General features: G+C 63.2%; 52 protein-coding genes (2 of these 52 cut by a window edge). 38 read left to right on the top strand and 14 right to left on the bottom strand.

The features are described from left to right. Positions 1–213: the beginning of a chloride channel protein gene (locus tag AC26AR_RS16765; protein ID WP_077379782.1), read on the bottom strand. Its footprint begins 1,548 nt before the window's first position; only the first 213 of its 1,761 coding nucleotides appear in the window; the start codon lies at positions 211–213; its stop codon lies beyond the left edge, outside the window. 245 nt (positions 214–458) lie between these two features. Between AC26AR_RS16765 and argC the strand changes: the two genes are divergently transcribed. The 5 genes from argC to AC26AR_RS16740 all read left to right on the top strand — a co-directional run bounded on the left by argC (position 459) and on the right by AC26AR_RS16740 (position 4,640). Then, on the top strand, positions 459–1,502 hold the full coding sequence (argC, locus tag AC26AR_RS16760; protein ID WP_488107345.1) for an N-acetyl-gamma-glutamyl-phosphate reductase: 1,044 nt from the start codon (positions 459–461) through the stop codon (positions 1,500–1,502). 146 nt (positions 1,503–1,648) lie between these two features. Continuing rightward, complete coding sequence (gene erpA, locus AC26AR_RS16755) at positions 1,649–2,002, top strand: iron-sulfur cluster insertion protein ErpA (protein WP_077379786.1); 354 nt, start codon at positions 1,649–1,651, stop codon at positions 2,000–2,002. Between the two features lie 206 nt (positions 2,003–2,208). Next, a complete protein-coding gene (locus AC26AR_RS16750) occupies positions 2,209–2,970 on the top strand; it encodes a transporter substrate-binding domain-containing protein (RefSeq protein WP_077379789.1) in 762 nt (253 codons plus the stop codon). 157 nt (positions 2,971–3,127) lie between these two features. Beyond that, a complete protein-coding gene (locus tag AC26AR_RS16745; protein WP_488107344.1) occupies positions 3,128–3,799 on the top strand; it encodes an amino acid ABC transporter permease in 672 nt (223 codons plus the stop codon). Between the two features lie 94 nt (positions 3,800–3,893). Beyond that, the gene (locus AC26AR_RS16740) at positions 3,894–4,640 is read left to right on the top strand and encodes an amino acid ABC transporter ATP-binding protein (protein WP_077379793.1); all 747 of its coding nucleotides are present in this window, start codon (positions 3,894–3,896) and stop codon (positions 4,638–4,640) included. 41 nt (positions 4,641–4,681) lie between these two features. On the opposite strand, the gene AC26AR_RS16735 is transcribed toward AC26AR_RS16740, so the two are convergent. After that, positions 4,682–4,963 carry a hypothetical protein gene (locus AC26AR_RS16735; RefSeq protein WP_404626175.1) on the bottom strand — a complete coding sequence of 94 codons (282 nt, stop codon included), beginning with the start codon at positions 4,961–4,963 and terminating at the stop codon, positions 4,682–4,684. Between the two features lie 1,065 nt (positions 4,964–6,028). On the opposite strand from AC26AR_RS16735, the gene mnmG reads away from it, so the two are divergent. The 17 genes from mnmG to rluF all read left to right on the top strand — a co-directional run bounded on the left by mnmG (position 6,029) and on the right by rluF (position 23,994). Next, complete coding sequence (gene mnmG / locus AC26AR_RS16730) at positions 6,029–7,951, top strand: tRNA uridine-5-carboxymethylaminomethyl(34) synthesis enzyme MnmG (RefSeq protein WP_077379795.1); 1,923 nt, start codon at positions 6,029–6,031, stop codon at positions 7,949–7,951. Then, positions 7,948–8,598, top strand: coding sequence for a 16S rRNA (guanine(527)-N(7))-methyltransferase RsmG (gene rsmG / locus AC26AR_RS16725; protein ID WP_191236415.1), 651 nt, complete (start codon positions 7,948–7,950; stop codon positions 8,596–8,598). Before mnmG ends, rsmG begins: the two co-directional genes overlap by 4 nt. A 148-nt stretch (positions 8,599–8,746) precedes the next feature. Beyond that, positions 8,747–9,514 carry a ParA family protein gene (locus AC26AR_RS16720; RefSeq protein ID WP_077379799.1) on the top strand — a complete coding sequence of 256 codons (768 nt, stop codon included), beginning with the start codon at positions 8,747–8,749 and terminating at the stop codon, positions 9,512–9,514. A gap of 18 nt (positions 9,515–9,532) precedes the next feature. Next, entirely contained in the window at positions 9,533–10,498 is a 966-nt protein-coding gene (locus AC26AR_RS16715; RefSeq protein ID WP_084209564.1) for a ParB/RepB/Spo0J family partition protein, read from the top strand. Positions 10,499–10,890: 392 nt separating this feature from the next. Continuing rightward, positions 10,891–11,295 carry an ATP synthase subunit I gene (locus AC26AR_RS16710; RefSeq protein WP_077380014.1) on the top strand — a complete coding sequence of 135 codons (405 nt, stop codon included), beginning with the start codon at positions 10,891–10,893 and terminating at the stop codon, positions 11,293–11,295. A gap of 9 nt (positions 11,296–11,304) precedes the next feature. Next, positions 11,305–12,168 (top strand): F0F1 ATP synthase subunit A, encoded by an 864-nt coding sequence (gene atpB, locus AC26AR_RS16705; RefSeq protein WP_077379803.1) that lies wholly within the window; start codon positions 11,305–11,307, stop codon positions 12,166–12,168. A gap of 100 nt (positions 12,169–12,268) precedes the next feature. Beyond that, the gene (gene atpE, locus AC26AR_RS16700; protein ID WP_011508579.1) at positions 12,269–12,517 is read left to right on the top strand and encodes a F0F1 ATP synthase subunit C; all 249 of its coding nucleotides are present in this window, start codon (positions 12,269–12,271) and stop codon (positions 12,515–12,517) included. Positions 12,518–12,581: 64 nt separating this feature from the next. Further along, positions 12,582–13,052: a F0F1 ATP synthase subunit B gene (locus AC26AR_RS16695; RefSeq protein ID WP_065392628.1), complete on the top strand. Its 471-nt coding sequence runs from the start codon at positions 12,582–12,584 to the stop codon at positions 13,050–13,052. Positions 13,053–13,065: 13 nt separating this feature from the next. Beyond that, positions 13,066–13,608, top strand: a complete 543-nt coding sequence (locus tag AC26AR_RS16690) for a F0F1 ATP synthase subunit delta (protein WP_077379805.1) — start codon at positions 13,066–13,068, stop codon at positions 13,606–13,608. Between the two features lie 16 nt (positions 13,609–13,624). Beyond that, entirely contained in the window at positions 13,625–15,169 is a 1,545-nt protein-coding gene (atpA, locus tag AC26AR_RS16685; protein WP_065392630.1) for a F0F1 ATP synthase subunit alpha, read from the top strand. A gap of 67 nt (positions 15,170–15,236) precedes the next feature. Beyond that, a complete protein-coding gene (atpG, locus tag AC26AR_RS16680) occupies positions 15,237–16,103 on the top strand; it encodes a F0F1 ATP synthase subunit gamma (protein WP_065392631.1) in 867 nt (288 codons plus the stop codon). Positions 16,104–16,159: 56 nt separating this feature from the next. Further along, complete coding sequence (gene atpD / locus AC26AR_RS16675; protein WP_077379807.1) at positions 16,160–17,533, top strand: F0F1 ATP synthase subunit beta; 1,374 nt, start codon at positions 16,160–16,162, stop codon at positions 17,531–17,533. A 29-nt stretch (positions 17,534–17,562) separates the two neighbouring features. Further along, positions 17,563–17,985, top strand: a complete 423-nt coding sequence (locus AC26AR_RS16670; protein ID WP_054556360.1) for a F0F1 ATP synthase subunit epsilon — start codon at positions 17,563–17,565, stop codon at positions 17,983–17,985. 326 nt (positions 17,986–18,311) lie between these two features. Continuing rightward, positions 18,312–19,682, top strand: a complete 1,371-nt coding sequence (gene glmU, locus AC26AR_RS16665) for a bifunctional UDP-N-acetylglucosamine diphosphorylase/glucosamine-1-phosphate N-acetyltransferase GlmU (protein ID WP_077379809.1) — start codon at positions 18,312–18,314, stop codon at positions 19,680–19,682. A 208-nt stretch (positions 19,683–19,890) separates the two neighbouring features. Beyond that, positions 19,891–20,670 (top strand): DeoR/GlpR family DNA-binding transcription regulator, encoded by a 780-nt coding sequence (locus AC26AR_RS16660; RefSeq protein ID WP_077379812.1) that lies wholly within the window; start codon positions 19,891–19,893, stop codon positions 20,668–20,670. Between the two features lie 11 nt (positions 20,671–20,681). Next, a complete protein-coding gene (glmS, locus tag AC26AR_RS16655) occupies positions 20,682–22,529 on the top strand; it encodes a glutamine--fructose-6-phosphate transaminase (isomerizing) (protein WP_077379814.1) in 1,848 nt (615 codons plus the stop codon). A gap of 169 nt (positions 22,530–22,698) precedes the next feature. Then, positions 22,699–23,994 (top strand): 23S rRNA pseudouridine(2604) synthase RluF, encoded by a 1,296-nt coding sequence (rluF, locus tag AC26AR_RS16650; RefSeq protein WP_488107343.1) that lies wholly within the window; start codon positions 22,699–22,701, stop codon positions 23,992–23,994. Here rluF and AC26AR_RS16645 read toward each other — a convergent pair. Next, a complete protein-coding gene (locus AC26AR_RS16645) occupies positions 23,991–24,683 on the bottom strand; it encodes a YitT family protein (RefSeq protein ID WP_077379821.1) in 693 nt (230 codons plus the stop codon). The genes rluF and AC26AR_RS16645 overlap by 4 nt on opposite strands. Before the next feature lie 228 nt (positions 24,684–24,911). Between AC26AR_RS16645 and AC26AR_RS16640 the strand changes: the two genes are divergently transcribed. Both AC26AR_RS16640 and AC26AR_RS16635 read left to right on the top strand, forming a co-directional pair. Beyond that, positions 24,912–25,844 (top strand): DUF72 domain-containing protein, encoded by a 933-nt coding sequence (locus AC26AR_RS16640; protein ID WP_488107342.1) that lies wholly within the window; start codon positions 24,912–24,914, stop codon positions 25,842–25,844. A gap of 401 nt (positions 25,845–26,245) precedes the next feature. Then, positions 26,246–27,613 (top strand): sodium-dependent transporter, encoded by a 1,368-nt coding sequence (locus tag AC26AR_RS16635; RefSeq protein ID WP_077379825.1) that lies wholly within the window; start codon positions 26,246–26,248, stop codon positions 27,611–27,613. A gap of 483 nt (positions 27,614–28,096) precedes the next feature. On the opposite strand, the gene AC26AR_RS16630 is transcribed toward AC26AR_RS16635, so the two are convergent. Next, positions 28,097–28,315, bottom strand: coding sequence for a PA3496 family putative envelope integrity protein (locus tag AC26AR_RS16630; protein WP_077379827.1), 219 nt, complete (start codon positions 28,313–28,315; stop codon positions 28,097–28,099). Positions 28,316–28,481: 166 nt separating this feature from the next. On the opposite strand from AC26AR_RS16630, the gene hexR reads away from it, so the two are divergent. The 3 genes from hexR to AC26AR_RS16615 all read left to right on the top strand — a co-directional run bounded on the left by hexR (position 28,482) and on the right by AC26AR_RS16615 (position 33,024). Beyond that, complete coding sequence (gene hexR, locus AC26AR_RS16625) at positions 28,482–29,348, top strand: transcriptional regulator HexR (protein ID WP_043331730.1); 867 nt, start codon at positions 28,482–28,484, stop codon at positions 29,346–29,348. A gap of 144 nt (positions 29,349–29,492) precedes the next feature. Beyond that, entirely contained in the window at positions 29,493–31,715 is a 2,223-nt protein-coding gene (uvrD, locus tag AC26AR_RS16620) for a DNA helicase II (RefSeq protein WP_136939512.1), read from the top strand. A 208-nt stretch (positions 31,716–31,923) separates the two neighbouring features. Further along, on the top strand, positions 31,924–33,024 hold the full coding sequence (locus AC26AR_RS16615) for a TRAP transporter substrate-binding protein (RefSeq protein WP_488107341.1): 1,101 nt from the start codon (positions 31,924–31,926) through the stop codon (positions 33,022–33,024). Between the two features lie 129 nt (positions 33,025–33,153). On the opposite strand, the gene AC26AR_RS16610 is transcribed toward AC26AR_RS16615, so the two are convergent. After that, positions 33,154–33,579 carry an acyl-CoA thioesterase gene (locus AC26AR_RS16610; protein WP_077379833.1) on the bottom strand — a complete coding sequence of 142 codons (426 nt, stop codon included), beginning with the start codon at positions 33,577–33,579 and terminating at the stop codon, positions 33,154–33,156. Between the two features lie 388 nt (positions 33,580–33,967). Here AC26AR_RS16610 and AC26AR_RS16605 point away from each other — a divergent pair, with 388 nt between their 5' ends. The 6 genes from AC26AR_RS16605 (at position 33,968) to cysZ (ending at position 41,671) form a co-directional block, all read left to right on the top strand. After that, a complete protein-coding gene (locus AC26AR_RS16605) occupies positions 33,968–34,966 on the top strand; it encodes a PstS family phosphate ABC transporter substrate-binding protein (RefSeq protein ID WP_136939514.1) in 999 nt (332 codons plus the stop codon). Positions 34,967–35,105: 139 nt separating this feature from the next. Next, a complete protein-coding gene (locus tag AC26AR_RS16600) occupies positions 35,106–37,136 on the top strand; it encodes an ABC transporter permease subunit (RefSeq protein WP_289863800.1) in 2,031 nt (676 codons plus the stop codon). Beyond that, positions 37,133–38,932, top strand: a complete 1,800-nt coding sequence (gene pstA / locus AC26AR_RS16595) for a phosphate ABC transporter permease PstA (protein WP_488107340.1) — start codon at positions 37,133–37,135, stop codon at positions 38,930–38,932. Before AC26AR_RS16600 ends, pstA begins: the two co-directional genes overlap by 4 nt. Next, positions 38,929–39,774: a phosphate ABC transporter ATP-binding protein PstB gene (gene pstB / locus AC26AR_RS16590; RefSeq protein WP_077379842.1), complete on the top strand. Its 846-nt coding sequence runs from the start codon at positions 38,929–38,931 to the stop codon at positions 39,772–39,774. Before pstA ends, pstB begins: the two co-directional genes overlap by 4 nt. Before the next feature lie 256 nt (positions 39,775–40,030). Next, entirely contained in the window at positions 40,031–40,756 is a 726-nt protein-coding gene (gene phoU / locus AC26AR_RS16585; RefSeq protein ID WP_077379844.1) for a phosphate signaling complex protein PhoU, read from the top strand. 186 nt (positions 40,757–40,942) lie between these two features. Further along, on the top strand, positions 40,943–41,671 hold the full coding sequence (gene cysZ / locus AC26AR_RS16580) for a sulfate transporter CysZ (RefSeq protein WP_084207711.1): 729 nt from the start codon (positions 40,943–40,945) through the stop codon (positions 41,669–41,671). Between the two features lie 105 nt (positions 41,672–41,776). Here the strand turns inward: cysZ and phoR are convergent, their stop codons facing one another. The 4 genes from phoR to AC26AR_RS16560 form a co-directional block, all read right to left on the bottom strand. Further along, on the bottom strand, positions 41,777–43,072 hold the full coding sequence (gene phoR / locus AC26AR_RS16575) for a phosphate regulon sensor histidine kinase PhoR (protein WP_191236406.1): 1,296 nt from the start codon (positions 43,070–43,072) through the stop codon (positions 41,777–41,779). 7 nt (positions 43,073–43,079) lie between these two features. Continuing rightward, complete coding sequence (gene phoB, locus AC26AR_RS16570; protein ID WP_077379851.1) at positions 43,080–43,769, bottom strand: phosphate regulon transcriptional regulator PhoB; 690 nt, start codon at positions 43,767–43,769, stop codon at positions 43,080–43,082. A 227-nt stretch (positions 43,770–43,996) separates the two neighbouring features. Beyond that, positions 43,997–44,878 (bottom strand): 4-hydroxybenzoate octaprenyltransferase, encoded by an 882-nt coding sequence (ubiA, locus tag AC26AR_RS16565; protein ID WP_084207713.1) that lies wholly within the window; start codon positions 44,876–44,878, stop codon positions 43,997–43,999. Positions 44,879–44,908: 30 nt separating this feature from the next. Further along, the gene (locus tag AC26AR_RS16560; RefSeq protein ID WP_240704350.1) at positions 44,909–45,556 is read right to left on the bottom strand and encodes a chorismate--pyruvate lyase family protein; all 648 of its coding nucleotides are present in this window, start codon (positions 45,554–45,556) and stop codon (positions 44,909–44,911) included. 151 nt (positions 45,557–45,707) lie between these two features. On the opposite strand from AC26AR_RS16560, the gene AC26AR_RS16555 reads away from it, so the two are divergent. The 3 genes from AC26AR_RS16555 to AC26AR_RS16545 all read left to right on the top strand — a co-directional run bounded on the left by AC26AR_RS16555 (position 45,708) and on the right by AC26AR_RS16545 (position 47,977). Beyond that, the gene (locus AC26AR_RS16555; protein WP_279855719.1) at positions 45,708–46,892 is read left to right on the top strand and encodes an NAD(P)/FAD-dependent oxidoreductase; all 1,185 of its coding nucleotides are present in this window, start codon (positions 45,708–45,710) and stop codon (positions 46,890–46,892) included. Positions 46,893–47,166: 274 nt separating this feature from the next. Next, positions 47,167–47,442 (top strand): HU family DNA-binding protein, encoded by a 276-nt coding sequence (locus tag AC26AR_RS16550; RefSeq protein WP_024952843.1) that lies wholly within the window; start codon positions 47,167–47,169, stop codon positions 47,440–47,442. Between the two features lie 178 nt (positions 47,443–47,620). Next, positions 47,621–47,977 (top strand): hypothetical protein, encoded by a 357-nt coding sequence (locus AC26AR_RS16545; protein ID WP_136939521.1) that lies wholly within the window; start codon positions 47,621–47,623, stop codon positions 47,975–47,977. Between the two features lie 83 nt (positions 47,978–48,060). Here AC26AR_RS16545 and AC26AR_RS16540 read toward each other — a convergent pair whose 3' ends face one another. Further along, a complete protein-coding gene (locus tag AC26AR_RS16540) occupies positions 48,061–48,477 on the bottom strand; it encodes a DUF2780 domain-containing protein (protein ID WP_077379862.1) in 417 nt (138 codons plus the stop codon). 202 nt (positions 48,478–48,679) lie between these two features. On the opposite strand from AC26AR_RS16540, the gene yccS reads away from it, so the two are divergent. Next, positions 48,680–50,932, top strand: a complete 2,253-nt coding sequence (gene yccS / locus AC26AR_RS16535; protein ID WP_084207716.1) for a YccS family putative transporter — start codon at positions 48,680–48,682, stop codon at positions 50,930–50,932. 80 nt (positions 50,933–51,012) lie between these two features. Here yccS and recG read toward each other — a convergent pair whose 3' ends face one another. Next, on the bottom strand, positions 51,013–53,154 hold the full coding sequence (gene recG, locus AC26AR_RS16530) for an ATP-dependent DNA helicase RecG (protein WP_488107339.1): 2,142 nt from the start codon (positions 53,152–53,154) through the stop codon (positions 51,013–51,015). After that, entirely contained in the window at positions 53,151–54,116 is a 966-nt protein-coding gene (locus tag AC26AR_RS16525) for a hydrogen peroxide-inducible genes activator (RefSeq protein ID WP_077379868.1), read from the bottom strand. Before AC26AR_RS16525 ends, recG begins: the two co-directional genes overlap by 4 nt. Before the next feature lie 71 nt (positions 54,117–54,187). Here AC26AR_RS16525 and AC26AR_RS16520 point away from each other — a divergent pair, with 71 nt between their 5' ends. Beyond that, a complete protein-coding gene (locus AC26AR_RS16520) occupies positions 54,188–55,075 on the top strand; it encodes an NAD-dependent epimerase/dehydratase family protein (protein WP_077379870.1) in 888 nt (295 codons plus the stop codon). Positions 55,076–55,286: 211 nt separating this feature from the next. Here the strand turns inward: AC26AR_RS16520 and AC26AR_RS16515 are convergent, their stop codons facing one another. Further along, on the bottom strand, positions 55,287–55,676 hold the full coding sequence (locus tag AC26AR_RS16515; RefSeq protein ID WP_077379872.1) for a RidA family protein: 390 nt from the start codon (positions 55,674–55,676) through the stop codon (positions 55,287–55,289). Between the two features lie 208 nt (positions 55,677–55,884). Next, positions 55,885–56,945 carry the end of a RelA/SpoT family protein gene (locus AC26AR_RS16510; RefSeq protein WP_077379874.1) on the bottom strand. It continues 1,105 nt past the right edge of the window, so the window shows 1,061 of its 2,166 coding nt (coding positions 1,106–2,166); its start codon lies off the right edge, out of view; the stop codon is at positions 55,885–55,887.

Genomic DNA, 56,945 nt, shown 5'->3' with positions numbered 1-56,945 from the left:
CAGGCCCTCGAAGTTTTCCGGACTGTCATCCGGCATGAAGCCGAGTGCCCCCGCGCTCAGCAACAGTCGGAAACCGACCATCAACGAGCCGGTCAGCAGGCCAGCGATCAGTCCCAGCAGACACAGCTGGGGAAGGGCATCGACCGCCGCCAGCTTGCGCCGGAAATTGTCGAGACTGGGACGAGGCAGATGCGGGCGCGACAGGCGTGACACTCACGACTCCTTGAAAGGCACTGACGATGACGATGAACATCCATGTCGGCAGCACATTACTGCCCGCCTGACACCTGTGTATCATATCGATTGCGCACCGTCGCGACCGTGCACAATCCGACAACCTCGGCACAGCATGGCGCAACGCCTGTCTCGCGCACAGGCCGCAAAAGGTCGCATCAGCAAGCCGGACACACGAGTCACATTCGTATCAACAGGACACCGCTCGAAAGCGGGGAGGCAGCATGATCAAGGTAGGTATCGTCGGCGGCACCGGTTACACCGGAGTGGAGCTCCTCAGGTTGCTGGCCAGCCACCCGCAGGTGGAAGTGACCGTGATCACCTCACGCAGCGAGAAGGGCGTGCGTGTCGACGAGATGTACCCCAATCTGCGCGGCCACTACGACACCCTCGCGTTCAGCGAGCCGGATGCCGAGGTGCTGGCAGCCTGTGACGCCGTGTTCTTCGCCACGCCGCATGGCGTCGCTCATGCGCTGGCCGGCGACCTTCTGGCCCGCGGCACCCGCGTGATCGACCTGTCCGCGGACTTCCGCATCAAGGACGCCGACGTCTGGGCCGAATGGTATGGCCAGCCGCATGGTGCACCGGAACTGCTCGGCGAAGCCGTCTACGGCCTGCCGGAAGTCAATCGCGACGCCATCCGTGAAGCCCGTCTGATCGCGGTGCCGGGCTGCTACCCGACCTCCGTGCAACTGGGGCTCATTCCGCTGCTGGAAGCCGGCCTGATCGAGACCGACAACATCATCGCCGACTGCAAGTCCGCCGTTTCCGGTGCCGGTCGCGGTGCCAAGGTCGGCTCGCTGCTGTGTGAAGCCGGCGAGTCCATGAAGGCCTACGGCGCCTCCGGTCACCGTCACCTGCCGGAAATCACCCAGGGGCTGGACATGGCAGCGGGCAACGCGGTCGGCCTCACCTTCGTCCCGCACCTGACGCCGATGATCCGTGGCATCCACTCCACTCTCTATCCGCGCCTGAGCGGCTTCAGCGGTACGCTGGAAGATCTGCAGGCGCTGTTCGAGCAGCGTTACGCCGATCACCCCGCCGTCGATGTCATGCCGCTGGGCAGCCATCCGGAGACCCGCAGCGTGCGTGGCACCAACCTGTGCCGCATCGCCCTGCATCGTCCGGGCAATGGCGACACCTTGGTCGTGCTGTCGGTGATCGACAATCTGGTCAAGGGCGCATCAGGTCAGGCCATCCAGAACCTCAACCTGATGTTCGGCCTGGATGAGATGACCGGCATCGGGGCGCCGGCGATGATGCCCTGAGCCGCCAGCGTCGCCAGCAAGGCAGCACGTCAGACAAAGTTGACCCTTTTGCTCGGATATAGGGATAATAGGCAGCATTCCGTTCTCTATACCGTGCCGGGCGCTGTCTTCAGCGCCCGGCCTCCGACTCCTTCGAGGAGGCCCGCATGAGCGAAGCACAAAGCTTCATCCCCACGCCGCTGTATCTATCCGAGAGCGCCAAGGCCCGGATCGCTGCGCTGCGCGCGGAAGAAGCCAACCCGGAGCTGCGTCTCAGGGTCTACGTCACTGGCGGTGGTTGTTCCGGCTTCCAGTACGGTTTCGATATCGCCACCGACATGGCTGAGGACGACACCGTGGTCGAGCTGGGCGAAGCCGCGGTCGTGATCGACCCGCTGTCCTACCAGTATCTGGTCGGCTCGACGATCGACTACGAGGAAGGTCTGGCCGGGGCGCGTTTCCTGATCCAGAACCCGAATGCCACCAGCACCTGTGGCTGTGGTTCGTCCTTCATGGTCTGACGGCGCAGCATGACATCCGGCGCGATGCCGCCACCTGATCGCCCCTTATCGGTTTCCGATAGGGGGCGATTTTTTTTCACTATCTCAGCAGGTTGCGAATGCCAACCCGCCGCACGGCGGCGCTCGCAGACTTGACGGGATCTTGTGCTCTCGTCACTCTGAAAACGCACTACATCCTAAAATCTAAATATAAAGAGGCATGTAAAATGCGTAGATCCCACCTGCTGGCCTCGCTGTCCGGTCTCGCGGCCGCCACCCTGATGGCCAGTGCCGCCCATGCCGTCACCCTCAAGGCCGCGACTGACCCGAGCTTCGTGCCTTTCGAGATGCTCGATCAGGAAAGCGGCAAGATGGTCGGCTTCGATATCGACATCCTCAACGCCATCGGTGAGCGCGCCGGTTTCGATATCGACCTCAAGACCATGGACTTCAATGGCATCATCCCGGCCGTACAGACCGGCAGCGTCGATGTCGCCATCGCCGGCATCACCATCACCGAGGCCCGCGAGAAGATCGTCGACTTCACCGACCCCTATTACGACTCCGGCCTGCGGATCCTGACCGCAGCCAACAATGGCGACATCGAGGGCATCGAGGGGCTGGAAGGCAAGAAGATCGGCACCAAGATCGGCTCCACCAGCTATGACTACCTCACCGCCAATCTGGAAGACTCCACCATCACGCCCTATCCCGGCAGCGCCGACATGTACATGGCACTGATGTCCGGCAGCGTCGATGCCGTCTTCTATGACGCTCCCAATGTCGGCTACTTCGCCAAGACCAAGGGCAACGGTCGCGTGAAGACAGTGGGCCCGCTCTATGAAGGTCAGCAGTACGGCATCGCCTTCACCGAGGGCAGTGAGTGGACCGACGCCGCCAACAAGGCACTGGCCGAGATGAAGTCCGATGGCAGCTACGCCGAGATCTATCAGAAGTGGTTCGGCGCCCTGCCGAGCGACAGCGAATAACGCCATCCTCGCCAGAGTTCTCTGACGCCTTCTTCACCACGAACCATGATTTCTGCCATCCGGACGCCACGGCATGCCAATGGCCGTGGCGTCTGTCCTGACGAGCTCCCCCTCACCATGTCCTGAGGCGCGAGATGATGGTGCCAAGGAGCCCCACGTGGACGTTCAATTCCAGTTTGACTGGCAGGCGGCGATTTCCTCCGTGCCGTACCTGCTCGAGGGGATCCCCTGGACCCTCGCCATTTCCTTCGGTGGCCTGGCCATCGGCTTCGTGCTCGGCATCCTGTTCGGCCTGCTGAGCCTCTCCCCCAGCCGGATACTGCGCTGGGTCGCCACCGCCTACATCGAGATCTTCCGCGGCACGCCCGTGCTGGTGCAGGTCCTGTTCATCTTCTATGGTCTGCCGCAGATCATCGGGGGTCCCATCGATGCCCTGACCGCCGGTATCGCTGCCATCGCGCTCAATTCCGCGGCCTATATCTCCGAGATCGTACGTGGTGGCGTGCAGTCCATCGTCCGCGGACAACGCGAGGCCGGACTGTCACTGGGCCTTTCCACCCCCCAGACCTTCCGCTACATCATCTGGCCACAGGCACTGCGTCGCATGATCCCGGCGCTCGGCAATCAGGGGATCGTGTCCATCAAGGACACCTCGCTGTTCTCGGTGATCGGTGTCGGTGAGCTGGTCCGTCAGGGCCAGATCTACATTGCCACCACCTTCAACGCGCTGGAAACCTACTTCATGGTCGCCATGCTCTACCTCGTCATCACGCTGAGCCTGTCCTTCGGGCTACGGATGCTGGAGCGTCGCGGACTGGTGGGCCAATGATCTCTACCGTGCTTTCCCACCAGGCGACAACCGCGCTGACACCCTCTTCCTCTTTCCCGATCAGCCAGCCCTTCGCGCCGGCCAGGAGCGCCTGATGACCGCCATCGTGAACATGCAAAAGATCAACAAGCACTTCGGCAGCCTGCATGTGCTCAAGGACATCGATCTCGAGGTCGCCCAGGGGGAAGTGGTGGTGATCATCGGCGCCAGTGGTTCCGGCAAGTCGACGCTGATCCGCTGCGTGAATGGCCTCGAGGAGTTCCAGGGCGGCAGCATCGAAGTGGACGGACAGTCCTTGATCCCCCACGGCAAGAGCCACCGAGCGCTGAAGACGATTCGCACCGAAGTCGGCATGGTCTTCCAGCAGTTCAATCTCTTTCCGCACATGAAGGTACGTGACAACGTCAGCCTGGCCCCCATCAAGGTGCGCGGCAGTGACCGGGCGACCGCCGAGCGACAGGCCGACACGCTGCTCGAGCGGGTCAATATTCTCGAGCAGGCCGACAAGTACCCCGGCCAGCTGTCAGGCGGCCAGCAGCAACGCGTCGCCATCGCCCGCTCACTGGCGATGGAACCCCGCTTGATGCTGTTCGATGAACCCACCTCCGCACTGGACCCCGAGATGATCGGGGAGGTGCTGGACGTGATGCGTGAGCTGGCACGCGACGGCATGACGATGATGATCGTCACGCATGAGATGAGCTTCGCGCGTGAAGTCGCGGATCGCGTCGTCTTCGTCCACCAGGGCAGCATCGTCGAGGAAGGCACTCCGAGCGAGGTCTTCGACACCCCTCGTCATCCGCGCACCCAGAGCTTCCTGGCGCGCGTTCTCAAGCACTGAACCCCCGCTGCCATCTCTTGAGAGAGGCCATGCCCCGACCGTCAGGTCGGGGCTTTTTTTTGCCCGAATGCCACGCCGTGAAGAGGCAATTCCTGGCCAATCCAGAGCATCACCTGGCGATAGACGTGTCTGTTGTGGCCCGAATGACGGGAGTTCTGGCATTCGAAATGAAGTTTTTCGATCTCGACTGACGATTTCGCGCTTTTTTCATGCAACGAAATCAGATGATTCGCCCCGCCTTGGCTGCCTCTCACGTCACGCCCCCAGCCTCGCTGAGGCTCTCGATTCACTTCATCAGTCGCCGAAGGGCCGGTCTTTGACACCGCACGTCCTGACGCGAAAGGCGCTCGAAACATCACCTGCAAGGGGCCGTGGCTGGTGATAACACACGCCTGATGTCAGCCCATGAGTCGTCTGGCCGACCAGGCACCGGTATGCAAGCCTCAATCACGCCAACAACTATCCACAGCAGTATCATCGTATCTCTCAGGGCACCACTGCTGGGCAGCGTAGCCATTCACTCACGGCTTATCCCCGTACTATCTACAGAGTTGGCGTGTCGAGGTGAAGACGATTTGCCTCTGTGGACATTTTGCGGCATCATCCGCGGCCTTCTGTACGTTAGCCCTTGCAGCACTAGGGGTTGTGGGTAAACTGGCCACTTGTGCACAGCAGGGCAGAAAAGTCCGGTACCAGCACGGTATGAAAACGAGGATAACTGGGCTTGTGGACAAGGCGGTGTTTCATCCACAGGAAGCCACCGGTGGCGTCCTCAGGTAGCACGCATTTTCTCCCCAACTATATCAACATCGTAAGATACTGATTTTTAAGAGATAAAGTCGATTTCCCACTGATTTTGTCCACAACAGTAGTTACAACATCAACAGAACCCCTTTTTCTTTTCTTTATATAATCTTGTTATCCGGAAACCCGAAGGACGTTCGGACACCCCGAAAGACCGGGTTCGAGGAAGCTCACTTCCCAAGGTGTTCGGGATAACGAACGGCAGGACGATCCGACCCAGTCCTCGGGAAAACCCCCTACGCCACACACACTCGACACGGGCTCGACTCACTGTCGCGATTGATGCCCTGAGAGAAACATCCGCGAGTCCACTGCATGGCGTGTCCTGCCATGGCACTGTGGAAAACTCCTGACGCTTACCCACAGGCGGTTTATACTGTGCGGCCCGAACGTCATCCGATTGGCTTGCAGGCTCCCCATCGGGTCGAGCTCATGCCGTCTGCGGCGCCTTGTCTTCGCCATGACGTTCGTCAGTCCCGGATTCATCCAGACATCGAGTCATCGTCGTGTCTGGCCGATTTGCCTGATTCGCCACCATGCGAACAGCGCTTCATCCAAGTTTCGTGATACCCCGAGGTGCCAACGTGGATTACCCGAACCGCTTTGACGTGATCGTCATCGGCGGCGGTCATGCCGGTACGGAAGCCGCACTGGCGGCTGCCCGCATGGGCCGTCAGACCCTGCTGCTGACCCATAACATCGAGACCCTGGGGCAGATGTCCTGCAATCCCGCCATCGGTGGGATCGGCAAGAGCCATCTGGTCAAGGAGATCGATGCGCTGGGCGGTGCCATGGGCCTGGCAACCGACATGGCGGGTATCCAGTTCCGCACGCTGAATGCCCGCAAGGGCCCGGCGGTACGTGCCACTCGAGCACAGGCCGACCGGGCGCTGTACAAGGCGGCGATTCGCAACGTGCTGGAGAACCAGCCGAACCTGACGCTGTTCCAGCAGGGTGCGGAAGACCTGATCGTCGAAGGCGAGACCGTACGGGGTGTCGTCACCCAGACCGGCATCCGTTTCCACGCCACCACGGTGGTGCTGGCGACCGGGACCTTCCTCGGTGGCGTGATTCATATCGGCCTGGATCACCATGCCGGTGGACGTGCCGGGGATCCGCCCGCCAATGGCCTGGCGTCACGTCTGCGCGAGCTGCCATTCCGGGTTGATCGGCTCAAGACCGGTACCCCGCCGCGCATCGATGCCAAGAGCGTCGATTTCAGCAAGATGGAAGCTCAGCCGGGTGACGCACCGCGCCCGGTGATGTCCTACATGGGCAGTCGGGAAATGCATCCGGAGCAGGTCAACTGCTTCATCACGCATACCAACGAGCGCACTCACGAGATCATCTTCGCCAATCTCGATCGCTCGCCGATGTACTCCGGCGTCATCGATGGCATCGGGCCGCGTTACTGCCCGTCCATCGAGGACAAGGTGCATCGCTTCGCCGACAAGAACAGCCACCAGGTCTTCATCGAGCCGGAAGGCCTGAATACCCACGAGCTGTACCCCAATGGCATCTCCACCTCGCTGCCCTTCGATACGCAGCTCGAGGTGGTACGCTCGATTCGTGGCATGGAAAACGCGCACATCACGCGTCCCGGCTACGCCATCGAATACGATTTCTTCAATCCCCAGGATCTGCATCACTCCCTGGAGACGCGTTTCATCAAGAATCTGTACTTCGCCGGTCAGATCAACGGCACCACCGGCTATGAAGAAGCCGGTGCCCAGGGCCTGCTGGCAGGCGTCAACGCCGCCTTGCGCGCCACTGACGACGAGGCCTGGCATCCACTGCGCGACGAGGCCTACACCGGCGTGATGGTCGATGACCTGATCACCCTCGGCACTCGCGAGCCGTATCGCATGTTCACCTCACGTGCCGAATATCGTCTGCTGCTGCGCGAGGACAATGCGGATCTGCGTCTGACTGCCAAGGGCCGCGAACTCGGCTTGATCGATGACGCGCGCTGGGCGGCGTTCGAGCAGAAGCGCGAAGCGATCGAGCGCGAGACCGCTCGTCTGCAAAGCACCTGGCTGACGCCAAAGAGCCCGGAGCTGGCCCCGCTGAGCGACAAGCTCAGCTCACCGCTCAAGCGTGAAGCCAGCCTGATGGAGCTGCTCAAGCGTCCGGAGCTCGAGTATCCGGATGTGGCAGGCCTGAAAGGGGAAGGAGTCGACGACTGGCGCATCGCCGAGCAGGTGCAGATCACCGCCAAGTACGCGGGCTACATCCAGCGTCAGCAGGAAGAGATCGACCGCCTGCGTCGTCATGAGCACACCGAATTGCCGGCCAGTCTCGATTACGACTCCGTCGATGGCCTGTCCAACGAGATCAAGCAGAAGCTCAATGAAGCGCGCCCGGCGACGCTTGCCCAGGCAGGCCGCATTTCCGGTGTCACGCCAGCAGCGGTTTCCATCCTGTTGATTCACTTGAAGAAACGGCAGTTGATCAAGGCGGAGACTCCAGCAGATACCGATACGGCTGACACGGGAGTCGCGCAATGAGTCAGACGCTCAACGAGACGCAGCGTGCGCGTTGCGCCCAGTTGCTCAGTCGCGGTGCCAGCGCCATGGGAGTGGCGCTGAGTGATGAGCAGCATGCGCAGCTGATGACGCTGCTGGTGCTGTTGCACAAGTGGAATCGCGCCTATAACCTCACCGCGGTACGTGAGCCGGAGGCGATGGTGACGCGCCATCTGCTGGATAGCCTCAGCGTGCTGCCCCACATCAGCGGGCCACGCCTGCTGGACGTCGGTGCCGGTCCGGGCCTGCCGAGTCTCGTGATCGCGATCATGCGTCCCGACATCGCTGTCGTACCGCTGGATTCGAATGGCAAGAAGGTGCGTTTCCAGATTCAGGCCGGCCACGAGCTGGGCCTGAAGAACCTGAGCCCGACTCAGGTGCGTATCGAAGCCTATGATGGCGCGCCCTTCGAGCAGATCATCTCGCGGGCCTTCGCCGATACTGACGCCTTCGTCAATCTGTCAGGCGCCGTACTGGCAGAAGGCGGCGAATGGCTGGCGATGAAAGGTCGCATCCCTAATGACGAGATCGCACGGTTGCCGGCGGGTGTCTCGCTGGTCGAGACGCTCAGACTGTGTGTCCCGGGAGAAGAAGGTGAACGTCACCTTCTGCGCTTGAAACGCGACTGACCGCTCGTCTCGCGGCGCGTGCAGGGATTGTGCCGGGCGCAAAAGGCAGGCAGCCTGAGGCTCTGGGAGGGCAGATCCATGATCTGCCCTCGTGAGCATGCGGCTGGTGCCAAAGGCCCCGCTTCTCAAGGAACCAAGGAAGTCGCTCGTGACCAAGATCATCGCGCTGACCAACCAGAAAGGTGGTGTCGGCAAGACCACGACAGCCGTCAATCTCGCCGCTTCGCTGGCGGCGCTCGATCGCCGCGTATTGCTGATCGACCTCGACCCCCAGGGCCACGCCACCATGGGCAGTGGCATCGACAAGCATGACCTGGAAGGCAGCGTGCTGGACGTGCTGCTGGGTGAACTGCGGGCCAGCGACGTGATTCTCGACTGCCCGGATGCCGGCTATGCCCTGTTGCCGGGCAATGGCGATCTCACGGCCGCCGAAGTCGACCTGCTGGATGTCGAAGGGCGCGAGCGGCGTCTTGCCGAGGCACTCGCCCCGATCGCCTCGGAATATGATGTGGTGCTGATCGACTGCCCGCCCTCGCTCAACATGCTGACCGTCAATGCCCTGACCGCCGCCCATGGCGTCCTGATTCCCCTTCAGTGCGAGTTCTATGCTCTGGAAGGCCTGTCAGCGCTGCTGGATACCGTCGAGCAGATACAGGGCAACGTGAATCCGGCCCTCGACGTGTTCGGGATCGTGCGCACCATGTACGACGCCCGCAACAGTCTGACCCGCGATGTCAGCAAGCAACTTTCCGATTACTTTGGCGATACCCTGATCAAGGCCACCATTCCACGCAACGTGCGGGTGGCCGAAGCGCCGAGCCATGGTCTGCCGGTCACCAAGTACGCGCGTCTGTCGCGTGGCAGCCAGGCCTATCGCGTGCTCGCCAAGGAATTGATTCGTCGTCTCTCGCTGTAACTTCACCGAGGAAGGTCCATGACGCGTAAGCGTGCCCTGGGAAGGGGCCTGGATGCCCTGATCGGCGCTGGCAATCGCCGCCGCCATGCCGAATCTGATGCCGAAGGCGCCCTGCCGGCGGCCACGACTGACGCCTTGTCGCCCGACGGCGGGAATGCCGCTGGTGGTGCGACGGATACCGGGGCCGAGGCAGCCGTGCTGTCCGGCGAGCGCCTCGAGCGACTGCCGCTGGGGCAGTTGCAACGTGGCAAGTACCAGCCGCGGCGTGACATCCAGCCGGAAGCGCTGGAAGAACTGGCGGATTCCATTCGTGCCCAGGGGGTCATGCAGCCCATCGTGGTGCGGCCCATCGCGGAAGGACGTTACGAGATCATCGCGGGTGAACGGCGGTGGCGGGCGTCCCAGCTGGCGGAACTGGACACCATTCCGGCCGTCATCCGGGAAGGCATTAGTGACGAGATCGCGCTGGCTCTGGCGCTGATCGAGAACATCCAGCGCGAGAATCTCAATCCGGTCGAAGAGGCCATGGCGCTCAAGCGCCTGCTCGATGAGTTCGAACTGACTCAGCAGCAGGTCGGGGATGCCGTCGGTCGCTCACGTGCGCAAGTGGCCAACCTGTTGCGTCTGCTGACGCTGGACCAGGAAGTGCAGACACTGCTGGAACGCGGTGAGCTGGACATGGGCCATGCCCGTACCCTGATCGGGCTCAGTCCTGCACGTCAGCGCAAGCTGGCTCATGAGGTGGTCGAGCGTGAGCTGACCGTGCGCCAGACGGAAGCGCTGGTGAAAAGCGTGCAGAAAGGAGAGCAGACCAAGCCTTCCGCGCCCAGGCCAGATGCGGACATCCAGCGCCTGGAGACCCGGCTGTCAGAGCAGTTGGGGGCGGCGGTCAATATCCGTCATGGCAAGAGCGGCAAGGGCAAGGTCACCATCTCCTATACCAGCCTGGATGAGTTGGATGGCATTCTCGGTCATATCCACTAGGCATGGCGTGCCTTCGGTGCAGGTGATCGGCTGACATCGAATCTTTCCGTGCTTCTCTGGTCGTTTTCGTGGCCCTGTGACGTATTGTCGCAGGGCCACGAAGTGCGTTTCTCTGACCGGAGCGGCAAGATCGTCTTGACGGCGGGTTGTGATAGGCGCAACCCTACGTCGCCTGCATCGCAAGCGACTGTCAACGTAAGCCAACTGTCATCTGTTTCACGCAAGATGGTGAGGCTTTGGTCGTAAGCTTGCGAAAGATCAAGGAATTTAGCCGGCAGTTTGGTTGATGGCGATGCGGCGCTCCCCTATAATCCGGCGAGTTTGCTCCCCGGCTGCAGGATGCGCAGTGACAGGGATTGGCGAGAGTCATCACTGCGATGGACAGGTTCACGATGCACAAGACGACACCCGCTGCCTTGCGACGCCCTCAGGTCGCGCGACTTCTCTGGGGCCAGGCGCTGGTGATTCTGTGTGCCGTACTCCTGTCCTGGGTGAGCAAGGGAAGCGGCGCGGCATTGTCTGCCCTGTGTGGTGGCCTGGTCTGCCTGCTGCCCAACCTGTTCTTTGCCTGGCGTTCATTGCGCGTGACGGGTGCACGTTACGCCCAGGCGATGGTCAAGGCCTTCTATCAGGCTGAGGCCGGTAAGTTCGGTTTGACGGCCGTATTGTTTGCATTCTTCTTCATTGCAGTGCCGCCCTCAAACCCCGCTTTATTTTTTTGCGCTTACGTGGCGGCAATGGCGGTTCACTGGCTGGGCCCCTGGCTGGTGAAGCGAACACCGTACACACGAACCTGAGGCAGAGTAATGGCAGGCACCAACCCGAGTCCCTCCGAATATATTCAGCACCACCTGCAGAATCTGACGTTCGGTAACCACCCCGAACACGGGTGGTCCATGGCGCACAGTGCCCAGGAAGCCTCCGACATGGGCTTCTGGGCCATCCATCTGGACACCATGGGCTGGTCCATCGGGCTGGGTCTGATCTTCCTGTGCCTGTTCCGCAAGGTCGCCAAGTCCGCGACCACCGGCGTGCCGAGTGGTCTGCAGAACTTCGTCGAGCTGATGGTCGAGTTCGTCGATCAGTCCGTCAAGGAGACCTTCCACGGTCGTTCCCGCTTGATCGCGCCGCTGTCGCTGACGATCTTCTGCTGGATCTTCCTGATGAACCTGATGGACCTGGTCCCCGTCGACTGGCTGCCGGGCGTTGCTGCCAAGGTTGGCGAGATGTTCGGCGCCGATCCGGCTCACGTGTTCTTCAAGGTGGTACCGTCCACCGACATCAACGCCACACTGGGCATGTCACTGTCCGTGTTCGCGCTGATCATCTTCTACTCCATTCGCGTCAAGGGCCTCAAGGGCTTCGTGGCCGAACTGACGCTGCACCCGTTCAATACCCCGAACAAGCTGGCACAGATCGCGCTGATCCCGGTCAACTTCCTGCTTGAATTCGTGACGCTGATCGCCAAGCCGATCTCTCTGGCGCTGCGTCTGTTCGGTAACATGTATGCAGGCGAGTTGATCTTCATTCTGATCTCGCTGGTCGGTATCTGGCAGTTGCCGCTCCACTTCCCGTGGGCAGTCTTCCATATCCTGGTCATCACCTTGCAGGCATTCATCTTCATGATGCTGACCATCGTCTATCTGAGCATGGCCAGCGAAGATCACTGATGTACCCGCCCCGTGCCATTCGTGGCGCGGGGCAAGATTTCCGAGCTCTGCTCACACCCTCAACCCTTGACTTAAACTTGACTAAAACTGGAGTTCCACAATGGAAGCACAAGTTCTTGGCATGACCGCTATCGCCGTCTCCCTGCTGATCGGTCTGGGCGCCCTGGGCACCGCCATCGGTTTCGGTATCCTCGGTGGCAAGTTCCTGGAAGGCGCCGCGCGTCAGCCGGAAATGATCCCGCAGCTGCAGGTCAAGATGTTCATCGTCGCTGGTCTGCTGGATGCCGTGACCATGATCGGTGTCGGTATCGCGCTGTTCTTCACCTTCGCCAACCCGTTTGTCGGTTAAACATCGGCTGGCCACAGGCCAACCGTGTTTATGACCCAACAATCGTGAAGCGAGAGGTGCTGGCGTGAATCTGAACTTAACCCTGATTGGTCAGGCCATCGCCTTTGCGGTCTTCGTTTTCTTCTGCATGAAGTATGTCTGGCCGCCGGTCACACAGGCTCTGGCAGAACGTCAGAAGAAGATTGCAGATGGTCTGGATGCTGCCAGCCGTGCTACCCGTGACCTCGAACTGGCGCAGGAAAAAGCCAGCGAGACACTGCGGGAAAGCAAGGAAGAAGCAGCAAGCATCATTGAGCAGGCGCACAAGCGTTCCAACCAGATGATCGAGGAAGCTCGTGAAGCTGCCCGTGCCGAAGGCGAGCGTATGGTCGCTCAGGCGCGCGCAGAGATCACCCAGGAGATCAACCAGGCCAAGGACGAGCTCCGTGGTCAGGTCGCATCTCTGGCAGTGATCGGTGCAGAGCGCATCCTGGAATCCTCCATCGACGAAGCCAAGCACCGCGAGCTGATTGACAAACTCGCTGCTGAGCTCTGAGGAGACTGATTCCATGGCTGAAACGTCTACCTCCACCGCGGCTCGTCCGTACGCCAAGGCGGCGTTCGAGTTTGCACGCGGCCAGCAGGCGCTAGAGGCCTGGTCCGGAATGTTGTCGACAGCGGCGAACGTCGCTGTCGACGCGACCGTCAAGGCGGTGCTCGACAACCCGAAGCTCTCTACCGAGCACAAGGTCGACACCTTCATTGACGTGTGCGGCGACGCGTTGGACGACAACGCACGCAACTTCATCCGGACTCTCGGTGAGCAGGACCGCCTCGCGGCCCTGCCCTCCGTGGCCGAATTGTTCGAGGCCCAGAAGGCCGAGCAGGAACAGCGTGTCGAGGTGACCCTGGTGTCCGCCTTTGCACTGGAAAGCGAGCAGGAAGAGAAGCTCGCCACCGCCCTGCGCAAGCGTCTGAACCGCGACATCTCCATTACCACTCAGGTGGATAGTACGCTGCTCGGCGGCGTCATCATCCGTGCCGGAGATACCGTCATTGACGGCTCCGTGCGCGGCAAGCTGGCCCGGCTTTCCGAAGCACTGAACTCCTGAGTCCGAGGGACATGGCATGCAGCAACTGAATCCTTCCGAGATCAGCGACATCATCAAGCAGCGTATCGAAAAGCTTGACGTCGCATCCGAAGCCCGTAATCAGGGCACCATCGTCAGCGTCTCCGACGGCATCGTGCAGATCCACGGCCTCGCAGACGTCATGTTCGGTGAGATGATTGAATTCCCGGGTGGCGTCTTCGGTATGGCGCTCAACCTTGAGCGTGATAGCGTCGGCGCTGTCGTCCTGGGCGACTACCTGCAACTCGAAGAAGGCATGACCGCGCAGTGCACCGGTCGCATTCTCGAAGTGCCGGTGGGTCCGGAAATGGTCGGCCGTGTGGTCGATGCTCTGGGTAACCCGATTGACGGCAAAGGCCCGATCGACGCCAAGCTGACTGACGCGGTCGAGAAGGTCGCTCCGGGCGTCATCGCCCGTGAGCCGGTCGACCAGCCGGTGCAGACTGGTCTGAAGTCCATCGATGCCATGGTGCCGATCGGCCGTGGTCAGCGTGAGCTGATCATCGGTGACCGCCAGATCGGTAAGTCCGCCATCGCGATTGATGCCATCATCAATCAGAAGGGCAAGGGCATTACCTGCGTCTACGTCGCCGTCGGCCAGAAGCAGTCCACCATCGCCAACGTCGTGCGCAAGCTCGAAGAGCACGGCGCGATGGAACACACCATCATCGTCGCGGCTGGTGCCTCCGACCCGGCTGCCATGCTGTTCCTGGCACCGTACGCCGGTTGCACCATGGGCGAGTACTTCCGCGACCGCGGCGAAGACGCGATGATCGTCTATGACGATCTGACCAAGCAGGCATGGGCGTATCGTCAGATCTCCCTGCTGCTCAAGCGTCCGCCGGGCCGTGAAGCCTACCCGGGTGATGTCTTCTATCTCCACTCCCGTCTGCTTGAGCGTTCTGCACGCGTCAACGCCGATTATGTCGAGCAGTTCACCAAGGGTGAAGTGAAAGGCAAGACCGGCTCCCTGACCGCGCTGCCGATCATCGAGACCCAGGGTGGCGACGTCTCCGCGTTCGTTCCGACCAACGTGATCTCCATCACCGACGGTCAGATCTTCCTCGAGACCAGCCTGTTCAACTCCGGTATCCGTCCGTCCATCAACGCGGGTCTGTCTGTTTCCCGTGTCGGTGGTGCTGCCCAGACCAAGATCATCAAGAAGTTGGGTGGTGGTGTGCGTCTGGCACTGGCTCAGTACCGTGAACTGGCAGCCTTCTCGCAGTTCGCCTCCGATCTGGACGAAGCGACCCGCAAGCAGCTCGAGCACGGTCAGCGTGTCACCGAGCTCATGAAGCAGAAGCAGTACTCTCCGATGTCCGTGGCCGACATGGCGATCTCGCTGTTCGCGGCCAACGAAGGCTACCTGGACGACGTCGAAGTCGCCAAGGTGCTGGGCTTCGAGAAAGCGCTGCTTGACTACATGCGCTCCGAGCACGCGGATCTTCTGGACAAGATCAATCAGTCCGGCGGCTACGATGACGAGATCAAGAATGGTCTCAAGGCTGGCGTCGAGAAGTTCAAGGCGACCCAGAGCTGGTAAGTGACATGGCCCGGCCAGTCCGGGCCTTGTCGTTTCCCTTCGGGTGGCATGAATAAGGCAGATCGCTATGGCAGCTGCAAAAGAGATTCGCTCCCAGATCGGGAGCATCAAAAATACGCAAAAGATCACCAGCGCCATGGAAATGGTGGCTGCGTCGAAGATGCGTAAAGCGCAGGATCGCATGGCGGCCAGCCAGCCTTATGCCCATCAGATCCGCAAGGTTGTAGGACACATCGCCCGGGCCAACCCGGAATATCGCCATCCGTATCTGATGGAACGCGATGTGAAGCGTGTCGGTTATATCGTGGTCTCCAGTGATCGCGGCCTGTGTGGTGGCCTGAACGCCAATCTGTTCAAGGCTGTCACCAAGCATGCGAAGAGCTGGCGCGACCAGGGTGTCGAGGTGGACTTCTGTGCCCTCGGCTCCAAGGCCGGTACCTTCTTCCGCAACTACGGTGGCAACCTGCTTGCCGCCAAGTCCGGTCTCGGGGATTCCCCGGGTACCCAGGATCTGATCGGTAGCGTCAAGGCCATGCTGGACGCATTCGACGAGGGCAGCCTCGACCGTCTGTACGTGGTGTTCAACGAGTTCGTCAACACCATGACGCAGAAGCCGGTCGTGCGTCAGCTGCTTCCTCTCGAAGCTGATCAGAACGACGAAGAAACCGGTCCCACTACATGGGACTACCTGTATGAGCCGGATGCCGTCTCGTTGCTCGACAAGCTGCTCAAGCGCTATGTCGAGGCCCAGGTCTATCAGGCCGTGGTCGAGAACATCGCCTGCGAACAGGCAGCGCGAATGATCGCAATGAAGAGTGCGACCGATAACGCCGGCGACCTGATCGACGACCTCCAGCTGGTCTACAACAAGGCCCGCCAGGCAGCGATCACTCAGGAAATCTCCGAGATCGTATCCGGTGCCGCCGCCGTCTGATGACAGCGTGGCAACAGGCAAGCAGGTTTCAATCGCAGGTTTAAGAGGAACCAGGAATGAGCGGACGTATCGTACAAATCATCGGCGCGGTGATTGACGTCGAGTTTCCGCGGGACGCAGTGCCCAAGGTCTACGACGCCCTGAACGTCGCCGATAGCGAGACCGTACTCGAAGTCCAGCAGCAGCTGGGCGACGGCGTGGTCCGTACTATCGCAATGGGTTCGACCGAAGGCCTCAAGCGCAGTCTCGCAGTTGAGAGCACTGGTGCTCCGATCTCCGTGCCGGTCGGCACGGCGACTCTGGGTCGCATCATGAACGTGCTGGGTCAGCCGATCGATGAAGCGGGTGATGTGGGTGCGGATGAGCACATGCCGATCCACCGTGCAGCCCCGAGCTTCGCGGAACAGGCAGCATCAAACGAGCTGCTGGAAACCGGCATCAAGGTCATCGACCTGGTCTGCCCGTTCGCCAAGGGCGGCAAGGTCGGTCTGTTCGGCGGCGCCGGTGTCGGCAAGACCGTCAACATGATGGAGCTGATCCGTAACATCGCCACCGAGCACAGCGGTTACTCCGTGTTCGCGGGCGTGGGTGAGCGTACTCGTGAAGGTAACGATTTCTTCCACGAAATGAAGGAATCCAACGTTCTCGACAAGGTTGCCCTGGTCTACGGTCAGATGAACGAGCCGCCCGGCAACCGTCTGCGCGTGGCACTGACCGGCCTGACCATCGCCGAGAAGTTCCGTGACGAAGGTCGTGACGTTCTGCTGTTCGTCGACAACATCTATCGTTACACCCTGGCAGGGACCGAAGTGTCCGCACTGCTGGGCCGTATGCCGTCCGCGGTGGGTTATCAGCCGACACTGGCGGAAGAGATGGGCGTCCTGCAGGAGCGCATCACTTCTACCAAGACCGGCTCGATCACTTCCGTGCAGGCCGTCTACGTCCCCGCGGATGACTTGACCGACCCGTCTCCGGCGACCACCTTCTCGCACCTTGACGCGACTGTCGTACTGTCTCGTCAGATTGCCGAGCTGGGTATCTATCCGGCCGTTGACCCGCTCGACTCCACCTCTCGTCAGCTCGACCCGCTGGTCGTCGGCGAGGAGCACTACAACACTGCCCGTAACGTTCAGGGTGTGTTGCAGCGCTACAAGGAGCTGAAGGACATCATCGCCATCCTCGGGATGGACGAGCTGTCTGACGAAGACAAGCAGACCGTGGCACGTGCGCGCAAGATCCAGCGCTTCCTGTCACAGCCGTTCTTCGTGGCGGAAATCTTCACCGGCGCGCCGGGCAAGTACGTGTCCCTCAAGGACACCATCCGCGGCTTCCAGGGTATCCTGGACGGCGAATATGACGCACTGCCGGAGCAGGCGTTCTACATGGTCGGCACCATCGACGAAGCTGTCGAGAAAGCCAAGGGCATGTAATTTCCCTGTTCAGGCATGAGGAAACAGGTATGGCTATGAGCGTCCATTGCGACATCGTCAGCGCTGAGAAAGGCATCTTTTCCGGCCTGGTCGAGCGTCTCGTGGCTGCCGGCAGCGAAGGTGACCTCGGCATCATGCCGGGTCACGCACCGCTGCTGACCGAGCTGCAACCCGGCCCGATTCGCGTTCAGCGTCAGGGTGGGGCCGAGGAAATCTACTACGTCAGTGGTGGATTCCTCGAAGTGCAGCCGAACCTCGTTTCAGTCCTCGCCGACACCGCAGTACGTGCCGACGATCTGGATGAGGCGGCAGCCCAGGAAGCCAAGGAAGTGGCCTTGAAGGCCATGAACGATCAGGCTTCCGAACTGGAATACTCACGCGCCACGGCCGAACTGGCCGAGGCGATGGCCAAGCTGCGCACCGTGCAGCAAATGCGTCGTCACACGCGCTGAGATGCACTGGGCCATGACGGCCAGTGACAGGAAAAAGGCGACCTTCGGGTCGCCTTTTTTTATGCCCGAGAGGACTGATGCCTCTAGCCATCGAAGGTCGTTCCTGTGACGCCGGGGACTGACCGGGCTCATCAGGAAGGGTGCCGAGCCTATCGGAGAGATGGCTCAGGTGTCTTGCGGGCGACTGATGCTTTCGCGGGTCTGTTCTCGGCGACAGGGCCGTGGGTAAACCTCGTCACTGGCAGCTCAGGGTTCAGCTGCTATGATGGCGCCATTATTTTCAGGGGCTTCAGGTATGAAGACCCGCTTTCTACAGGAGTTCACCGATGAGCAGTGCAGAGCGTACCGACGTCGTCATTCTTGCCGCAGGCCAGGGCACCCGCATGCGTTCCAAATTGCCGAAGGTGCTGCACCCGTTGGCAGGCAAGGCGATGGTGCGTCATGTGGCTGACACCGCTGCAGGCCTGGACGGTGCGCATCTGAATGTCGTCATCGGTCATGGTGGTGAGCGTGTGCAGCAGCAGCTGGCCGACACCGGCGCGAGCTTTGCCGTTCAGGCAGAGCAGAAGGGCACCGGTCACGCCGTGGCCCAGTCACTGGAAGCCATCGGCGATGGCAAGGTGCTGATCCTGTATGGCGATGTGCCGCTGATTCGTCGCGAGACCCTCGAGGCGCTGCTGGCCGAAGTCAGTGAGCAGACTCTGGGCCTGCTGACGGTGATCCTGGAAGACCCGACAGGCTATGGCCGTATCGTGCGCGATAGCGAAGGTCGCGTCAGCGCCATCGTCGAGCACAAGGATGCCACGCCGGAGCAGCTGGCTATCCAGGAAGGCAACACCGGTATCCTCGCCACCACCGGTGCCCAGCTCAAGCGCTGGCTGCCGGCACTGTCCGCCGACAACGCCCAGGGCGAGTACTACCTGACCGACATCATCGCCATGGCGGCCAGCGAAGGTGTCAACATCGCCACCGCCCAGCCGGCGGCGGTCGAGGAAGTGCAGGGCGTCAACAATCGTCTGCAGCTGGCCGATCTCGAGCGCGCCTTCCAGCGTCGTGAAGCCAACCGCCTGATGACCGAAGGTGCCAGCCTGGCGGACCCGGCGCGCATCGACGTGCGCGGCAAGCTGTCCATCGGTACCGATATCAGCATCGACGTCGGTTGTGTCTTCGAGGGCGAAGTGAGTCTCGGAGATGACGTGGTCATCGGCGCCCACTGCGTGATCCGCAATGCCACCATCGGTGCCGGCGCCAACATCGCGCCGCATAGCGTCATCGATGGTGCGGTACTGGAAGGTGACAACAATGTCGGGCCCTTCGCACGTCTGCGTCCTGGAACCGAACTGGCGCGCGGCGCGCGCATCGGCAACTTCGTCGAGACCAAGAATGCCCAGGTGGGCGTGAACGCCAAGATCAATCACCTGAGCTATGTCGGTGATGCCACCCTCGGCGAGGCAGTCAACGTCGGTGCCGGCACCATCACCTGCAACTATGACGGTGCCAACAAGTTCCGAACCGAAATTGGCGACAATGCCTTCATCGGCTCCAACTCCGCGCTGGTGGCGCCGCTCAAGATCGGTGCGGGTGCCACCGTGGGCGCTGGCTCGACCCTGAGCCGCGATGTCGCCGAAGGCGCGTTGAGCGTGGCGCGTGGCAAGCGTATCGACAAGCCGGAATGGCCGCGTCCGACCAAGAAGTGAACGGCAGCTTCAGTCGCGATGCTTGCTGGTGAGTGAAGGTGGGCATCAGAAACGGGGAGGCACCGACAGGTGTCTCCCCGTTTTGTCATCGCGGTCAGCTCTGTGGAACGGCGTGCAGGAATGAATCGTCTCATCCTGTCTCGTCTTTCACTTGATGTTTCGTTATGCCTCACTTATCTTTCGTTTCGAAACTTTATAGGGGGCCCTGATGTCCAAGCGTCTGACACCACAACGGCGTCACCAGATCCTCGAACAACTGGGACGTGACGGTGAAGTCAGTGTCGAGGCACTGGCGCGGGAACTCGCCACTTCCGAGGTCACCATCCGCAAGGATCTGGCCTTTCTCGAGAAGAGCGGCCTGCTGCTCAGGCGCTACGGCGGCGCCGTGGCCATGCCGCGTGAACTGCTGGTGCATGACGAACCGGTCAGTGCCGCCAAGCAGGCCATCGCCCGCCTGGCAGCCAGCCGTATCGGCGCCCATCAGCGCATCATCATCGACAGCGGTACCACCACGGTGGTGCTGATCCCCGAGCTCAAGGGGCGTGATGACCTGATCGTGATGACTAACTCGCTGAGCGTGGCCAATGCCATTCGTGAGCTGGAAAACGAGCCGGTATTGCTGATGACCGGTGGTACCTGGGATCCGCACTCCGATTCCTTCCAGGGACAGGTGGCGGAGCAGGTGCTGCGCAGTTACGACTTCGACCAGGTCTTCCTCGGCGCGGATGGTCTGGACCTCGAACGTGGCACTACCACCTTCAATGAGCTGATCGGCCTGTCACGCGTGATGGCCGAGGTGTCGCGAGAAGTCGTGGTGATGGCGGAATCCCACAAGCTGGGCCGTCGCATTCCCAACCTGGAGCTGGCCTGGTCCAGCATCAGTACCCTGATAACCGATGACGCGTTGCCTGATGCTGCGCGTGACCAGATTCGCGCTCATGGAGTCGAGGTGTTGATCGCCCCGCTCGTGGCGCCAGCAACAGCATAAGGAGATTGCTCATGTGTGGCATCGTAGGCGCCGTCGCCAGTCGTAACGTCCAGAACATCCTGCTCGAGGGTCTGCACCGCCTCGAATACCGTGGCTATGACAGTGCCGGCATGGCCGTGCTGTCCGAAGAGGGCCGCTTGAATCGCGTGCGTGCGCTGGGCAAGGTCGCGGCGTTGCAGGAGCGTCTCGAAGAATCACCGCTCAAGGGACGCGTGGGTATCGCTCACACTCGCTGGGCCACGCATGGGGCGCCGAGTGAAGCCAATGCTCACCCGCACCAGTCCGGTGACAGCCTGGCCGTAGTCCACAACGGCATCATCGAGAATTACGAGACGCTCAAGCGCGAGCTGCAAGGTCAGGGGTATGTCTTCACCTCCGAGACCGACACCGAGGTGGTCGCCCACCTGCTGGCGCGTGAATACACCCTGAGCCAGGACCTGCTGACCGCCGTTCAGAAGGCCGTCGCCCTGCTGGATGGCGCCTTCGCGCTGGGCGTGGTACATCGTGCCCAGCCGGACGTGCTGATCGGCGCGCGTCAGGGCAGCCCGCTGGTGATCGGTGTCGGGATCGACGAGCACTTCCTGGCCTCCGATCAGCTGGCGCTGCTGCAGGTCACCGATCGCTTCATCTATCTCAAGGAAGGCGATCTGGTGCGCATGACCGCCGAGCAGATCGAGATCTTCGAGCAGGGCGAGCGTCTGATCACCGAGGCCAACGAGCGCCCGGTCCAGACCTTCGAGCACGCGCAGGATGCCGCCTCCAAGGGCGACTATCGCCACTTCATGCTCAAGGAAATCCACGAGCAGTCCCGTGTGCTGGCTGCCACGCTGGAAGGTCGCCTGAACGGTGATCACGTGCTGGTGCGCAGCTTCGGCAGCGAGGCGGAAAACCTCTTCCGTCAGGTCAAGCAGGTGCAGATCGTCGCCTGTGGTACCAGCTACCACGCCGGCATGGTGGCGCGTTACTGGATCGAGCGTCTGGCCGGCATTCCGGCGGCGGTCGAGGTCGCCTCCGAGTTCCGCTACCGTCCGGTGGTGGTGGCCGATGGCACCCTGTTCGTCACCCTGTCCCAGTCCGGCGAGACCGCCGACACGCTGTCCGCACTGCGCTATGCCCAGTCGCTGGGCGGCTTCCTCGGCAGTCTGGCGATCTGCAACGTCCCGGGCAGCTCGCTGGTGCGTGAATCGGACCTCAGCCTGATGACCATGGCCGGACCGGAAATCGGCGTCGCCTCCACCAAGGCCTTCACCACCCAGCTGGTCGGTCTGATGCTGCTGACGCTGTCGCTGCGTCGCGTGCGGGGTGGCGATGAGGCCGGAGAAGCCGAGGTGGTGCGTGAGCTGCGTCAGCTGCCGTCACTGGTCACCAAGGCATTGGCCATGGACAGCGAGATCGAGCGTCTCTCAGAGGCCTTCGCTGACAAGCACAATGCGCTGTTCCTCGGGCGTGGCACCCAGTTCCCCATCGCGCTGGAAGGCGCGCTCAAGCTCAAGGAAATCTCCTATATCCACGCCGAGGCCTATCCGGCGGGCGAGCTGAAGCACGGCCCGTTGGCGCTGGTGGATGCCGACATGCCGGTGGTCGCGGTGGCACCCAACGACGAGCTGCTCGAGAAGCTCAAGTCGAACCTTCAGGAAGTGCGTGCACGTGGCGGGGAGCTGTTCGTCTTCGCTGACGAGAACATCAGTCTCGAAGAGAGCGAAGGCGTGCGCGTGCTGCGCATGCCACATGTCAGCGAAGTGCTGGCACCGATTCTCTACACTCTGCCGCTGCAGCTGCTGTCCTACCATGTCGCCGTGCTCAAGGGCACCGATGTCGATCAGCCGCGCAACCTGGCCAAGAGCGTCACGGTCGAGTGATCCGCGATGCAAGACGGCTGCGTCATGTCTGGCGCAGCAGCAGATGAGCTCAGTCTCATCGTGCCAACGGCAGCCTCAGGGCTGCCGTTTTTGGTATCCTGTGCGCCTGCCTTCTTATCCTCTTACGTCCGCTGCGCGTTCATCGCCCGGCGCACGCACGTGACCTGCCATGACTGATCGCGACGCATCGCTTACCCGCCTCAACAAGTTCATCAGCGAAACGGGCTTCTGCTCGCGGCGCGAGGCGGATCGCCATATCGCCGAAGGGCGAGTGACCATCAATGGTGTCGTCCCCGAGATGGGCACCAAGGTCGCGCCGGGCGATGAGGTGCTGGTCAACGGCAAGCCGTTGAAGGCCAAGCAGGAAGCGGTCTATCTGGCCTTCAACAAGCCGGTGGGCATCACCTGTACCACCGAGCGCCACGTGGAAGGCAACATCATTGACTACATCGGTCATCCCAAGCGGATCTTCCCGATCGGTCGCCTCGACAAGCCCTCCGATGGCCTGATCTTCCTGACCAGTGACGGCGACATCGTCAACAAGATCCTGCGGGCCGGCAACGCCCACGAGAAGGAATATGTGGTGCGGGTCGACAAGCCGATCAACCCGGACTTTCTCAAGCGCATGGCAGCCGGCGTGCCGATTCTGGATACCATCACCCAGCCGTGCCGCATCGAGCAGATTTCCACCTACGTGTTCCGCATCATCCTGACGCAGGGGCTCAATCGCCAGATTCGCCGCATGTGCGAGGCGCTGGGCTATGAGGTCTTCAAGCTCAAGCGGGTGCGCATCATGAATGTCAGCCTGGACGGGCTGGGCATCGGCGAATGGCGCTATCTCACCCAGCGCGAGATGGACGACATCCATCGGATGATCGAAGGCTCCAGTGGTACCGAGGAGGCCTCACGACTGGCGGAGGCGCCGACGCCTTCCCAGCACGCGACTGCCGCGCGCCATCAGCGTGCCGCGCAGGATACGGATAGCGGCCGGCGTGGTGGTGCTCGGCGCGAGGACAGCAGCAAGCGCGCCATGGGCCAGCGCAGCTCGGATCAGCGCGGCTCAGGTCAGCCCAAGACAGGCCAACGCTCGGGTGCTCGCCAGGAAGGGGCGGGGCGGCGGGAGCGTACCGATGAGTCCAGGTCCGTTCGTGGCAATCAGGAACGCAGCAGCGCCGGCAAGGGCGGCTCCCAGCCGGGCAGCAAGAGCGCCAATGGCGCGGGCAAGCTCGCGAGCGGCCTCAAGCCACGCACGCGTGGCAAGGCCGGAGAGCGTCGCGATGAGCGCGATGAGCGCGATGCGGCGAGCAGGGGGGCTGGCGACAAGTCCTCTGGTAGCAAGTCTTCTGGTAGCAAGACCTCTGGCAACACGACCTTTGGCAAGAAGAATCCTGGCGGCAGAAGTGCCGGGGGCAAGAGCTCGTCGTACAAGGGCGGCGGCTCCAATGGCGGGCGTGGTCGCCGCTAGTGAGCTGCCTGCACCTGCTTGCCATCGTCTTGAGCGGTGGTGCTGGCATCTGATCCTTGAGGCGTGCGGCGGTGGTAGCGGCCCAGTACGAAAGACAGCGTGGCGAACGCCAGTGCCGAGCAGATGACCTGCGGCCAGGGATAGACCAGCGCGGCGAGCGCGATCAGCAGCAGATCGAAGGCGAAAGTCGTGCGGCCTGCATGGATGGCGAAGCGTCGCTCCAGATCCAGCGCGAGAATGTTGAGTCCGCCGAGGGAGGCGTTCTCGCGAAACAGCAGGGTGACCCCCAGCCCGATGAGCAGGCCTGCGGCAATCGCCACCACCGGCAGATTGACGTCGCCCAGCGGCAGACTGACCGCCAGTAGATCCGTCAGGACCGAGAGCAGACTGACGCATCCCAGGGTGCGCAGCGTGAAGTTGAGCCCCAGCTGCTTCCAGGCCAGCCCGTAGAAGGGCAGATTGATCAGGAAGAACAGACTGCCGAAGCTCAAGCCCGTCAGGTCCGAGCCAAGCAATGACATCCCGGCAGTACCACTGACCAGCAAGCCGCCGGCCTGCAGCAGGCGCACGCCGAGTGCCACCAGCAGACAGCCCTCGAAGAGCGTGATCAGGCTACGCAGCGTGATGGCATTGGCCGCACGGGAGCGGCCGTCGTTGGCACGCAGGATGAGTCGTTGGAAAGCAGTCATGACAGGCTCCGGGGTATGGGCAGTCAACAATGATGGCTTCCGACCTGCTTGTGGCGGGCAGAAAGCGATGTCGCGGCGAGGGGTGGTTCGCCTGTGACGGTTCATGCAGGAAGCGGACCATAGCACGCCGTGATGACAGTTTTTATTGTGCTTACGTCGCTCTAGCAGACGATATTATTCGGTGTATTGGGCCTTTGACCCTCACATTCCTCTAGCTATGGCGCCTTCATGCACCATTTTCATGCATCCTCCGCACCGACTGAGACGAATGTTCCGCATGCTGCGGGCCATGACAGAGCTTGCGAGGCGGGGCATCTTCATCTCGGGCTCGCGATGTGGGCCAACGATGACTGGCGCGGTAGCCTGCTGCCGGGCAGTGGCCCGCGTGACCATCTGGCGGATTACGCGCAGGTCTTCGACTGTGTCGAAGGCAATACCAGCTTCTATGCTCTGCCGCCGGAGAGCGCCGTGGCCAGCTGGGCCCGCCAGGCGCCCGAGCACTTCCGCTTCTGCTTCAAGTTGCCGGGACGACTGACCCATGAGTTGAGGCTTCAGGGAATCGAGGAGGAGCTGGCGGAATTCCTGGCGCGGCTTGCGCCGCTTAAGTCGCGCATGGGGCCGATCATGATCCAGCTGCCACGCGACCTGGGGGAGGAGGTACTCCCGCGTCTTGCGCAATTCTTCGCGCATGTCGAGGGTGCTGGCCTTGATTGGGCCGTGGAGCCCCGTGCCCCGAGTTTCTTTGCCAAGGGCTCGGTGGAACGACAGTTGAATCGCTTGTTGATAAGTCACGGAGTCGATCGCGTGATGCTGGATGTCCGTCCACTCTTCAGTGGCCCCGATACCGCGCATCCAGAGCTTGCCGTGGCACGCTCGGAAAAGCCGCATCGCCCATTGCATGTGTTCTCCAGCGCACGCCAACCGCTGGTCCGCTTCATCGGGCATCATGACGACGCGACCAATCTGGCCTTCTTCCAGCCCTGGGTGGAACGTCTTTCTCTGTGGATAAGTCAGGGGAAAAGCCCTTTCCTGTTTGTGCATACTCCTGACAACAAGGCGGCTCCGGCCTTGGCACGTCGTCTGGCCAATCAGGTGCTGGAGCGGCTTGATCGTCCATTGATCGGTGCCTTCCCCGGGGAAGGACAAGGACGTCTCTTCTAGCGCCATCCGCTGCCTGTCGCGCTTCAGTGTCTTGCGGGACGGGGGAAGTGACCTGCCGGCCTCAAGCGCTGTTTTCTATCGTGAGGCGATGGTCTGAGGGTGGCTTGCTGGTAGATATCGGGTCAATCGAGTAACTTTACCTACCTATTGTCGTTACCACGGCGATATTTACCGGGGCGGACAGCGTGTCCATTCCGGCGTGTCTATCGACACCAGTCTGTCTGTCATTCGGGCCTATCCGGCCATGATGACGGCCAGATGCACCACAGCAGTGATCCTGCGACGCCATCCTGTCGGCCACGGTTCATCCTTCCGTCTCGCCAGCATGATGCAACAAGCACAACAAGATGCCACAGGCCGCTACCCGTGGCTGGCATCATCGCGACGAATCAGGGACTCACATGTCATCCAAACCGCATTCCCACGCTCAGTGGTCTTCTCGCCTGGCCTTCACCCTGGCCGCCGTCGGTTCCTCCGTCGGACTGGGCAACATCTGGAAATTCCCGTACATGACCGGTGAGAGCGGCGGCGGTGCCTTCGTTCTTGTCTATCTGGTCTGCATTCTGTTGATCGGCCTGCCGATCCTGATGTCCGAGTGGCTGCTGGGCCGCCTGGGACAGAAGAACCCGATCTCGACCATGAGTCACATCAGTGCGCGCCTCAAGCGTAGCCCCGCCTGGGTGTTGATCGGGGTGGCCGGTGTGCTCGGCGCCTATCTGATCCTGTCCTTCTACAGTGTCATCGGTGGCTGGGCACTGGCCTTCATCGCCGACGCCGCCAGTGGCAGCTTCGAAAGCCTGACCTCTGACACGGCAGGCAGTCTGTTCGGTGGTCTGCTGGGCGACCCGACCACCCTGCTGGCCTGGCACAGTGCCTTCATGCTGATGGTGATCCTGGTCGTGGCCGGGGGCGTCGCGGGTGGTCTGGAGCGTGCCGCCAAGATCCTGATGCCGCTGCTGGCGGTCATGCTGGTCATGCTGGTCGGGTATGCGGCGACCACTGATGGCTTCGCCGAAGCGGCTGCCTGGCTGCTGACACCGGACTTCTCCAAGCTCGACAAGGATGGCGTGCTGGCGGCGATGGGGCATGCCTTCTTCACCCTGTCACTGGGCATGGGCATCATGATGGCCTACGGCTCCTATCTCTCCGATGACGTCAACATCGGGCGTACCGCGCTGATCGTGGTGGTGCTGGATACCGTCATCGCTCTGCTGGCGGGGCTGGCCATCTTCCCGGTGGTGTTCTCCAATGGTCTCGACGCCGCTGCGGGCCCGGGCCTGATCTTCCAGACCCTGCCGCTGGCCTTCGGCCACATGCCGGGCGGTGAAGTGTTCGGCGTGGTGTTCTTCGTGCTGCTGGTCTTCGCGGCCTGGACCTCAGGCATCTCGCTGCTGGAACCCATCGTCGAATGGCTGGAAGAGAAGACGCCGATGTCACGCGTGGCCTCTGCCTGGGTGGCGGGGATCGCGACCTGGCTGCTGGGGATCGCCACCATCCTGTCCTTCAATCTGTGGAGTGATGTGGCGCCGCTGGGCATGTTCGCCAAGTTCGAGGGCATGACCATCTTCGACCTGCTTGATTACGCGACCAGCAAGCTGATGCTGCCGCTGACCGGCCTGGCGACCATCGTCTTCGTCGGCTGGTTCATGGGGCGTGATGAAGTGCGCAGTCAGCTCAACATGAGCGACTCGGCCTTCAAGCTGTGGAGCTTCGTGGCGCGCTTCATCGCCCCGATCGGCGTGGTGGTGGTCTTCGCCTCCAGCCTGTAATCCCGGCCCCACTCTTCAGGCTGTCCTGATGTTCTGTCAGCACGGATCTGACGGCATTGAAGAACGACAAGAGGCTCGCCTATCCGGCGAGCCTCTCGCGTTTCTGGCCGAGATGGCCCGTGCACGACATCCAGGCGGCGACTCGATGCTCAGTGTGGGAGATGGCGGGCGTCACGTTCATGTCAGTGTGTACTTGCACCCTGTTGGTGCATCGTCCTGGGCGATGACATGACAATGAGGCAGAGAGTGTCGGTGCAGATGGAGGATGATCGAGAGTGACACCGTGGCGAGCGCGCGGCAGAAGGCAGAGTCGTTGCAGAGGGAAATGAAGGCTGAGGGCCCGAAGGCAGAAGAAAATGTCGCGAGGGGGGCTGACCATGCTCATCAGAGATGGCGGCAAGGAAGACAGAAGCCCTCGTCCCTGAGCTGGCAGGGAGATGGGGGACTGCTCGGCGGGGAGACGTATCGCTCCCCGCCCGAGAATCAGTGGGTATCGATATCGCTTTCCGTTTCCAGCACTTCGATGTCGCTTAAATCCTCGCTCAGGCGCTTGATTTCGTTGTGCATTTCGATTCCGCGTCTGGCGCGGAGGTGGCGGACTGCGCTTTGTTTCTTGCGGGCCTGATGTTCGTCGGCACCGAGGGTCATGAAAATATCGAGAAGCTCGTTCTTGAGCGTATCTACCTGCTCTGAATTACGCATGATTCGACCTCCATGGCATCCAAAGGATGTGGGCTTTCACTGGCACCACACCGTTTTACTATAGCTCACTTGACAAAATTGTGACCATAGACCGCCTGTGATGGCGACACCCCCCGGGGGATGTCGTAAGCTCAGGCATGCCCATGAAGTCTGCAAGGAGTGTGCCGTGAGTCATGCCATCTTCGACGACCTGAGGAGCCGGATGGAGAATTTCCGCCGCTCTGAACAGAAGGTTGCCCGTTACGTCCTCCGCCATCCGGAGGAGGTGATTCACATGCGGATCGTCGATCTGGCCAGTGAATCCTCGGTCAGTGAACCGACGGTAGTGCGCTTCTGTCGTGCGATGGGCTTTGCCGGCTTCCAGGACTTCAAGCTCCAGCTGGCGCAACGCCTGGCCACGGGCACCCAGTTCGCCCAGTTCTCGATGAATGACTCCGACAGCGTGGCGGAGTTCTCTCACTCCCTGTTCGATTCCACCATCGGCACGCTGCTGTCAGTGCGTGACCGTCTGGATGCCGAAGCCGTCGCACGTGCCATCCACTCGCTGGCCTCCGCCAGCCGGGTCGAGTTCTACGGCTATGGCGCCTCGGGTGCCGTGGCCCACGATGCCCAGCACAAGTTCTTTCGTCTGCAGATCTCCACTGCCGCCTACACCGACCCGCACATGCAGAACATGTCAGCGGTGACGCTGGGGCCGCGCGACGTGGTGGTCGCCATCTCCCAGACCGGACGCACCAAGGCGCTGATCGCCAGCGTGCGTCTGGCACGGGATGCCGGCGCGACCGTCATCGGCCTGTGTCCCAGCGGCTCGCCGCTGGCGGATGAAGTCACGCTGCCGCTGCACATCGATGTGCATGAAGACACCGAGATCTATACGCCGATGAGCTCACGCATCGCGCATCTGGTGATCGTCGATACGCTGGCGGTGGGGGTCGCCAAGGCACGTGGTCCCAAGCTCAAGGAGCAGCTGGAAGCGGTCAAGAAGAGCCTTGCCACCCTGCGCATCGATGATCACGACTTCGATACGCACTGAGTGCCATACAAGCGTCACCGGTCAGGGATGACGCGTGCAGGGAAGAGCAGGGCAGGCCGCTGTGATAAGGTGGATGCCTGAACAGGGGCAGCCCCCGACCCGCTGCCCCGCCCCTCGACTTCTCTGCCCTGTGGTGAGCCCTGCATGTCCGAATCGCCCCTCCTCGATCACCTCAACACGCATCAGCGTGAGGCCGTGTCCGCGCCGCCGGGCAACATGCTGGTACTGGCGGGCGCCGGTTCCGGCAAGACCCGCGTGCTGGTCCATCGCATCGCCTGGTTGATGGACCGATATCAGTTCTCGCCCTATGCCATCCTGTCGGTGACCTTCACCAACAAGGCCTCCCGCGAGATGCGCACGCGTCTCGAGGCGCTCAATGGCAGCAGTCTGCGCCACATGTGGGTCGGCACCTTCCACTCCATCAGTCACCGTCTGCTGCGCACCCACTGGCAGGAGGCGCGTCTGCCCGAGCACTTCCAGATCATCGACAGCGATGACCAGCTGCGCATGGTCAAGCGACTGCTCAAGGAGCACAACGTCGATGACGAGCGCTGGCCGCCCAAGCAGGTCCAGTACTTCATCGCCGGCTGCAAGGAAGAGGGGCTGCGGGCCCATCAGGTCCAGACCCACGGCGACGCCTACATGGGCAAGATGGTCGAGATGTACGAGCTCTATCAGCTGGCCTGCGAGCGTGGCGGGCTGGTGGATTTCGGTGAGCTGCTGCTGCGCTCGCTGGAGCTGCTGCGTGACACGCCGCATTTGCTGGCGCATTACCGCGAGCGCTTCGCCCACCTGCTGGTCGACGAGTTTCAGGATACCAATACCCTGCAGTACGCCTGGCTGAAGCTGCTGGCCGGTGATCGCGAATGCATGACCGTGGTCGGCGATGATGACCAGTCCATCTACGGCTGGCGTGGCGCACGGGTCGAGAACATCCAGCGCTTCACCGAGGAATTCGCCAATACCCGTGTGGTGCGTCTGGAGCAGAACTACCGCTCCTCCAGCGCCATCCTGGAGGCTGCCAACGCCTTGATCAGCCACAACGGCGGGCGCATGGGCAAGGAGCTGTGGACCGACAGCGGCCGTGGCGAGCGGATTCGGGTCTATGCCGGCTTCAACGACATCGACGAATCGCGCTACATCGCCGATACCATCCGCGAACTGGTCAATGAGCATGGTTACAGTCGCGACGAGATCGCGATCCTGTATCGCTCCAACGCCCAGTCACGCGTGCTGGAGGAGACGCTGATCCGCCAGGGCATGCCGTATCGCATCTACGGGGGGCAGCGTTTCTACGAGCGTCTCGAGATCAAGAACGCGCTCGCCTACCTGCGCCTGATGAACAACCGCGAGGACGATGCCGCCCTGGAGCGCGTGATCAACGTGCCGGCGCGTGGCATCGGCATGCGCACCGTCGAGCAGCTGCGCGAGCGTGCGCGCTACGGCAACCTGACCATGTGGCAGGCGATGAGCGATGCGGTTTCCGATGGCGCCCTCAAGGGGCGCGCCGCCACCGCCGTGCGTGCCTTCGCCGACATCATCGATGGCCTCGACAACGACACCGCCGGCATGGCGCTGCATGAGCTGGTCGAGCACGTCATCCACGTCTCTGGCCTGCGCGAGCACCACGCCGCCGAGAAGGGCGAGAAGGGCCAGGCGCGTCTCGAGAACCTTGCCGAGCTGGTCAACGCCTGTCGTGCCTTCAGTCAGGGCGAGCGCATGGACCCGGAAGCCCCCAGCGAAGGGGCCGAGGCGCTGGAGCCCTTCCTCGCCGAAGCCGCGCTGGATGCCGGTGATCATGAAGCCGCCGAAGGCGAGGAATGCGTACAGATGATGACGCTGCACTCCGCCAAGGGGCTCGAATTCCCGGTGGTGTTCGTCGCCGGGGTCGAGGAAGGGCTGTTCCCGCACAAGATGTCACTGGAGGAGCCGGGGCGCCTCGAGGAAGAGCGTCGCCTGTGCTACGTCGGTGTCACCCGCGCCATGCAGCGCCTCTACCTGACCTACGCCGAGCTGCGGCGCATGCACGGCAAGGAGACCTTCCAGCGACCGTCGCGCTTCCTGCGTGAGCTGCCGGAAGAGCTGCTGGAGGAAGTGCGCCTGCGTGGCCAGGTCTCGCGTCCGGTCTCGACCCAGCGTGCCACGCCGAATCGTCGCCCCTCCGGGCCGCGTCAGGAGAGTGTCGAGGCCAATGGCGACATGCCGGCGCTGTCGCTCGGCAGCCTGGTGCGTCATCCGCTGTTCGGCGAGGGCGTGGTCATCAACGCCGAAGGCCAGGGCGAGCGAGCGCGCGTGCAGATCAGCTTCGAGGGCGAAGGCGACAAGTGGCTGGTGCTGGGCTTCGCCAAGCTGGAAGTACTCAGCTGATCCTGCATTGATGGCAGACGCAGGCATGAGGCGCTGACAGCAGGCGCTGGCGAGAAGTGAAAAGCGGTGCAGGGGGCGCGCGGTATTCGTGCGCCATTACGGCCTTGGTGCAGTTGTGGGCCATCCATGGGTCGCGGCATAGTGGCAGATAATCTGCTGTCTTGATGCCGCGTCATGCATTGCCCACAACTCGAACAAGGAACGCCCCATGCAACGCCGCCGTTTTCTCTCTGCTCTGGGGGCCGGTGCTGCCGGTCTCGCCGCTGCACCTTTCGTCTCCACGGCCAATGCCGCCGAGGAGGAAACCATCCACTGGAAGATGGTGACCTCCTGGCCTAAGAACTTCCCGGCACTGGGCACCGGTGCCAATGAGTTCGCCAGTCTGATCGGGAAGCTTTCCGGTGGTCGTCTTCAGGTCAAGGTCTATGGGGCCGGTGAGATGGTGCCGGCGCTGGAAGTCTTCGACGCCGTGTCTTCCGGGACTGCCCAGATGGGCCACTCGGCGTCCTATTACTGGAAGGGCAAGGTACCTGCCGCCCAGTTCTTCACCGCCGTGCCCTTCGGCATGAATACCACCGAGACCAACGCCTGGCTGTATCACGGCGATGGCATGAAGCTGTGGGACGAGATCTACGCGCGTCACAACCTCAAGCCGTTGGCGGTAGGCAATACCGGTACCCAGATGGCGGGCTGGTTCAACAAGGAAGTGAACAGTCTCGCTGACATGAAGGGCCTCAAGATTCGTCTTCCGGGACTCGCCGGTGAAGTGATGAATCGCATCGGCGCCAGCGCGGTGAATCTGCCGGGCAGCGAGATCTTCACTGCGATGGAGACCGGTGTGATCGACGCCACCGACTGGGTCGGTCCCTACAATGATCTGGCCTTCGGTCTGCATCAGGTGGCCAAGTATTACTACTCCCCGGCCTGGAACGAGCCCTCCGCCATTCTCGAAGGCACCGTCAATCTCGAGGCCTGGCAGGCGTTGCCGGAAGACCTCCAGCAGGTGGTGATCCAGGCAGCCAGGATTGCCAATCATGCGATGGTGGATGAATTCGCGCTGCGCAATGCCACCGCCCTGACCTCGCTGGTCGAGGAGCATGGCGTTGAGCTGCGCGAATTTCCGCAGGATGTCTACGCGGCGCTGTTCAAGGCGTCCAACGAGGTGCTGGACGAGTTCATCGCCAAGGATGAGGACGCCAGGCGTGTCTACGAGTCCTACCGTGCCTTCCAGCAGCAGGTCGCCCCCTGGACGCGCATCGGTGAACAGGGCTTCCTTGATGCGCGTGCCCGGGTGCTGGGCGAGAGCTGAAGTGACCGCCCGCCGCCGTGTGTGGGGGCATCGCGACTCGCTCGTCAGGCGGTGTCAGGCGGGCTCTGGTGGGAAATGAAGAAGCCGCCCCTCGGGGCGGCTTCTTCATGAATGGCGGTGTCCATCACGTCAGACACTTTCCTCGTCGTTGCCCTGTTCCGGCACCGCGCGGATTCGGCCATTGTCGTCCAGGGCCACCATCACGTAGTTGGCCTCGGTCACCTTGGTCAGCGCACGATGGTTGCGCTCCTGAGGCGGCCGAATCCAGACCTCGACCGTGAGCCGTACCGAGCTGCGTCCGACTTCCGTGACGTGCGTGAAGATATTGACCACCGAGCCGACGCGCACCGGTGAGAGAAAGTCGAGGCCCTCCACGGCGACAGTGGCAGTCCGTCCGTTGGCCACACGGCCGGCGGCCAGCTCGCAGGCCTCATCCATGCGATGCATCAACCAGCCACCGCTGATATCGCCATAAAGATTGGTATCGTGACGCTGAGCGATCAGCTTGAGCGTCAGCGTGCCGTTCGGCACCGGGGCATCATCCAGGGCTTGCATGTCGTCACTCGCTGTCTTGTTGTTATGTCTTCAGGGTGCACTGGCGTCGGCGGTTTGCCCAGTGGCGTCGATGGTTTGCCTAGTGGCGATGGAAGGAGAGCCCGAGCGGGCAGTGGCTCACGAAAGGCATCTCATGTCCGGTATCCTACTCTGCCAGTGGAAGGGATGTCCTCTCTCGCCAGGCGTTGCAGCGGGAATTTTCTTGCATTGCAGCATGTTGGTCTCGTGCCTCAACGTTGCAATGAAGGATACTCGGCGCAGCAATGCCGCTGGTGAGACAGCCTCACGCAGGGAAGTGGTATTGAAGGAGTGGCAGGGGTTGAAGGAACAACGCGATAGTCATCACCGCCAATGAGCGCATCATTCATCTTTCAGGCCTGAAATCGTCATGTTCTTCATCGCATCCTTGCGTCGTCCCCGTTGGCTCTCGAGTCGCCTTGCGTTGCTGGCCTGCCTGCTGATGCCGGTCATGCCCGCGTTTGCCGAGGTACCTGAATATCGCCCCGTGCCGGGGGTCGTCGGCAACCTGACGGCCGTGGGCTCCGATACCCTCTCGGTGCTGGTGACGCGGTGGGCGGCTCAGCTGCGTCGCTACCATCCAGGGGTGCGGGTCCAGTTGCAGGCAGCGGGGTCCTCGACGGCGCCGCCTGCCCTGATTGCCGGCACCACACGGGTGGGGCTGATGTCACGGCCGATGAGCGATCAGGAGCGCCAGGACTTCATCCGGGCATTCGGGTATCCGCCATTGGAAGTCCCCGTGGCGCTGGATGCCATGGGCATCCTCGTGCATCGCCGCAATCCGCTGGAGTCGATCAGCATCGCGCAACTCGATGCCATCTTCTCGGCCAGTCATGAGTGTGGCAGTCAGCGGGCCGATCGGTGGGGGCAACTGGGGCTGTCGGGAGACTGGGCTGAGCGTCAGATCAGCCGCTTCGGGCGCAGTGCCACCTCCGGGACCTACGGTGCCTTCCGGCGTGTCGCCCTGTGTGGCGGCGACTTCCGGCTGGACGTGAGCGAGCAACCGGGGTCGGCGTCGATCATCGGCGCCGTGGGCTCCTCGCCGGGCGGGATCGGCTACGCCAGCTTCAGCACCTCATCTCCCATGGTCAAACAGCTGTCGGTGAGTCGTGACGCCGGCAGCATGGCGATATTTCCGAGTCGGGCCAGTATCCGCGACGGGCGTTACCCGCTGACACGCGCCCTGTACATCTACGTCAATCGTGTACCTGACAAGCCGCTGCCGTCATTGGAGCAGGCGTTCCTGTCGTTGATCATGTCGCGTCAGGGACAACAGGCCATCCTGCGGGAAGGCTATGTACCGTTGCCGGACGATCAGCTGAACCAGTGGCGTGAACGTCTGGGGCTGGATGAGGGCGAGGGTCTCTGAGTACGCTTGTCATCTCGCTGTCATCTCATGGACATAATCTTGAGGCAGACCCCATCTTTCGCTCGCGGGAGTGATCCCTCCCCGCGCGCTTCTTCTCTTGTGGTGAATATTCATGCCGGCTGCTGCTGAAGCCTCACGAATGCAATCTCGCCGTCTGCGTCGCGATCGCCTGGCAAGCCTGTGGCTGACGGTTGCAGGTCTTGGCGTGATGGCGCTGGTGGTGGTGATGCTCGGCTATCTGATCAGCGTGTCATGGCCGCTGCTCAAACCGCCCGGCACGACGCCGAGCAGCTCGCAGGTACTGGAATCTCGAGCATTGGACACTCGCGCCGCGGACATGGACGAGTGGCGGATCGAGTGGCTGGCCGGCAACCGGTTGCAGCTGATCCAGCACACCGATGACGGTCTGCGTCGATCGAGTTCCCTCCAGGTACCCGAGGGACTGGATCATCGGCAGGCTCATCTCACGCAGAGCCGACAGCAGCTATGGCTGCGCATGCCCGATCGACAAGGTGATCGTCTGTGGCTGGCAAGACTGGCCTCGACCACGCCGCAAGGCAGCTGGCAGCAGCAATGGCTGCCCGGCCCGGCCAGCCTTTCGGCCCTGGAGGGGCAGTTGCTGGTCACGGCAGGGCCGCATGCCTTCACTCAATGGCAGTTGAACGATGCGTCCGCCGGCCAGGTACCTCTGGCCCGCAAGCTGGGCCGGCAGGAGCATGCTGCCCAGCCGATCACCGCCCTGAGTGTCCTGCGCGGCGGCAAGAGCCTAATCCTGGGGGATGCCGGCGGTGGACTGAGTCATTACCTGCTGCCCGCGCATGCCAGCCCGCTGATCAAGGCGGGAGACTTCGACAGTGGCCTGTCGGCCCCGGTGAGAACCATCGCCGCGGCACATCATGGGTTGGGCTTCGCGGCACTCGACGCGGATGGCCGACTCGGGCTGTATCTCGCCACGGCCGAGCGTCGTCGGCAGCTGGTGGACTGGCTGTCACCCGCACAGGTGGCGGCAGGAGTCGAGTTGAGCTTCCAGCAGGAGGATCGTCGTCTGCTGGCACGGCCAACGTCCGTGGCAGGTGGTCTGGGGGCTCTTGAACAGGCCTATGCGGGTCTCGAGATCCGTGATCCGCATCAGGTCGTGGGGCTTGGCGCGATCTTCGGCAAGGTCTGGTATGAGGGGCGTGACGCACCGGCCTGGATCTGGCAGCTGGAGAGCACCGGTGCCCATGAACCCCGCCTGTCGCTGGTACCCATCATGTGGGGGACGCTCAAGGTCGCGCTGGTCGGCCTGCTGTTTGCCGTGCCGTTGGGACTGGGCTGTGCCATCCATGTGGCCTGTTTCATGGCCCCGCGCCAGCGGGCGCGCATCAAGCCGATGCTGGAGATGATGGAGGCCTTGCCCACGGTGGTGATCGGCTTCATCGCGGCGCTGGTGGTCGCGCCCTTCGTCGAGCGTGAATTGATGGCCGTGCTGCTGGGGCTGGTACTGATTCCGCTGGGCACCATGGTGGCCGGTTTCGTGTGGACCCTGTCGCCGCGCGCACTGCGCAGCCTGATGCCGGAAAACATGGCCGCCTTCGGGCTGTTGCCGCTGCTGATGCTGCTGCTGTGGCTGGATGTGACGCTGGCTCATCAACTGGAAGCCTGGTGGTTCGAGGGCGACATCCGTCAATGGCTGTTTGCCCATCACGGCATCGATTACGCCCAGCGCAATACCCTGGTGACCGGTATGGCGCTGGGGCTGGCGGTGATGCCGACACTCTTCACGCTCAGTGAGGATGCGCTGTCCTCAGTCCCTCGCGGACTGGCGGCGGGGTCCGCGGCACTGGGGGCGACACCCTGGCAGAGTCTGCGCCGCGTGATCCTGCCGGCCGCCGCCGTCGGGCTGTTCTCCGCGATGATGATCGGCATGGGGCGCGCCGTGGGCGAGACGATGATCGTGTTGATGGTCGCCGGCAACACGCCGCTGGTGGATGCCAGCCTGTTCGAGGGAGTGCGCTCACTGGCGGCGACCCTGGCGATCGAGTTGCCGGAAGCCGAGGTCGGCAGCAGCCATTACCGCCTGCTGTTCCTTGCCGCGCTGGCCTTGTTCCTCTTCACCTTCGTGGTCAATACGCTGGCGGAAGTGCTGCGGCTGCGCTTCATGCCGCCGCAACGTGGAGGCTGGGGATGAGTCGTCCTGATGTGGTACCGCCGTCCTCGTTGCTCAGACCTCGTGAGCCTGTGACGGCGCGTCTGGCGCGTTACTGGCGTGATGGTGGCCCCTGGGGCTGGCTGAATGCCATGGCGGTCAGTGTCTCGCTGGTACTGGTGCTGGGGCTGATCAGCCTGCTGGTGGTAGGCTCGCTCAGTCACTTCTGGCCCTCACGGCTGGTCGAGGTCGAACTCACCACCCAGCCGGGGCAGAGCGTCACGGCGCTCAAGACCACCCGTGGCGAGCCGGCGGCGGACAACCGTCACCTGCTGGGCGAATTGATGCATGAGGAGCTGCGTCCCTCGGCAGCGGACACCGGTGATCAGCAACGTGAGCGACAGTCGCAGCGCTGGTGGCTGCTGCAGACCTCCTCTCAGGATGGGGCCTCGGCGAGCTGGCAGTGGCTGCCGGATACCCTGATGGAGAATATCCGCTTTCCTCGCCAGGCACTGATGCTGGAAATGCGCGACGGGCGAGTGCTGTATGGCATGGCCAGAGCGCTGAGTGATCCGCTCACCGGTGAGCTGGATCATTCTCCGCAGCTCTCCTCCGACAGTGCGGTCCCGGGGGCACCGACTCCTTCACTGCACCAGAATGCCGAGGCACTGCATGCGCGGTTGGAGGCGCTTGAGGGCCAGCGCCGTCAGCTGGCGGCACTGCGCGCTGACAGCGAGGCCTTGAGCGCGCGCCTGCTGGCCTTGCAGCAGCAACTGTCCGCTCGACAAGGGCCTGTCACGACGCAGGACGAGGCGGATGCCTCCTTGATCGCGGAGCTCGAGACGACACGCGAGGCACTGATCACCCGTGAGGGGCAACTGCTGGCCCTCCGGGGAGCCCTGGACGCCGGCCAGCTGCTGCTCGGGGGCAATGGTGGTCATGAGGGGCGCATCGCGCTGAATGACATCCGTCATGTCTGGCAGCCGAATGCCATGGGCTTTGGCGGACGACTGTTGCTGACGCTGGAGCGCTTTCGCGACTTCGTCTCCGGCTCGCCCAATGAAGGCAGTGGCGGCATCTGGCCCGCCATCTTCGGTACCGTGCTGATGGTGGTGCTGATGGCGATTCTGGTGATGCCCTTCGGCGTGATGGCGGCCCTCTATCTGCATGAGGTCGCGCATCAGGGGCGTCTCACGCGACTGACCCGCATCGCGCTGCGCAATCTCGCCGGCGTGCCTTCCATCGTCTATGGAGTCTTCGGGCTGGGGTTCTTCGTCTACGGGCTGGGGGCCGGCCTGGATGAACTGTTCTTTTCCGAGCGTCTGCCGACCCCCACCTTCGGCACCGGTGGATTGCTGTGGGCATCGCTGACGCTGGCGCTGCTGACGCTGCCGGTGGTGATCGTGGCCACGGAGGAGGGGCTGGCGCGGGTGCCGCATCGCCTGCGCGAAGGCGCGCTGGCACTGGGTGCCACGCGCTTCGAGACCCTCAGGCGCGTGGTGATACCCGCGGCATCTCCGGCCTTGATGACCGGGCTGATTCTGGCGGTGGCGCGTGCGGCAGGCGAGGTCGCGCCCTTGATGCTGGTCGGCGTGGTCAAGCTGGCGCCGGACCTGCCGCTGGATGACAGCTTCCCGTGGCTGCATCTGGATCGCAAGTTCATGCACCTCGGCCATCAGGTCTATGATCTGGCCTTCCAGAGCAGCGATGCCTTCAGCAGTCGCCCGCTGGTCTATGCGACCGCACTGGTGCTGGTGGTCGTGATCCTGTGCCTCAATCTGAGTGCCATTCGCCTGCGTCACATGCTGGCACAACGTTACAAGGGAGCCACCGAATGAAGCGTGACTCTGCACGTGAGAGCGTCCAGTCGAGCTCGCAGCACCCCGAGGTCGTCAATCCGCAGGACACGTGCCTGGAAACCCGCCACCTGTGCCTCGATTATCAGGCGCAGGTGGGCAAGGAGCGTCACCGGCGGCGTGCGCTTGACGATATCAGCCTGCGCATCGCGCGCAAGCGCGTGACGGCTTTCATCGGCCCCTCGGGGTGTGGCAAGTCGAGCCTGCTGCGCACCTTCAATCGCATGACTGATCTCGATGAGCAGTCACGCCTGAGCGGCAAGGTCTGGCTGGAAGGCGAGGACATCCATGCCCGGGGCGTGGATGTCCCCATGCTGCGCCGGCGCGTCGGCATGGTGTTCCAGACGCCCAACCCCTTTCCGATGTCGGTCTACGAGAACGTGGCCTTCGGGCTGAGGCTGGTCGGCGAGAATGACAAGCGCCATCTGGATGACAAGGTCGAATCCTGTCTGCGGGCCGCGGCGCTGTGGGAGGAAGTGAAGGACCGGCTGTTCGACAGTGCGCTGGGGCTTTCCGGTGGCCAGCAGCAGCGCCTGGTGATCGCGCGCACGCTGGCGGTGGAGCCGGAAGTCCTGCTGCTGGATGAGCCAGCCTCGGCGCTGGATCCGATCTCGACGCTCAAGATCGAGGAGCTGATCCGCTCGCTGCGCTCACGCCTGACGTTGGTCATCGTCACCCACAACATGCAGCAGGCAGCACGTGTCTCGGATGCCACGGCCTTTCTGCATGAAGGGCAGCTGGTGGAATATGCCCCGACCGATCAGCTGTTCACCAACCCGCGTCGTCGCCAGACCGAGGACTACATCACCGGCCGTTTCGGGTGAGATCACCGAAGCGGCACTGCAGGTGGCTGACACGTGTCTCGCGCGGGACGTTGGCGGATGGGCCATCGCGTTGTGGATATTTCAGCGCGGCGCGAGATTCGATTGGCGTCCCGGCGCTCGAGTGAAATATAACTGCAATCAAGAGGCGTCATGCTAGGAGGGAGCCGCCTGCGCCAGACCCTGCTGCAGCGCTTCTACATCAATGCCACATGTCAGAGACCGCCTGCCTCGGCGGATGACTTCCCGGGAGAGGGTAATGGATATCACCAGCGATTCGCACGGCAAGCACATATCCCAGCAGTTCAATCACGAGCTGGATGCGCTGAAGACACACCTGCTGGCCATGGGCGGTCTGGTGGAGAAGCAGCTGCAGGATGCCGTCACGGCCCTGCTGGAGGGTGACAGCGAGACGGCGACACGCGTGCGTGACAATGACAAGGCCGTCAACGACATGCAGCTGAAGATCGATGACGAGTGCACCCGCGTGCTGGCGCGCCGTCAGCCGGCGGCCTCCGATCTGCGTCTGGTGCTGGCCGTGATTCGCGCCACCTCGGATCTGGAGCGTATCGGCGATGAATCCAGCAAGATCGCGCGCAATGCCATCTCGCTGGTCGAGAACGGCCAGAGCCCGCGTGGCATGGTCGAGGTGCGTCACCTCAGTCAGCATGTGCGCAGCATGGTGCGTGACTCGCTGACCGCCTTCGCCCGCTTCGACACGGATCTGGCGCTCAAGGTACTGCGTGAGGACGCCTCGGTGGATCTGGAATACCAGAGCGCGATGCGTTCGCTGATGACCTTCATGATGGAAGACGCGCGCCAGATCACCCCGGTGCTCAACGTGATGTGGATTCTGCGTGCGCTGGAGCGTATCGGGGATCACGCCGACAACCTCGCCGAGTACGTCATCTTCCTGGTCAAGGGCGTGGACGTGCGTCACACCGACACCCATGACCTCCAGCCGCAGGATCTCGACAAGCCCTGACGTGCAGGCCCCTTCCCCGGGGCCTGACGCCTGTCTGCCGATGACGCCCCGCCTCTGTCCCGCCGACGGAGTGCGGGGCGTCTGCCATTCGATGCGCCGACAGCTGCGTGGGGCGGGTGGTAGTGCTAGGGTGTGGCTCCGGCCGCCTGAGGGCAGCCGCCTTTCACGAGATGACGAGGACGTCGCATGATTGATGCCGTATCGGCGCTGGTCCGCGGGACCCGCATGGTCTATACCCCCGGGCTACGCCGTTTCGTGTTCGTACCACTGGCGATCAACCTGGTGCTCTACAGTGCCACGCTGTGGCTGTTGTTCAGCCAGTTCGAGGGCTGGATCGATTACTGGATGCTCAAGGTGCCCAGCTGGCTGGAATGGCTGAGCTGGTTGATCTGGCCGGTGCTGGTGCTGAGTCTGTTGCTGGCGGTGTTCTTCACCTTCAGCCTGGTGACCAATCTGATCGCGGCGCCGTTCTACGGCATTCTGGCCGAGAAGGTTGAGCATCGTCTGGATGGCACCCTGATCGAGGATGAGCGTGGCCTGGTGAAGATCGGGATCGACTCGCTGGGGCGCGAGATGGCCAAACTGGGTTACTTCATTCCCCGCATGATCGCGCTGTTCATTCTCGGCTTCATTCCGGGCCTGAATCTGCTCTCACCGCTGCTGTGGGGGCTGTTCTCGGCCTGGAGCATGGCGATCCAGTATCTGGACTATCCGATGGACAACCATCAGGTCAGCTTCGGCGACATGAAGCAGCGTCTCAAGGCGCGCTGGTGGCCGTCACTGACCTTCGGTGGTGCCGTGTTCGTGCTGACGCTGGTGCCCTTGGCCAACCTGCTGTTCATTCCCGGGGCCGTGGCGGGTGCCGTCCTGATGTGGCAGAGCCACTACCGACAGCTGCCTGCCCCGCGCCGCTGAGCCAGGCTTTATCGCGAGCGTTGATGAACGCAGATACCACGACGCCCCGCCGTGACCTCATGCAGAGGGCGCGGCGGGGCGTTCGTGTCAGTGGGGCTGCAACCGTCAGGCAGTCGTCGCGCAGCGGCGTTCCGCCGGGAAATGACAACGGAAGCGTGCGCCCTCGCCGGGCAGGCTGTCGATCTCCAGGCGGCCCTGATGGCGGATCAGCACATGCTTGACGATGGCCAGTCCCAGCCCGGTGCCACCAGTGGCGGTGCTGCGTCCCTTGTCGATGCGATAGAAGCGCTCCGTCAGGCGCGGTAGATGCACGGGATCAATGCCGTCACCGTCATCCTCCACCTCGACCATCACGCCCTCGGTGGTGCTCTGGCAGCGCAGCGTGATGTGGCAGTCTTCCGGCGTGTAACGCACCGCATTGAAGACCAGATTCGAGATCGCGCTTCTCAGCTCCTGCTCCTCACCCATCAGGGCCAGTCCGGGCTCGACCTCCACCGTGATGACATGCCGCTCCTTCGAGAGGCCTTCGGCATCTTCCCGGATACGCGTCAGCAGCTGTGCCATGTCGATGCGACGTCCTTCGCCCGACAGCTCGTCGGTCTCCAGGCGCGACAGGGTCAGCAGATCCTCGACGAGGTGCTGCATGCGGTCGGTCTGACTCTGCATCTGTCCCAGGCCACGCTGCCAGCGCGGGGGCAGGTCATCGGCATAGTCGGAATAGGTCTCGAGGTAGCCGGCCAGTACCGTCAGCGGCGTGCGCAGCTCATGGGAGACATTGGCCACGAAATCGCGGCGCATTTCCTCGAGACGGTAGAGACGGGTGACATCGCGCACCATCACCAGGCGCTCGTTGTCACCGAACAGGGTGATGGAGATCTGCAGGGTCAGGTTGTCGGAGAGCGGCGATTGCAGGGTCAGCGGCTCACGATAGGCCAGCCGATTGAAGTAATCGATGAACACGGGGTCACGCAGATAGTTGGTGACGTGCTGGCCGCGGTCGTGACTGGCCTTGAGGCCGATCAACTGCTCGGCAGCGCTGTTCCACCACTCCATGTCGCCGTGATTGTCGAGCATCACCAAGCCATCGCGCATCGCTTCCGAGGATTCCTGGATGCGGTTGAGGATACTGCGCAGTCGCTCCTGCGCCTGACGCTGACCCTTCTGGTAGCGATACAGACGATCGAGCAGATCCCCCCAGACGCCATCGCCGGGCGGCGGCTCTTCATGGGGGTTGGTGATCAGCCAGGTGTAGAGGCTCTTGAGGTGCTTGAGATGGACGAACAGGTACAGCGCCAGCCCCAGCGCCAGGCCCCAGCCCAGCAGGCCGAGCAGTCCGCCGACCAGCCCGAAGCCGCCCGCCAGATAGCCCAGCCGCCATAGCTCGTTCGTCCAGTAGCGCATCCGCGTCTCAGGCCTGGGCGCTGAAGCGATAACCGGTACCGCGGACGGTCTGGATCAAGTGCTGATGCCCCTCGCCCAGCGCCTTGCGCAGACGACGAATGTGCACGTCCACGGTGCGCTCCTCGACATAGACATTGCCGCCCCAGACCTGATCCAGCAGCTGGCTGCGGGTGTAGGCGCGCTCCTGATGGGTCATGAAGAACTGCAGCAGGCGGTATTCGGTGGGGCCGACCTCCAGGGAGTTGCCGTGTGCGGTCACGCGGTGGCTGGCGGGGTCGAGCATCAGACCCTCGACTTCCACCGACTCCTCGACGCCCTTGGGCGTGGTGCGGCGCAGCACGGCCTTGAGGCGTGCCACCAGCTCGCGTGGCGAGAAGGGCTTGGTGATGTAATCGTCCGCCCCGGCCTCGAGCCCCTGGATCTTGTTGTCTTCCTCGCCCTTGGCGGTGAGCAGGATGATCGGCAGCTCCGCCGTGGTCTCGTCACGCTTGAGGCGGCGCGCCAGTTCCAGCCCGCTGGTGCCGGGCATCATCCAGTCCAGCAACAGCAGATCGGGCTTTTCATCGACGACGATGGCGTGGGCGTCCTGGGCATTGTCGGCCTCCAGCACGCGGTAATCCGCCATTTCCAGGGCGACGGCGATCATCTCGCGTATCGAGGATTCGTCGTCGACAATCAGTACGGTCTTGGAGCTCATCGCTAGATCCCATGCAGCAGTCGGCGCACGCGCCAGAATGACAAGTCGATGACGATTACAACCTGCTTATATGACAGTGAGATGACAATCGCCAGCTTGGCAGCTTGCCGCCCGGCTTGCCAGCGAGTCCCTCAACTCTCTCAAGGCGTGAATGTCACGCCTCGCCGCACGAGGAAGGTCGCTGGCAGACCGGATGAGGACTCGGGCCCGTTGGCCGGAAAGAGGGGTCAGGCAGCTGGCCAGGTCGCCAGCGCGATGCCCGCGAAGATCAGCAGGCCGGACCAGTGGTTGTTGAGAAATGCCTGGAAGCAGGGGCCACGCTCCCGCTCGCGAATCAGGCGCTGCTGCCAGACGAAGGTCACGGCCGCCGCGGCCAGCCCCAGCCAGTAGAAGATGCCCAGCGCCAGGTGCAGGCCGATGCCGATCAACACCGCCAGCATGCCCAGCTGCAGCAGACCGATCATCAGCGTGTCGGCGCGGCCGAACAGGACGGCGGTGGACTTGATGCCGACCTTGAGATCGTCATTGCGATCGACCATCGCATAGGCGGTGTCGTAGGCCACCGTCCACATCAGGTTGGCCGCGAACAGCCACCAGCCATAGGTCGGCACCTCCTCAAGCGTCGCCGCGAAGGCCATCGGAATCGCCCAGCCGAAGGCGGCACCCAGCACCACCTGCGGCAGATGATGGAAGCGCTTCATGAACGGATAGCTGGCCGCCAGTAGCACGGCGACGATCGACAGCAGCACCGTGGTCAGGTTGGTGAAGCACACCAGCACGAAGGCGGCCGCGACCAGCACACCGAACAGGGTCAGCGCCTCGCGCTCCGTGATGCGTCCTGAGGTCAGCGGGCGGTCCCGGGTGCGTTCGACATGCTTGTCCCAGTGGCGATCCGCGTAGTCGTTGATCACGCAGCCGGCGGCACGCATCAGATAGACACCAGCCACGAAGATCAGCAGCGTATCGCGGTCCGGTAGCCCATCGGCCGCCAGCCACAGGGCCCAGAGGGTCGGCCACATCAGCAGCCAGGTGCCGATGGGGCGGTCCAGACGAGTCAGGGCGAGGTAATCGGCCAGTTTGGACGGGCGGGAAGCGGATGACGCTGACATCAAGACTCCTGATCGAACGGCAGTGGGGAATCAGAGTTCCAGAGCGTGCTGGAACCGAGGGGTGAAACCTTCCTGGACCAGTACCCGGAAGCGACCGTGCGAGAACATCGAGCGGCGCATCCACAGGCTGGCGGTGCGTGCCAGCGGCTGCGTGCTGGCAAGTCTCAGTGGCGCCCGGCTGACATCGATGGCGCTGCGGGTCAGGTCGGGCTGGCGGAACAGCCAATGGCCCAGCGAGCCTTCGCCGAGCGTCGAAAGACGGTGGCCATGGGCCAGGTCCAGCGCCGCCAGCGAGCGCGCGATCACCCAGGGCTCATCGCCATGACACAGGGCCACTTCGCGCCGCCAGACATGGCGTCGTGGCGCGATACCCAGCATCCGCGCCTCATCCCGCCGGGCAGGGCCGGTGTCCTGCAGCAGCAGGCGCACGCGCAGCCCCTGACCATCGAGCATGCGCATGGCGTGATCGAGACGCTGGGTCAGCGAGTCGCTGGAGGACAGCCATGGCCACCAGCCGGCCGGCATGACGCCTTGCAGGCTCGCGGCGGGCTGCCAGTGGCGGCGGACCGCCGAGTCCATCGCTCTCTGGTGAGCGCAGGGAGTGCTGAGTTCCGAGCGAGACATGGCCCGGATGGCGATCTTGCCGGCAAACGCTGCCGAGTGGGAGTGACAGACCACGATGAATTCCCTGTCAGGATGACAAGTGGCGAGTCTAGCACGCCCGAACCGCAAGGCCTGCAGCGTGAGCATGCCCGCGCCAGTGGCAGGCTGGTATGCTGGGGCCCGACTACCCTCTTTTCCTCTCGGATCGATCTCAGGAGATGGCGCCATGCGCGACCCTCGTACCCTTGTCATCATCGGCACCGGCATGGCCGGCATTGGCTTGGCGCGTGCCCTGCGTTCGCGTGACAAGGACAGTCGACTGATCCTGGTCAGTCAGGACAGTGGCCACGATTACGCCAAGCCTCTGCTGTCCACCGCCTTTGCCAAGGGCATGAGCGCCCGGGCATTGGCACGGCAGACCTCCGTGGCCCTGGTGGATGAACTGGACGCCGAGCTGCGCACCCATCAGCGAGTGACGAGCATCGATACCCACGCGCGACAGGTCTGGCTGGGCGAGGAATGCCTGGCCTATGACGAGCTGGTGCTGGCACTCGGTGCCGCGCCGCGGCGACCCTTCCCCATCGATGACTCGGTCGGCTCGCGCGTGATGAGCATCAATGATCTCGATGACTACGCCGCCTTCAGCGCCACGCTGACGGCAGCGCGTGAGGCGGGGGAGAGTGGCCGTGTCGTGATCGTCGGTGCCGGTCTGGTGGGGTGTGAATACGCCAATGACCTGAAAGCCGCAGGACATGAGGTCACCCTGGTCGCGGCGGAAGACACTCCGCTGGATGGCTTGCTTCCCCAGGCGCTCGGCCAGCGACTTGGCAAGGCCTTCGATGCCATCGGCGTGCGTCGGCTGCAAGGCGAGATGGTCGAGACCATCACCGCCGGCAAGGCAACGCAGGCACCTGTCAGCGTGGTACTGCAGAGTGGTCATGCGGTGGAGGGCTCGCTGGTGCTGCTGGCTACGGGGCTCGCGCCACGCATCAAGCTGGCACAGGGCGCGGGGTTGAGTGCTGGCGGGGATGGCATCCGCGTCGATCGTCACCTTGCGACCTCCCGGCCGCATGTCTGGGCGCTGGGAGACTGCGCCAGTGTCGAAGGGGTCAATGCCATGTACGTGCAGCCCCTGCAGGCCGCGGCTCGGGTGCTGGCCGCCAATCTGTGCGGCGAGGCGGTCGAGCTCGACTGGAAGGCCTGGCCCGTGCTGGTCAAGACACCGGCGCTGCCCATCGTGGCCTACCCGCCTCGGACGGCCGTGGCGCGCTGGGACATCACGGGCGAGGGAGATGATCTCGATGCACGCGCTCTCGATGCGAACGAACGCTTGATTGGATATGCGTTGACAGGCGCCTCCGTTCGCAGGAAAGTCGAGCTGGCGCGGCAGGCACCGCCGTTGCTAGGCTAGGCGATGCCATGGCCGATGGTCGCAGACCCCTTGAAGCCAGCGTAGTCAGGCACGATAGTGAAGTTTCCGTCACAGAGCGTCAGGCGAGAATCAGGGACGACGTGTTACCGGTGACGTTCACCCCGTGAAAGGGGGACCCGGTATGGCATCGCCCAAGCGCCATGCAATGCCAGCAAGTGCAGCAACATCCGTGCAAGAACAACATCCGTGCAAGAACAACAATGAATCGGCGGCTGAGCCGCCCGTGCAGAATGCCAAACCAGGAGGGCTTTTCATGCGCAAGCCAGAACTCGCTGCGGCCATCGCCGAGCGTGCGGATCTGTCCAAGGACAAGGCTAGTCAGGTGTTGAACGTGATTCTCGACGAGATCACCCACACGGTCGCCAAGGGCAACGATGTTTCATTGATTGGTTTTGGCTCCTTCACGGTGCGTCAGCGTGCAGCGCGTACCGGCAAGAACCCCCAGACAGGCAAACCCCTGACCATCCCGGCCAGCAAGACAGTGGCCTTCAAGCCGGGCAAGTCATTGAAGGATGCGGTGACCAAGTAAGTCTGGTCCACGCCGCCGCGCCCCTGCTGGCGTGGCGGCCCGCCATGCTTGCCCGATGTCAGTATCGATGCCACCGGCTCCGCCACTCGGGCCCGGTGGCATTTTGTCATGGACGGTATCGATGGCTGTTCGCGGCTGACCGCTTGACCGTGCCGCCTCTCAAGGAAGGATTGACGCCATGAAGCTCAAGTTGCTGTTGTGGGTACTGGGCCTGCTGCTCAAGCGTGCCTTCCGGCGCGACCCCGAATTTCGCGCTCAGCTCGAGACGCGTTCGCTGGATTGGGGCGTTGCCACGGAGGATCTGAGCATCGCGCGTCATTATCGGATGTCTCGGGAAGGTGTGACCTCCGGCACCGGTCTGCCGGTGGATACGGAGCTTGAGCTGCGCTTCGCGGAGGCTGAGAGTGCGGTGGCCTTCCTGCTCAAGCCGTCTCCCAAGGCCTTCTTGAATGGCATGATGGAGCAGCGCGTGCGTCTGGTCGGGGATTCCGCCCAGCTCAATCGTCTGCAGTCATTGCTCAAGCGGATTCGCTGAACCGACGGCCATGCCGTAGTGACCGAAAAAAACGCCCCGCTGATCTGCTCAGCGGGGCGTTTTTCGTGAGGGCACGCAAGGTGTCACAGCAGATGCTTGAGGCCCGGGATGCCCTCGATGACCTGGTCGACCACACCATCGCCGGCTTGCTCGCGCGCATAGCTCAGCGTCTCATCGGCCACGCCACGTGCCTGATCCATGTTCAGGTCCAGTCCCATCAGCTTCTGGCCCAGCTCCAGTGCTCCCCCTCCGCTGCCTCCGGTGAATGCACTGACCGCCCCCATCAGGCCGCCCATGAGGCCACCGCCCCCGGACTCGGCGGCTTCCTCGCCAGCGCTGCCGATCAACCCTTCGGCGCCCGGAATGGCCCCCAGCAGTGATGCCGCCGGCCCATCCGGGCCCTGTTCACGCACGAACTTGAGAATGAGGCCGACCGCCTGTTCGGCAATCTCCGGTGACAGCCCGAGGGCGCCAGTGACACGTTCGATGAGTGGGTGCATCGGTATTCTCCATGAAATCCGGGGTAGGCATGAGTGGGTAGCATGAGTGGGTAGAGTGGCACGGACGGAGAGTTTGGCGCCTGAAGCGCTTGCCAACGCTTGTGTGAGCCGGAGCTATCGGACACGGCAGAACAGGGTGGTATGCTAGCGGCATAAATCTAAAGTCTAATGCGCTGCTCGCGCCCTGGTCACGGAACACTTCATGACACGCTCCCTGCAACACTCGCTCATCCACTCCCTGCGTCGACTGTGGACGCTGGATGCCTTCAGCTATTCGCTGCGCATGCTCATCGCGCTGGGCGGTGTGATGGCGGTAGGGTTCTGGCTGGACGAGATGGCGCTGGTGATCCCGCTGTTTCTCGGCGTGATTGCCTCGGGACTGGCGGAAACGGATGACCATTGGCGCGGGCGACTGCGCGCGCTGGGAATGACGCTGGCCTGCTTCAGCATCGCCGCCGTCTCGGTGGAGCTGCTGTTCGGCATGCCGCTGCCCTTCGTGATCGGCCTGGCGCTGGCCACCTTCACCCTGCCGATGCTGGCGGCGATCGATGCCCGCTACGGGGCCATCGCCCGCGCCTCGCTGATTCTGGCCGTGTACACCATGATCAGTCTCGAGCAGCAGCATGGCGATGGGCAGATCGCGCTGCTGGAACGCAGCCTGCCCGAGTGGCTGCGTGAGCCGGGACTGGGCATCAATCTGGTCCAGCCGTTGCTGCTGGTGATCGGCGCGACCTGGTATGGCCTGCTGTCGGTATTGTGGTGCGCGCTGTTCTCGCGTCAGCCGCTCAAGCACAGCATGGCGACCCTCTACCGTGAACTGGGCCGCTATCTGATTCTCAAGGCTCAACTGTTCGAGCCACTGCGCAACGTGGATCGCTCGGCGCGTCGTCTGGCGCTGGCGGAGCAGAATGGTCGCGTGGTCGTGGCGCTCAACCAGACCAAGGAGATGGTCTTCCGGCGTCTCGCCGGGCGGCGCGACACCAGCAAGCTGGATCGCTACCTGCGGCTCTACTTCATCGCCCAGGATCTTCATGAGCGGGCCAGTTCGAGCCATTACCCCTATGGCCAGCTCAGTGATGCCTTCTTCCACCACGATATCCTGTTCCGCTGTCAGCGCCTGCTGGAGCAGCAGGGCGGCGCCTGCAAGGGGCTGGGCCGGGCGCTGCTGATGCGTCAGCCCTTCGAGGCCAGTGACAGCCAGCAGGCGCTGGAAGACCTCAACGCCTCGCTCGAGTATCTCAAGCAGCAGCATCGTCCTGAATGGCGTCATCTGATGCAGGCGCTGGAGGCGCTGGCGGGCAACCTGCGGTTGATCGAAGGGCAGATCGAGCGACTCGGCGATCTGGAAGCCAGCAGCAGCGAAAGCGACAACAGCCTGCTGGACCGCTCGCCTCACGGCACGCGGGACATGCTCGAGCGCATTCGCAGCCATCTGACCCCGCGCTCGCCGATCTTCCGTCACTCGCTGCGCCTGACCGCGACCCTGGTGGCCGGCTATGGCGTGCTGCTGGCGGTCCACCCGACCCAGGGCTACTGGATTCTGCTGACGGGGCTGTTCGTCTGCCGGCCCAGCTTCGGCGATACCCGGCGCACCCTGGCTCAGCGCATCGTCGGTACCTTGATCGGCCTGCTGGCTGGCTGGGCGCTGATCAGCCTGTTCCCGGCCCCCACCCTCCAGGCCGGCATCGCCGTGGTCGCGGGGGTGCTGTTCTTCGCCACGCGCGGGTCACGCTACACCCTGGCGACGGCGGCCATCACCCTGATGGTGCTGGCCTGCTTCAACCAGGTCGGTGATGGCTTCGATCTCATCTGGCCGCGACTGTTCGATACGCTGGTCGGTGGCCTGCTGGCGGGGCTTTCCGTGGTGTTGATCCTGCCGGACTGGCAGGGCCGCAAGCTCTATCGTCAGGCCGGTGTCAGCCTCAAGACCAGCGGGCGCTATCTGGGGGAGGTGCTGTCCCAGTATCGTCACGGCAAGCGCGATGACCTGGCCTACCGCCTGGCGCGGCGCAATGCCCACAATGCCGACGCCGCCTTCTCGAGCCTGCTGGCGACGGCGCGCAAGGAGCCGGGCCATTTCCGGCGTGACGTGGAACCGGGCTTCGGCTTCCTGCTCCATGCCCATACCGCGCTGGGGTATCTGTCGGCATTGGCGGCGCATCGTGGCGAGCTGGAATCCACCTCGTCCGCCAGCAGCGGCATCGAGACGCTGTTGCGCCATGGCGAGCGTCTGAGTCAGCAGCTGACGACATTGGGTGAGCAGCTGGAGGCGGGCGGCGAGATCACCCTCACGCTGGAAAGCGATCATGAGATCGCGGCGCTGGAGGCCGAGATCGAGCAGGTCGAGTCCACCACCGGGCGCCTGGCGCTGTCACAGCTGATTCTGGTGCTGCGGCTGTTGCAGCCGCTGGAAAGTGCCGGCACCCAGCTGATCAAGGCCAGCCGCGCCAGCTGAGGGCTGGCGCGGCTGGCAAGTGGCCAAGTGAACGAGTGACCAGGTGAACGAGTGCGTTGGGGGACAGGTGGGCAGGGCGCTCAGACGGCGCCGTATTGGCCAGCCGCCTCCCCCAGCCAGCGGCGGATCAGGGGCTCCGCGGCCTGGGGGGCCTCAGTGAGAATGGCGTCGGCCAGGGTGGTAGTCGGGGCGATCAGGTCACTGTCACGCTCGAGATCGGCGATCTTCATCCCCGCCAGTCCCGTCTGACGCGTGCCCAGCACTTCGCCAGGCCCGCGCAGCTCCAGGTCCTTCTCGGCGATCTTGAAGCCGTCGGTGGTCTCGCGCATCACCGCCAGGCGTTGCCTGGAGTGCTGAGAGAGCGGCGGGTGATAGAGCAGCACGCAGAAGCTCTCGGTGCTGCCACGCCCGACACGCCCGCGTAGCTGGTGCAGCTGCGACAGGCCGAGACGCTCGGGGTTGTCGATCACCATCAGGCTGGCATTCGGCACATCGACCCCGACCTCGATCACCGTGGTGGCCACCAGCAGGTCATGTTCGCCTTCCTTGAACGCCGCCATCACCTCGGCCTTCTCGGCCGCCTTCATGCGGCCGTGCACCAGACCGATGGACAGCTCCGGCAACGCCTCGGTCAGCTCGTCACGCGTCACCTCGGCGGCCTGACAGGTCATCACCTCGGATTCCTCGATCAGCGTGCATACCCAATAGGCCTGACGACCCTCGGCGCAGGCGGCGCGAATGCGCTCGACCACCTCGGGGCGCCGCGGGTCGGCCACTGCCACGGTCTGCACCGGGGTACGTCCCGGGGGAAGCTCGTCGATCACCGAGAGATCGAGATCCGCGTAGGCGCTCATCGCCAGAGTGCGCGGGATCGGCGTGGCGGTCATGATCAGCTGATGGGGGGTCAGGCCGCCGGCCTCGCCCTTCTCGCGCAAGGCGAGACGCTGATGCACGCCGAAGCGATGCTGCTCATCGACGATCGCCAGCCCCAGGCGCTGGAAGGTCACGTCGGCCTGGAACAGCGCGTGAGTCCCGACCACCATGCGTGCCCGGCCATCAGCGATGGCCGCCTTGGCATCCAGCCGCGCCTTGCCCTTGAGCTTGCCGGCCAGCCACGCGACCTCGATGCCCAGCGGCTCCAGCCATTCGCGGAAGTTGCGATAGTGCTGCTCGGCGAGAATCTCGGTGGGGGCCATCAAGGCGGCCTGACAGCCGCCACCGATGGCGATCAGAGCCGCCATTGCCGCCACCACCGTCTTGCCCGAGCCCACGTCGCCCTGCACCAGGCGCAGCATCGGCACTTCGCGCGCCAGGTCACGGCGTACCTCATCCAGCACACGGCGTTGGGCGCCGGTCAGCGAGAAGGGCAACTGGGCAAGAAAGCGGGTGCTCAGGCCACCGCTGGCGCTCAACGAGGGGGCGCCATCCTGCTGGATGCGCGCTCGCACCTGCCGCAGGCTCAGCTGATGGGCGAGCAGCTCTTCCTGGGCGAGACGCCGCTGACTGGGATGCACGCCGTCGCTCATCTGATCGACGGGCGCATCCGGCGGCGGCTCATGCAGGAAACGCAGGCACTCGATCACCCCGGGCAGGCGAAAGCGTGCGCGCAGGGCCTCGGGGATCAGGTCCGGCAGCTCATGGGGCGTCTCCTCGAGCTGCTTGAGGGCCTGGCCGATCAAGCCGCGCAGGCGCGCCTGATTGAGTCCTTCGGTGGCCGGATAGATGGGGGTGAGGTGGTCTTCCACTGGGGCCGCGCCCTGACCGAGCAGACGGTATTCCGGATGATAGATCTCGAGACCGGTGGCCCCGGCACGCGCCTCGCCGAAGCAGCGCACGCTGTGGCCACGCTGGAACTGCTGTTGCTGGGCGGGAGAGAAGTGGAAGAAGCGCAGACTGAGGATGCCGCTGCCATCGCGCAGGCGCACCAGCAGGCTGCGCCGGCGACCCTTGACGATGTCGCAGGCCGTCACCTCGCCTTCCACCACGGCCTCCATGCCGCTCTTGAGCGTGCCGATGGGGGTGACGCGAGTCCTGTCCTGATAACGCAGCGGCAGGTGGAAGAGCAGGTCCGCCACGCGCTCCAGTCCCAGCCGCGACAGCTTTTCGTTCAGCGCGGGGCCGACCCCGCTCAGGCTGTCCAGCGGTTGCGCCAGCGCGCCGGTGGCAAAGACACCGGCGCTGGCGGGCCCGGCAGATGAGGCGTCCGTGCCCGCCCTGCTCATGCCGGTTCGTGGCTCTGGGAAGCGGAACCCTGCATGCCGTTCTCGTTGCTCTGGCGGGCGCGGGTCGAGCACTCGGCGATCGCCTGGCTGATCACGTCAATCGCCTTGGGGCGCGGGAAGCTGGCACGCCATGCCAGGGCCACGCTGCGGCTGGGGGCGGGGTCCTTGAAGGGCCGTGTCTCGAGCACGCCGCTCTCGTAATGGCCGGTACCGGTGGCCGAGTAGGGCAGCACGGTGATACCGAGGCCTGAGGCGACCATGTGACGAATGGTCTCCAGCGAGCCCCCCTCGGCGATCAGGGTATTCTCGGGATTGTTGATCTGATGGCCGATGGCCGGACACGCCTCGAGAATCTGATCACGGAAGCAGTGGCCCTCGCCCAGCATCAGCAGACGCTCATTGATCAATTGCTCCTTGGCGATGCTGTCCTGTTCGAGCAGCGCGTGACCCGACGGCAACAGCACCTCGAAGGGTTCTTCGTAGAGCGTCTTGGTCAGCACGTCGGTCTCGGTGAAGGGCAGCGCCACGATGATGATGTCCAGCTCACCGTTTCTGAGCTTGCGGCGCAGATCGCCGGTCATGCCTTCCTCGATGTAGAGCGGCATCTTCGGCGCACGCCGCGTCAGTTCCGGCACCAGATGCGGAAACAGGTAAGGTCCAATGGTATAGATGGCGCCGATGCGCAACGGGCTGGAGAGCTGATCCTTGCCGGCATTGGCCAGCTCCTTGATCACGCTGGACTGTTCCAGCACGCGCTGGGCCTGCTGAACGATCTTCTCGCCGAGCGGTGTGACCTGTACGGTGGACTTGGAACGCTCGAACAGTGCGACTCCCAGCTCCTCTTCCAGCTTCTTGACGGCCACCGACAGGGTCGGCTGCGAGACGAAGCAGCGCTCTGCGGCGCGTCCGAAATGACGCTCCTGGGCCAAGGTTACGATGTAGCGGAGTTCTGTTAGAGTCATGATTCCTGCCCGGAACTGGCATCCTGGGATGCGGTGGGTACCGATTCGTTTTACCAAGGAGCACGGCAAAGGTGAAGAAGACGAGTCTCATCCTCGGTTGTGGCGACGTTGGCAGCGCGCTGGCGCGCGAGCTGCTCAAGGCCGATCAGCACGTCATCGGTGTCAGACGCGATGTGTCCAGGCTGGCGGATCTCGGTATCGAGACGCTGGCACTGGACATCACCGCGGAAGGTGCTCTGGCCAGCTTGCCAGATGCCGACACCGTGGTACACGTGCTGAGCGCTGACCACTTCGACGAAGACGCCTATCGGGCCGCCTACGTCGATGGCATTCGTGCGCTGGTCGCGGAGCTGGAATCGCGTGCCAACCCGCCGACACGCGTATTCTTCGTGTCCTCGACCTCCGTCTACGCCCAGAAGGAAGGCGAAGAGGTCGACGAGCAGTCCCCCACCGACGCCACCAGCTTCTCGGGGCAGCTGATGCGGGAAGGCGAGCAGGTCCTGCTCGACTCCTCGCTCAATGGCACCGTGGTGCGCTTCTCCGGTATCTACGGGCCGGGTCGCGACATGCTGATCCGTCAGGCGCGCGATGGGCGCATCGCCGCCAGCAATCCGCCACTCTACTCCAACCGCATCCATCGTGACGACTGCGCGGGGGTGCTGGCGCACCTGATCGCACTGAGTCTCGAGGGCAAGCCGGTCGAGCCGATCTACCTGGCCACCGACTGTGATGGTGCACCGCTGCACGAGGTGATGGCGTGGTTGGCACGTCAGCTCAAGGTCGAATCCACCGAGGTGATCCAGTCGCCGCTGCGGCGTCGCTCCAGCAAGCGCTGCGGCAATGCGCTGCTGCTCGAGAGTGGCTATCGCTTCCGTTACCCGACCTTCCGCGAGGGCTATGCCGAGGTGCTCAAGGAGCATGGCGTGACGGTACCGGAGAGCGAGCTTTCCGGACGCTGAGCGCCGCACGGCGATTGACTTGTCCACAGGAGGTCGCGCGTGACGCATCCTGACCGGCTGTGGACAAGTCGAGGCGCCGGGAGCCAAGGCTGCCTGGCCCGATAACTGACAGTGCCCGCCCCGGGTTTCCGGGGCGGGCACTGTCGTTTCAGCAGACCACGTTTCAGCAGGTCTGACGTTTCGGCAGATCAGGCGGCAAGATCCACCGTGATCAGTCGCCGATGACCATCACGCCTTCGGCTTCGAAGGCCACGCCCTTGGGCAGTGCCTTGACGCCGACGGCGGCACGCGCCGGGAAGGGCGCGCTGAAGAACTCTTCCATCACCGCGTTGACGCGAGCGAAGTCATCGAGGTCCGTCAGGTAGAGGTTGAGCTTGACGATATCGCCCAGGCTGCCGGCGGCCTCTTCACACACGGCGCTCAGGTTGGTGAACACCTGACGCGCCTGCGCCTCGATACCGCCTTCGACGACTTCCATCGTCTGCGGGTCCAGCGGAATCTGGCCGGAGAGATAGACGGTGTTGCCCGCCTTGATGGCCTGGGAGTACGGCCCGATGGCAGCGGGTGCCTTGTCGGTGTTGATGATCGCGCGATTGCTCATGTTGTGCTCCTTGTGACTGTCTTTCCTACTGGTCTTGTGCCAGTTGCCTTGTGACAGTGAATTGCGATTGTGTTTGTGAGTGCGCTGCTCGCCTGTCTCGGCGAGGTGTCGGGCAGAGGCCCGTCGTGTCCATGGACGACCTTGCGGAAGTCCCAAAAACGAAAACCGCGCCGCCCGCCGGTGGCGAACGACGCGGCCTTGAATCCGATCAACTGATGACGCGGGTAATGCGCTCCACGTGCAACAGGTTGCGCATGCGCTTGATGATGCGTGCCAGGTGAATGCGATCACGTACTGCCAGGGTCAGATTGACGATGGCCAGGTGAGCGTCGCGCTCCTCGATGCCGATGCGTTCGATATTGGCTTCCGCGTCGGTGACGAGTTCGGCCAGCTCGGCGATCAGCCCGCGCTGGGTCTGGGCTTCGATGCGCAGGGCGACGGTGAAGTCGCCTTCGATCTGCTCGGCCCAGGTCAGCGGGAAGACACGCTCCGGATCGCTGGCCAGCTCGGTCAGATTGCTGCATTCCTGACGATGGACCACCAGGCCCTTGCCGGCTGACAGGTGGCCCATGATGGGCTCTCCCGGCAGCGGGTGGCAGCAGCGTGCATAGCTGGTGACCATGCTGTCGCCGCCACTGACTTGCATCGGCCCGATGCCACTGTCCTCCGGCTGGACGTTGCCATCCTTGGCCGAGAACTTGGGCTGCTGTGCCGCGGGACTCATCCTGTCGTTCAGCAGGCTCTGCGCCACGCTGTAGGCGGCGCGGGTACCGAGACCTATGGACTCGAGCAGATCATCACGCCCGCCTTCCAGCTCAAGCTCCGCCGCCAGGGTATCCAGGCGCTGGGGCGGCAGCTGTTCGAGGGTGATGTCCAGGCCGGCGAGTGCCTTGATCAGCAGGCGCTGGCCCAATGCCACGGACTCGCTGCGCTGCTGATGCTTGAGGTAGTGGCGAATGGCGGAACGCGCCTTGGCGGTGGTGACGAAGTTGAGCCACGCCAGATTGGGCTTGGCACCCGGTGCGGTGATGACCTCGACGGTCTGGCCGCTCTCCAGTGGCGAGGATAGCGGCGCCAGATGACGATCGATGCGACAGGCGATGCAGCTGTTGCCGACATCGGTGTGCACCGCATAGGCGAAATCGACCGCCGTCGCACCGCGCGGCAGCTCCATGATGTCGCCCTTGGGGGTGAACACGTAGGTATCATCGGGGAACAGGTCGTTCTTGACGTGCTCGATGAATTCCAGCGAGTTGCCGGCATGGCGTT

The organism is Cobetia sp. PS-4MA, assembly GCF_057670765.1.
This window is presented reverse-complemented; position numbering and strand designations above follow the sequence as displayed.

What these genes read in the sequence shown, in the direction of transcription:
- argC (WP_488107345.1), top strand. Translation starts at nt 459, where the DNA reads ATGATCAAGGTAGGTATCGTCGGCGGCACCGGTTACACCGGAGTGGAG.
- erpA (WP_077379786.1), top strand. Translation starts at nt 1,649, where the DNA reads ATGAGCGAAGCACAAAGCTTCATCCCCACGCCGCTGTATCTATCCGAG.
- AC26AR_RS16750 (WP_077379789.1), top strand. Translation starts at nt 2,209, where the DNA reads ATGCGTAGATCCCACCTGCTGGCCTCGCTGTCCGGTCTCGCGGCCGCC.
- AC26AR_RS16740 (WP_077379793.1), top strand. Translation starts at nt 3,894, where the DNA reads ATGACCGCCATCGTGAACATGCAAAAGATCAACAAGCACTTCGGCAGC.
- rsmG (WP_191236415.1), top strand. Translation starts at nt 7,948, where the DNA reads ATGAGTCAGACGCTCAACGAGACGCAGCGTGCGCGTTGCGCCCAGTTG.
- AC26AR_RS16715 (WP_084209564.1), top strand. Translation starts at nt 9,533, where the DNA reads ATGACGCGTAAGCGTGCCCTGGGAAGGGGCCTGGATGCCCTGATCGGC.
- AC26AR_RS16710 (WP_077380014.1), top strand. Translation starts at nt 10,891, where the DNA reads ATGCACAAGACGACACCCGCTGCCTTGCGACGCCCTCAGGTCGCGCGA.
- atpB (WP_077379803.1), top strand. Translation starts at nt 11,305, where the DNA reads ATGGCAGGCACCAACCCGAGTCCCTCCGAATATATTCAGCACCACCTG.
- atpE (WP_011508579.1), top strand. Translation starts at nt 12,269, where the DNA reads ATGGAAGCACAAGTTCTTGGCATGACCGCTATCGCCGTCTCCCTGCTG.
- AC26AR_RS16690 (WP_077379805.1), top strand. Translation starts at nt 13,066, where the DNA reads ATGGCTGAAACGTCTACCTCCACCGCGGCTCGTCCGTACGCCAAGGCG.
- atpA (WP_065392630.1), top strand. Translation starts at nt 13,625, where the DNA reads ATGCAGCAACTGAATCCTTCCGAGATCAGCGACATCATCAAGCAGCGT.
- atpG (WP_065392631.1), top strand. Translation starts at nt 15,237, where the DNA reads ATGGCAGCTGCAAAAGAGATTCGCTCCCAGATCGGGAGCATCAAAAAT.
- atpD (WP_077379807.1), top strand. Translation starts at nt 16,160, where the DNA reads ATGAGCGGACGTATCGTACAAATCATCGGCGCGGTGATTGACGTCGAG.
- AC26AR_RS16670 (WP_054556360.1), top strand. Translation starts at nt 17,563, where the DNA reads ATGGCTATGAGCGTCCATTGCGACATCGTCAGCGCTGAGAAAGGCATC.
- glmU (WP_077379809.1), top strand. Translation starts at nt 18,312, where the DNA reads ATGAGCAGTGCAGAGCGTACCGACGTCGTCATTCTTGCCGCAGGCCAG.
- AC26AR_RS16660 (WP_077379812.1), top strand. Translation starts at nt 19,891, where the DNA reads ATGTCCAAGCGTCTGACACCACAACGGCGTCACCAGATCCTCGAACAA.
- glmS (WP_077379814.1), top strand. Translation starts at nt 20,682, where the DNA reads ATGTGTGGCATCGTAGGCGCCGTCGCCAGTCGTAACGTCCAGAACATC.
- rluF (WP_488107343.1), top strand. Translation starts at nt 22,699, where the DNA reads ATGACTGATCGCGACGCATCGCTTACCCGCCTCAACAAGTTCATCAGC.
- AC26AR_RS16645 (WP_077379821.1), bottom strand. Translation starts at nt 24,683, where the DNA reads ATGACTGCTTTCCAACGACTCATCCTGCGTGCCAACGACGGCCGCTCC.
- AC26AR_RS16640 (WP_488107342.1), top strand. Translation starts at nt 24,912, where the DNA reads ATGCACCATTTTCATGCATCCTCCGCACCGACTGAGACGAATGTTCCG.
- AC26AR_RS16635 (WP_077379825.1), top strand. Translation starts at nt 26,246, where the DNA reads ATGTCATCCAAACCGCATTCCCACGCTCAGTGGTCTTCTCGCCTGGCC.
- AC26AR_RS16630 (WP_077379827.1), bottom strand. Translation starts at nt 28,315, where the DNA reads ATGCGTAATTCAGAGCAGGTAGATACGCTCAAGAACGAGCTTCTCGAT.
- uvrD (WP_136939512.1), top strand. Translation starts at nt 29,493, where the DNA reads ATGTCCGAATCGCCCCTCCTCGATCACCTCAACACGCATCAGCGTGAG.
- AC26AR_RS16615 (WP_488107341.1), top strand. Translation starts at nt 31,924, where the DNA reads ATGCAACGCCGCCGTTTTCTCTCTGCTCTGGGGGCCGGTGCTGCCGGT.
- AC26AR_RS16610 (WP_077379833.1), bottom strand. Translation starts at nt 33,579, where the DNA reads ATGCAAGCCCTGGATGATGCCCCGGTGCCGAACGGCACGCTGACGCTC.
- AC26AR_RS16605 (WP_136939514.1), top strand. Translation starts at nt 33,968, where the DNA reads ATGTTCTTCATCGCATCCTTGCGTCGTCCCCGTTGGCTCTCGAGTCGC.
- AC26AR_RS16600 (WP_289863800.1), top strand. Translation starts at nt 35,106, where the DNA reads ATGCAATCTCGCCGTCTGCGTCGCGATCGCCTGGCAAGCCTGTGGCTG.
- pstA (WP_488107340.1), top strand. Translation starts at nt 37,133, where the DNA reads ATGAGTCGTCCTGATGTGGTACCGCCGTCCTCGTTGCTCAGACCTCGT.
- pstB (WP_077379842.1), top strand. Translation starts at nt 38,929, where the DNA reads ATGAAGCGTGACTCTGCACGTGAGAGCGTCCAGTCGAGCTCGCAGCAC.
- phoU (WP_077379844.1), top strand. Translation starts at nt 40,031, where the DNA reads ATGGATATCACCAGCGATTCGCACGGCAAGCACATATCCCAGCAGTTC.
- cysZ (WP_084207711.1), top strand. Translation starts at nt 40,943, where the DNA reads ATGATTGATGCCGTATCGGCGCTGGTCCGCGGGACCCGCATGGTCTAT.
- phoR (WP_191236406.1), bottom strand. Translation starts at nt 43,072, where the DNA reads ATGCGCTACTGGACGAACGAGCTATGGCGGCTGGGCTATCTGGCGGGC.
- phoB (WP_077379851.1), bottom strand. Translation starts at nt 43,769, where the DNA reads ATGAGCTCCAAGACCGTACTGATTGTCGACGACGAATCCTCGATACGC.
- ubiA (WP_084207713.1), bottom strand. Translation starts at nt 44,878, where the DNA reads ATGTCAGCGTCATCCGCTTCCCGCCCGTCCAAACTGGCCGATTACCTC.
- AC26AR_RS16555 (WP_279855719.1), top strand. Translation starts at nt 45,708, where the DNA reads ATGCGCGACCCTCGTACCCTTGTCATCATCGGCACCGGCATGGCCGGC.
- AC26AR_RS16550 (WP_024952843.1), top strand. Translation starts at nt 47,167, where the DNA reads ATGCGCAAGCCAGAACTCGCTGCGGCCATCGCCGAGCGTGCGGATCTG.
- AC26AR_RS16545 (WP_136939521.1), top strand. Translation starts at nt 47,621, where the DNA reads ATGAAGCTCAAGTTGCTGTTGTGGGTACTGGGCCTGCTGCTCAAGCGT.
- AC26AR_RS16540 (WP_077379862.1), bottom strand. Translation starts at nt 48,477, where the DNA reads ATGCACCCACTCATCGAACGTGTCACTGGCGCCCTCGGGCTGTCACCG.
- yccS (WP_084207716.1), top strand. Translation starts at nt 48,680, where the DNA reads ATGACACGCTCCCTGCAACACTCGCTCATCCACTCCCTGCGTCGACTG.
- recG (WP_488107339.1), bottom strand. Translation starts at nt 53,154, where the DNA reads ATGAGCAGGGCGGGCACGGACGCCTCATCTGCCGGGCCCGCCAGCGCC.
- AC26AR_RS16525 (WP_077379868.1), bottom strand. Translation starts at nt 54,116, where the DNA reads ATGACTCTAACAGAACTCCGCTACATCGTAACCTTGGCCCAGGAGCGT.
- AC26AR_RS16515 (WP_077379872.1), bottom strand. Translation starts at nt 55,676, where the DNA reads ATGAGCAATCGCGCGATCATCAACACCGACAAGGCACCCGCTGCCATC.